This is a genomic window from Bifidobacterium phasiani, assembly GCF_019331775.1.
Taxonomy (GTDB): domain Bacteria; phylum Actinomycetota; class Actinomycetes; order Actinomycetales; family Bifidobacteriaceae; genus Bifidobacterium; species Bifidobacterium phasiani.
The window spans coordinates 1-40,685 of the sequence record NZ_JAHBBD010000022.1; the positions used below are offsets into that span (position 1 = coordinate 1).

General features: G+C 59.8%; 32 protein-coding genes. 8 read left to right on the top strand and 24 right to left on the bottom strand.

The genetic code is table 11. The annotated features are described in order from the left end of the window. Window positions 1-131: 131 nt before the first annotated feature. Window positions 132-1,034 (top strand): BRO-N domain-containing protein, encoded by a 903-nt coding sequence (locus KIH73_RS08675; protein WP_219082584.1) that lies wholly within the window; start codon window positions 132-134, stop codon window positions 1,032-1,034. A 204-nt stretch (window positions 1,035-1,238) separates the two neighbouring features. Here KIH73_RS08675 and KIH73_RS08680 read toward each other — a convergent pair whose 3' ends face one another. Genes KIH73_RS08680 through KIH73_RS08690 form a run of 3 tightly spaced genes read right to left on the bottom strand, consistent with a single transcriptional unit; the run spans window position 1,239 to window position 3,129 of the window. Next, window positions 1,239-1,871 (bottom strand): ABC-2 transporter permease, encoded by a 633-nt coding sequence (locus KIH73_RS08680; protein ID WP_219082586.1) that lies wholly within the window; start codon window positions 1,869-1,871, stop codon window positions 1,239-1,241. After that, window positions 1,868-2,719 (bottom strand): ABC transporter ATP-binding protein, encoded by an 852-nt coding sequence (locus tag KIH73_RS08685; RefSeq protein ID WP_219082588.1) that lies wholly within the window; start codon window positions 2,717-2,719, stop codon window positions 1,868-1,870. The genes KIH73_RS08680 and KIH73_RS08685 overlap by 4 nt, the downstream gene beginning before the upstream one ends. Window positions 2,720-2,721: 2 nt before the next feature. Next, window positions 2,722-3,129: a GntR family transcriptional regulator gene (locus KIH73_RS08690; RefSeq protein WP_236022685.1), complete on the bottom strand. Its 408-nt coding sequence runs from the start codon at window positions 3,127-3,129 to the stop codon at window positions 2,722-2,724. A gap of 277 nt (window positions 3,130-3,406) precedes the next feature. Here KIH73_RS08690 and KIH73_RS08695 point away from each other — a divergent pair, with 277 nt between their 5' ends. Continuing rightward, a complete protein-coding gene (locus KIH73_RS08695; protein ID WP_219082590.1) occupies window positions 3,407-3,601 on the top strand; it encodes a helix-turn-helix domain-containing protein in 195 nt (64 codons plus the stop codon). A gap of 67 nt (window positions 3,602-3,668) precedes the next feature. Here the strand turns inward: KIH73_RS08695 and KIH73_RS08700 are convergent, their stop codons facing one another. The 18 genes from KIH73_RS08700 to KIH73_RS08805 form a co-directional block, all read right to left on the bottom strand. Beyond that, window positions 3,669-3,857: a transposon-transfer assisting family protein gene (locus KIH73_RS08700; protein WP_476695667.1), complete on the bottom strand. Its 189-nt coding sequence runs from the start codon at window positions 3,855-3,857 to the stop codon at window positions 3,669-3,671. A gap of 14 nt (window positions 3,858-3,871) precedes the next feature. Next, on the bottom strand, window positions 3,872-4,816 hold the full coding sequence (locus KIH73_RS08705; RefSeq protein WP_219082596.1) for a hypothetical protein: 945 nt from the start codon (window positions 4,814-4,816) through the stop codon (window positions 3,872-3,874). Window positions 4,817-4,819: 3 nt separating this feature from the next. Continuing rightward, complete coding sequence (locus KIH73_RS10980) at window positions 4,820-11,308, bottom strand: LPD25 domain-containing protein (protein ID WP_236022686.1); 6,489 nt, start codon at window positions 11,306-11,308, stop codon at window positions 4,820-4,822. A 133-nt stretch (window positions 11,309-11,441) separates the two neighbouring features. Next, window positions 11,442-13,532: a DNA topoisomerase 3 gene (locus KIH73_RS08735; protein WP_219082598.1), complete on the bottom strand. Its 2,091-nt coding sequence runs from the start codon at window positions 13,530-13,532 to the stop codon at window positions 11,442-11,444. Next, complete coding sequence (locus tag KIH73_RS08740; RefSeq protein WP_236022687.1) at window positions 13,529-14,344, bottom strand: DUF4366 domain-containing protein; 816 nt, start codon at window positions 14,342-14,344, stop codon at window positions 13,529-13,531. Before KIH73_RS08740 ends, KIH73_RS08735 begins: the two co-directional genes overlap by 4 nt. Then, entirely contained in the window at window positions 14,334-14,588 is a 255-nt protein-coding gene (locus KIH73_RS08745; protein ID WP_219082602.1) for a DUF4315 family protein, read from the bottom strand. The genes KIH73_RS08740 and KIH73_RS08745 overlap by 11 nt, the downstream gene beginning before the upstream one ends. A 2-nt stretch (window positions 14,589-14,590) precedes the next feature. After that, window positions 14,591-15,046 carry an XF1762 family protein gene (locus tag KIH73_RS08750; RefSeq protein ID WP_219082604.1) on the bottom strand — a complete coding sequence of 152 codons (456 nt, stop codon included), beginning with the start codon at window positions 15,044-15,046 and terminating at the stop codon, window positions 14,591-14,593. Between the two features lie 11 nt (window positions 15,047-15,057). Beyond that, window positions 15,058-17,037, bottom strand: coding sequence for a C40 family peptidase (locus tag KIH73_RS08755; RefSeq protein ID WP_219082607.1), 1,980 nt, complete (start codon window positions 17,035-17,037; stop codon window positions 15,058-15,060). A gap of 31 nt (window positions 17,038-17,068) precedes the next feature. Then, window positions 17,069-19,480 (bottom strand): VirB4-like conjugal transfer ATPase, CD1110 family, encoded by a 2,412-nt coding sequence (locus KIH73_RS08760; protein WP_219082609.1) that lies wholly within the window; start codon window positions 19,478-19,480, stop codon window positions 17,069-17,071. Further along, on the bottom strand, window positions 19,377-19,817 hold the full coding sequence (locus tag KIH73_RS08765) for a PrgI family protein (protein WP_476695668.1): 441 nt from the start codon (window positions 19,815-19,817) through the stop codon (window positions 19,377-19,379). Before KIH73_RS08765 ends, KIH73_RS08760 begins: the two co-directional genes overlap by 104 nt. A gap of 15 nt (window positions 19,818-19,832) precedes the next feature. Continuing rightward, window positions 19,833-20,696: a radical SAM protein gene (locus tag KIH73_RS08770; protein ID WP_219082614.1), complete on the bottom strand. Its 864-nt coding sequence runs from the start codon at window positions 20,694-20,696 to the stop codon at window positions 19,833-19,835. Between the two features lie 69 nt (window positions 20,697-20,765). Further along, entirely contained in the window at window positions 20,766-21,629 is an 864-nt protein-coding gene (locus KIH73_RS08775) for a VirB6/TrbL-like conjugal transfer protein, CD1112 family (RefSeq protein WP_219082616.1), read from the bottom strand. 112 nt (window positions 21,630-21,741) lie between these two features. Beyond that, a complete protein-coding gene (locus KIH73_RS08780; protein ID WP_076778855.1) occupies window positions 21,742-21,957 on the bottom strand; it encodes a Maff2 family mobile element protein in 216 nt (71 codons plus the stop codon). A gap of 99 nt (window positions 21,958-22,056) precedes the next feature. Continuing rightward, window positions 22,057-22,287: an antitoxin gene (locus KIH73_RS08785; RefSeq protein ID WP_219082618.1), complete on the bottom strand. Its 231-nt coding sequence runs from the start codon at window positions 22,285-22,287 to the stop codon at window positions 22,057-22,059. Between the two features lie 30 nt (window positions 22,288-22,317). Beyond that, window positions 22,318-24,123: a VirD4-like conjugal transfer protein, CD1115 family gene (locus tag KIH73_RS08790; RefSeq protein ID WP_219082622.1), complete on the bottom strand. Its 1,806-nt coding sequence runs from the start codon at window positions 24,121-24,123 to the stop codon at window positions 22,318-22,320. Then, window positions 24,120-24,596 carry a PcfB family protein gene (locus KIH73_RS08795; RefSeq protein ID WP_219082625.1) on the bottom strand — a complete coding sequence of 159 codons (477 nt, stop codon included), beginning with the start codon at window positions 24,594-24,596 and terminating at the stop codon, window positions 24,120-24,122. The genes KIH73_RS08790 and KIH73_RS08795 overlap by 4 nt, the downstream gene beginning before the upstream one ends. Window positions 24,597-24,701: 105 nt before the next feature. Further along, window positions 24,702-24,914, bottom strand: a complete 213-nt coding sequence (locus tag KIH73_RS08800; protein WP_219082627.1) for a DUF5348 domain-containing protein — start codon at window positions 24,912-24,914, stop codon at window positions 24,702-24,704. Window positions 24,915-24,929: 15 nt separating this feature from the next. After that, complete coding sequence (locus tag KIH73_RS08805) at window positions 24,930-26,078, bottom strand: DUF6017 domain-containing protein (protein ID WP_420830228.1); 1,149 nt, start codon at window positions 26,076-26,078, stop codon at window positions 24,930-24,932. Window positions 26,079-26,342: 264 nt separating this feature from the next. Here KIH73_RS08805 and KIH73_RS08815 point away from each other — a divergent pair, with 264 nt between their 5' ends. Next, window positions 26,343-27,623, top strand: a complete 1,281-nt coding sequence (locus KIH73_RS08815; protein WP_338023991.1) for an MATE family efflux transporter — start codon at window positions 26,343-26,345, stop codon at window positions 27,621-27,623. A 34-nt stretch (window positions 27,624-27,657) separates the two neighbouring features. Here the strand turns inward: KIH73_RS08815 and KIH73_RS08820 are convergent, their stop codons facing one another. Next, on the bottom strand, window positions 27,658-29,307 hold the full coding sequence (locus tag KIH73_RS08820) for an ATP-binding protein (RefSeq protein ID WP_219082630.1): 1,650 nt from the start codon (window positions 29,305-29,307) through the stop codon (window positions 27,658-27,660). A 455-nt stretch (window positions 29,308-29,762) separates the two neighbouring features. Beyond that, window positions 29,763-31,040: an O-acetylhomoserine aminocarboxypropyltransferase/cysteine synthase family protein gene (locus KIH73_RS08825; protein WP_219082632.1), complete on the bottom strand. Its 1,278-nt coding sequence runs from the start codon at window positions 31,038-31,040 to the stop codon at window positions 29,763-29,765. A 355-nt stretch (window positions 31,041-31,395) separates the two neighbouring features. Between KIH73_RS08825 and KIH73_RS08830 the strand changes: the two genes are divergently transcribed. From KIH73_RS08830 to KIH73_RS08850, 5 genes are all read left to right on the top strand, one after another. Then, entirely contained in the window at window positions 31,396-32,115 is a 720-nt protein-coding gene (locus KIH73_RS08830) for a YczE/YyaS/YitT family protein (protein WP_236022688.1), read from the top strand. Window positions 32,116-32,141: 26 nt separating this feature from the next. Then, window positions 32,142-33,101 carry an EamA family transporter gene (locus KIH73_RS08835; RefSeq protein ID WP_219082634.1) on the top strand — a complete coding sequence of 320 codons (960 nt, stop codon included), beginning with the start codon at window positions 32,142-32,144 and terminating at the stop codon, window positions 33,099-33,101. Window positions 33,102-34,412: 1,311 nt separating this feature from the next. Then, the gene (gene xylA / locus KIH73_RS08840; RefSeq protein ID WP_219082637.1) at window positions 34,413-35,759 is read left to right on the top strand and encodes a xylose isomerase; all 1,347 of its coding nucleotides are present in this window, start codon (window positions 34,413-34,415) and stop codon (window positions 35,757-35,759) included. A gap of 325 nt (window positions 35,760-36,084) precedes the next feature. Continuing rightward, on the top strand, window positions 36,085-38,043 hold the full coding sequence (locus KIH73_RS08845; RefSeq protein WP_219082640.1) for a glycoside hydrolase family 43 protein: 1,959 nt from the start codon (window positions 36,085-36,087) through the stop codon (window positions 38,041-38,043). Continuing rightward, complete coding sequence (locus KIH73_RS08850; RefSeq protein WP_219082642.1) at window positions 38,033-39,325, top strand: MFS transporter; 1,293 nt, start codon at window positions 38,033-38,035, stop codon at window positions 39,323-39,325. Before KIH73_RS08845 ends, KIH73_RS08850 begins: the two co-directional genes overlap by 11 nt. A 30-nt stretch (window positions 39,326-39,355) precedes the next feature. Here KIH73_RS08850 and KIH73_RS08855 read toward each other — a convergent pair whose 3' ends face one another. Continuing rightward, window positions 39,356-40,402: a LacI family DNA-binding transcriptional regulator gene (locus KIH73_RS08855; RefSeq protein ID WP_219082644.1), complete on the bottom strand. Its 1,047-nt coding sequence runs from the start codon at window positions 40,400-40,402 to the stop codon at window positions 39,356-39,358. Window positions 40,403-40,685 lie beyond the last annotated feature (283 nt).

The window sequence follows — 40,685 nt, forward strand, 5'->3', positions numbered from 1 at the left end:
CCCTCGGCTTCACCAACCTCGGCAACTACATCACCAGAAGCCTCCTGCACGCCGGAGGATTCAGACAAACCATACGGGAACGAATCTCACAACCATGAACCCGACACACACGAAAACCGGAAGAGCCAGCAATGAGCGAATTGATAAATACTGACGCGATCCAGCTATTTGAAGATAAAAAAATCCGCACCGCATGGGACGAAGAACAAGAAGAATGGTACTTTTCCATTGTGGACGTTATTTCCGTTTTGACCGGCACAGAAAATCCCCGCCGGTATTGGAGTGACTTAAAGCGGAAGCTGAAAAAAGAGGGTGCGGTTGAGTTGTACGAGAAAATCGTACAACTGAAAATGCTGTCCTCCGATGGGAAAAGGTATAAAACTGACGTTGCCAATACAGAACAGCTATTGCGGATTATCCAGTCTGTTCCCTCCCCGAAAGCCGAGCCGTTTAAGGCGTGGCTGGCAAGGGTGGGCCGGGAACGGATTGAAGAAACCATTGATCCGGAACAGGCCATTGACCGGGCGTTAGAAACCTATCTGAAAAAAGGTTATTCCGAGGAATGGGTACATCAGCGCCTTTTGGCAATCCGCATCCGCAATGAGCTGACAGACGAGTGGCAAAAGCGTGGCGTGGAAAAGGGAAAGGAATACGCAATCCTGACTGACGAGATTTCCCGCGCATGGTCTGGCATGACAACCCGGCAGTACAAGAAACTGAAAGGCTTGAAAAAAGAAAACCTCCGGGACAACATGAGTGATCTGGAACTGGTTCTGACAATGCTTGCCGAAGCTACCACAACGGAGATTTCTAAAACCGTAAAGCCCGCTACTTTTTCTGAAAATCAGAAAGTGGCGCAAAAAGGCGGTTCGATTGCGGGAAATACCCGGAAAGAGATTGAAGATACAACGGGAAAGCCGGTGATTACTTCCCAAAACGCCAAAGACTTCCGGCAGCTTATAACGGATATTGTAGAGGATGCCGCCGCCATGCCAGAGAAAACAGAGGAAAAAGACGACAACAAGGATGAATAACGCCTACATTCTACGCATTTAGGCCGATAAAACCCCGCCATAGCAAGGCTTTTCTGGCGTGGTCGGCGGGCAGGCGGGACAGATTATCCAATCCCCGCCGAAACAGGCTTTGAAATGCGTAGAAAACAACCCATAGGAAAACGCCGGACGCGGCGGCCTGTTGGCCCCTGCGTCCGGCGCTTTTAACTTCTGTATTGGCTTTTATCAAGTAATATCTTTTTTCTGATAGGCCATAACTGCGATTTTATGTGATACGAAAAAGAAAATGGCAGCTATAATGAGTACAATATTGAATGGCAAAAGGATATTTCCTTTCACTGGAATAAACAGGTTGATAAGAAGTACCAGCGCAACAATAATGCCCGTCGAAGCCAAAAATGACATCAAAAAAACAATCTGCGATTTATCGGGGTCAAAAAAGTATGCACATGGAAGGCTAAAGCAGCCAGCAAACAAAGCAGCACTTACCCCTATGGAGCCATACAGCAACAAAGAAGCCAATGTTATTTCAGCGCCAAAGATTGCAAGTACACCACATGGAATAAGGGCTGCCATGATCCCTAACACAGAAAGAATAATAAAGAGAATGAATTTTTCTCCAATAATCTGGCTTCTTGACACTGGCATGGTAATTACGTTCTTACTCCATTTCGAGTTTGCATCGCTTGTGATACTGATAAAAACTGCTGTCGTGGCACATGGGGGAGCCAAAACCAAAAGCGCACTTGCTTCTATCAAAACCGAAAGGCCAAACCCCAAAACGATTAAACTACCGATTATTACAAGGATATTGCTTTTGGCAATATACAGGTCTTTCAATAAAAGTCCTTTCATCATCTTTCCCCCTTTACATAGAGAAGCATAATTTCGTCAATCGTTGCCGGAACCACCATTGCTTTCGGGTATTTCCTCTGCATTTCCTCTCTGTCTGAAACCAAAATCTGCCACTCGTAGTCCATTTTTCGATACACAATAATATCGCTTTTGTCTAAGGCATCAAACTGGGCAGCCCCGCATTTGATGATGCCGTATTGCTCTGTTAATTCATCTTTCGGCTTGAAAAAGACCACTTGCCCTTCATGGATAAACACGATGTAATCGGCAATTTTTTCTAAGTCACTGGTGATATGGGAAGAAACCAGTATGGAGTGTTCTTCATCCTGCACGAAATCCAGCAGCATATCCAAAATATCGTCCCGGATTACAGGGTCAAGGCCGCTGGTCGCTTCGTCCAAAATCAGAAGTTTAGAATTGTGGGACAATGCCACGGTGATTGCCAGCTTCATTTTCATTCCCTTTGAGAACTGTTTAATTTGTTTATCGGCAGGCAATGAGAATTTTTTCAAAAGGGACATATATGTGTGTTCGTCCCATGAATGATAGATATTCTTCATTACTCGGTTGAGCCTTTTGGGAGATAGGATTTCCGGGTAATTGCTGCCGTCAAAAACAACGCCAATCTGTTCTTTGGTATCATTGTCCAATTCTTCTTTCCCCATAATAGAAATATACCCTGCGTCCTTTTGAATAAGCCCCAAAGCTGCGTTAATTGTCGTGCTTTTCCCAGCGCCATTTTCGCCAATCAGCCCTACGATGGAACCTTCTGGAACAGAAAAAGAAACTTTATCCAAAACAAAATCCTTATATGTTTTGGTAAGCTCTGAAATCGTCAAAGCATTGTTCATATTCAATCCTCCTCATACAAAAGTGTTAGTAGATCAACCAACTTATTCAGTGAAATTCCGCTTGTACGCGCTATTTCGATTGCCTCGCTGAAATGTTCCTCTATTTTCTTCTGCTGTTCCTCCAAATAAAAATCTTGGTTTTGGACAGAAACATAGCATCCCTTTCCTGCCGTCGTTTCTATGAAACCGTCTGTTTGAAGGAGATCGTATGCTTTCTGCACTGTCAACACACTGATGTGCAATGATTTAGCCAATGCACGAATAGAGGGAAGTGCTTCACCAGCTTTCAGGTCGCCACTCATAATTTGGGTTTTAATTTGCGTTGCAATCTGTTCATAGAGTGGCCGACTTGTCTTGTTGCTTACAACAATCTCCAAAATCTCACCGCCTTCCGTTCTGTACTGTATCATATTGACAAGTACAGTATAATACGCAACAAGTCGGTTGTCAATAGGGCAAGACAATTTCATGGAAATTTAACAAATCGCCTCCTGTCTACGCATTTAGGGTGGTAATAAGCCAGCCGCAGCAAGGCTTTTCCGGCATGGTCGGCGGGCAGGCAGGACAGATTATCCAATCCCCACCAGAGAGGGCTTCTAAATGCGTAGGAAAATGTTTCCGCCGCTGGTATTTCTCCCGGTTCTGTGTTATGCTGATACAAGCATAAAAAAGACAGGAGTGTATAGGATGCCCGAACAGGAAATGTTGCTGGACAGCGCCACGATTAAGGCCGCCGTCGCAGGCGAGAAGTGGGCTACGGAAAAAGTGATTGAACACTATACCCCCATGATCGACGAGCTGGCCGTAGACGAGGATATGAAACAACACTTGATTATGAAACTGTTGGAAGCCCTGCCGAATTTCCCGATGGAGCAGGCATAAAGGCAAAAAAACAGCGCCGGACGCAGAGGCCATACAGCCCCGCGCCCGGCGCTTCGTTATGTTTTATTTACTCGTCTGTGAAATGGAACTGGTACGCCTCAAAGTCGGCGTCGGTCATGGTGTCCAGCTTGGTAAGGGTCTGGCGGGCCAGTGCCGCCATTTCCCCGTCCATATCCGGCTGCGCGGCATGGAGCTTCGCCATCGTCCTGCGCCGGTCGGCATTGTGATACAGACAAATCAGGTTTTCTTCCTCCACATTAAACTGCATTGTCATACCTCCAATTCGTTTTTCTTGGTGCGGGCCGGGGCCTTTTTCGGGGCTTGGGCCTGTTTGGTTTCGGATAGCTGCTTTCGGATGGAAGCGCGGGGCCGCCGCACTTCCTTGTCCCGGCTCTCGTCTTTGCCTATCATGGCATATATCCCATGCCGGTCTTTCATGCCGGTAAACACCAGCGATTTGTAGGGCAGCATGGAAAAGAGGCGGTCGGTGTCCCTGCTGGACGCGATCTGCGTAAAATAGGGGGACAGTTCCACCATGAAATGCGTCTTGTTGGGGCTGTTGGGGGCAGAAAGACCTTTCATTTCCGCAACAATGCGCTGGGCCTCATCCCGGATCAGGCGGTCATGCAGCGCCGTGACGTGGGCTTTGAAGTCGCCGGAAGCAAGCTGCTCCCGGCCTTTCTGCTCCTGCCGCCGCACTTCCCGCAGGTTTTCCGGCTCATTGGGTTTTGCCTCATACCGCAGGAACGCCCCCAGCTTGGGGTCAGGCCGTCCGTCAAAATACAGGCTGGCGGGCTGTTCCCGGTTGCCCTTTTCATAGTGTAGGATGATGGTGTCGGCCTGTACCGCCTCGGCTGCGACGTGCCGGAAATGCTGGGGATAGTCCAGCTCATAGAGATTGCCCCGTATCTTTCCGCCCACCTTGCCGGTCAGCTCCACGGCGTAGGCCAGAATACGGTCGCGGGTCTGCTCCCCATAAAAACGCCATGTGTTGTGCTGCCGGGTATCTTGCAGGAAAACGTCGCGCTCCCGAAAACAGTACGTCCCGGACGGGCGGGACATCCACAGCAGCGTTTTGTCCTCGGCCCTGTCACTGGCGGCGGCCTGCCGGATGATTTCTTTGTCAATTTCAAAATCGTTGCGGTAAAAGGCGGTGTTCTGGCGCATAAGCTGTTCCAGCGCGGCCAGCACATCCACATTTTCAAATCTGTTCACGGCCTACACCTCCAATTCTTTTGATTTTTCCCGCTGCGGCGGCTTTTTGGCCTGTTCCTCCTTGGCGGCTTTAAGCTGCGCCCGGATGGACGGCTTTTTCTGGCGCTGGGCGCTCTTGGACGCCGGGCGGGTCTGCTTCGGCTTCTTGTCCTCCGCCTTGGCTGCCTCGGCCACATCGAAAAGGGAAATCTGTTCCCCGGCCTTTGCTCTGGCTTCCAGTTCCCCCATCGACGGGGCATTGTTCAATACGCCGTCAATCATGTTGTAATTTTGCTCGGTGGACATTTCAGCGGTCTTGATGGGGCTTTCCTGCATAAACTCCGGCACAGGGGTAAACCCGATGCTGTCACAGTAATGGGCTTCCTCCTTGCCACCGCGATTTACCACAACAACGTCCGAAACGGACAGGCTGTGTCCCCGGAAACCGGCGGGCCGGTCGTCGGCGTTGAACGTGCGGTAAATATCCTCCAATGTGGTCTTTTTGTCCAGCGGGGCCGTGTAGACAAGCGCATAGTTTTTCCTGTCCACAGTAAGCCCTGCGGCCTGCAATTCCTCATAGGGCCGATAACGGAAGTCGCGCCCCTGTGGGCCAGCAGGCACTTGATAGATGGAAAAGGTGTCCCGTTCCGGCTGGTCGGCGCTGCGCTGGGCCAGCGTTTGTTCCGCCCGTTCCCGTACATCCTCCCGCAGCGGCAGCGTATAGAGGGTGGACGCAGAGGAAAAGCCCACGTTGTTGAACACATAGTCCACATCGGTTTCTTTCAAAGCTCCCGCTGTGAAGTAGTCTGCCCGCGTGGGGGTGTCGCTCACCTTGCCGTCTGCAATATCATGGCTCAATCCCGTTTCCAGATGGGTGCAGATTTTTCCGTCCACGGCCAGCGTCACATAGTACCAGCCGATATAGCCGCCGGTCTGCTCGTCGGCCCCGTCGTTAAACTCCACATTCAGCAGCGTGTAGGGCTTTAGGCCCTTTTGGGCGGCGATCTCGTTGTCCTTGGCCTCCCGCTGCAACAGAACAGGCAGGGCGGCTTCCTTGGTGGCCTGCACGATCTCCGGGTTAAAATGCACCAATGCACTATTGACACATTCTGTCTGTACCTTTACGGTTTTGGACTTTGGCGTCAGGTGGTTGCCGATGAACAGGGACGCGCCGTTGTCAAAGTGGATGGACATATCACTGGTGCCGCGCCATTTGCCGGTACAGGGGGACGTGCGGATTTCGCCGGTCTTGCAGCCAAACGCCTGCGCGATTATATCAATCTTGCCTTGTAGGGGCAGGTCTTTGTAGCGGCCAGCGATTTCCACCGCCTTTTTCTGCAAGTCGGTCATGGGCTTGGCCTGCGGCCCGGCTTCCTGTTCCGGGGCAGGCTCCGGCTCTGGTGCTGCCTCCTGTTCGGGGGCCGGTTCCTGTGGCTGCTCCTGTTCCTTGGCGTACAGCTCCTTGACGGCCTCCTGCGTCAGCTCCCCGGTGTTGAGCTGATCCAGCAATTCCCGGCATTTTTCTTCCGTCCCCCCATAAAGAACCGCCCCGATTTTTATGGTGCCGTCCGCCTGCGGGACATAGGCTTGCAGCAAGTACAGGTTTTCCGGGCTGTCGCTGCGGGTGGCGGCGTGTACCCGGTAGACACATTCCTCCGGCTCGGCTTGGGCCTGTGCCATCTGCGCCTGCTGCTGCCGGATGCTGCTGCGTTGCAGCTCCGTGGGTTTCTCGCCGGTAAGGGGCTGAATACTTGAAATGCGGTCGGCGGCGTAATAGGCGTTCCCATTCAAAAGCCGCTGCCATGCCCCGACGCTTGGCGCCCATCGGAAGCCGTGTTCTTTTAGCTGCTGGCGGGCGTCAGCGTCCGGCTTATCTTCAAAGAACACCTGCAAACGGCTCTGTTCCCGGTTGGCCTCCACATGGCCGCCCTCAAACTCCCAGCCCACATAGACGGTTTCTCTGGCGCGGGTCAGGCTGTCGATCCGCTGCCGGATGCGGCGGATTTCCGCGTTGTTGTTAGACAGCTCCCAGCTCTGAAAGGGTTTCTTTTCATAATGCCAGCCGGACACCATAGCCGCTTTCAGCTTTTCAAGATTTTCAGGGGAAAGGTGCGGGCAGCCGTCCAGCGTACCGTGTTTGCGGTAGTAAGCGTTCACGGCTTTCATGGTTTCCTGCGCCTTTTCCAGACCGGCCAGCTTCTTTTCCAGCTTGGGGATGGCCTGCGGGTCGTCCTGCCGGATGCCGCCCATGCCGGTACTGCGGATTTTATCAAGCAGCCCTTGGATGTACTGCCATTCCTGCATATTGCTGTCGCGGGCTGCGTTTTGTTTTTCTTTCTGGCGTACCGGGAAATTGGAACCACCGGCAATCAGGATGGAAGGAACACGGGCGTCAATAGCATAGCTGTGGTTCATGTTGGCGGCCAGCTTCCGGGCGTAGGTGTCAAGCAGGCTGTCGATTTTCTCATGGTACATGGGATCAACGCGCTTTTTCTGTGCCTGCGCGATTTCAAAGGCATTATCCACATAATGCCGGTACTCCGCCGTGGCGCTGCCGGGCTTGTAATCGGAATAGCTGCTCATCTCCTTGGCGCGGCGGGCCGCCCCCTCATTGATGGAATAATAGTAGTCGGACGCCGCAGGCTCCTTTGTCGGCTGTTCCGGGGCTTCCTGTTGTGGCGGCTCTTGGGCTTCCTCCGGGGCAAGCTCCGGCTCTGGTGCTGCCGAGGCCTCATAGCCAGCCGCCGCGTATTCCTCCACGGTCATACCGGCGTCAGCGGCTTCCTGTGCGATCTCGGCCTGTACCTGCGCTTTGTAATCCTGCAAGCTCTGGTCGAAGTCAGAAAGTTTCGGCGGCTCCGGCAACTGATACTGTCCCTGATTGAGAAGCGGGCGGCACTCCTTGACGTAGTTTTCCAGCGCCCCATAGTAGGCTGTTTCCTCCGGCGTCAGGGTTTCGCCGGACGCCAGACGGGTTTGCGCCTCCTGTTCCAGCCGGGACAGGTTACAATGCAGCTCCATATAGGGGACAAATTCAGTCAGAAGCATTTCCCGCTGGGCCTTGTCTGCCTCCCATGCCTCCGGCCCCTCATGTTTCAGCACATGGTTTTTCCAGCTTTCATCCTGTGCGTAGTATTCGTGATAGCCCCGGATATGCTCAATCAGGGAACCGTCCCCGTCGCCAAAATCCTGCCGCCCCTCGTAGTTGTCCGGCTGCCCCTGAAACGAGAAGTCAATGCGGAACTTGGTCTTGTCGTACCAGCCCCCCGTGTAGTCGGGCTGTTCCCGTTCCAGCCGTTTGGAACTGTCCAGCGCCCGGAAAATGGCGTCAGCCTCATGCAGCGGCATTTGTTGGCCGTCTTTTAGGTGGGGGCTTTCACTCCAAATAATCGTGACAATCGGCTCCGATGCTGGGTCGTTGGCTATGGTCTGTTCCGCCCTTGCAACGGCAATTTCACTTTCCATCTGGCTTTTCATAAAGTCGTCCATGTAGCCGTGTTGCAGTTCAAAGCCCTGTTTGCACAGACGGTTGATAAGCTCGATCACCTTATCGGTGTCGCCCACGGCCTCGGCATATTCCATAATCAGGCGGCGTTCTCCGTCGCCCAAACGCGGGCCGTCCTTTTCGGCCAGCGCCACCAGCGCGGCGGCCCGTTCCACCGGGGATGCCTCCGGCATCAATGGCTTTTCATTCAAGAGGCCGTCAATCCCATTCCACGCCTGCGGCTCCTGCCGGGGTTCGGCCCGTTGCAGCGTCCCGTCGTCGGAAAGGACAAAGCCCTGTGTCTGAATGGCATCCAACGTGCCTTGCGTCACCTCGCCGGTGGCTTTCACATCGGCGTCAATCAGGGTTTGCAGCATGGCTTTTACACTGTCGGTCATTTCCTGCTGCTGTTCCGGGGGCAGCTTGGCAAACACACTGTCCGGCGCTGGCTGCTCGGCGGCCTGTTCCGGGGCCGCGTGTTCCTGCTGGGCCTGCCGTTCCTGCTGAAGCTCTAACAGGTGGATTTCCATTTCATTGATAAGGTCATTGGCAGCGGCCCGGATCGTTTCAAGGGACGCCTGCAATTCTTTCAAATCCCTGCCGGAACTCCAATTTGCAATGTACCCGAAAGAATAGTCCGACGTATCAAGCCCCCAATACTGGCATACCGCATAGGCGACGCTCTCGGCCTGCACTTCGCGGGTGGCCTTGTCTGGCTGCTTATCCTCTGCAAGATGGCTGTTTTTCTCATACAGGCGGGCGTGGGCGACTTCATGGATGGCAGTCTTTAGGGTCTGCAATTCGCTCATGCCCGCATTGACGGCGATCCGCTGTTCCAGATAGAAGCAGCGGCCCTTGGTTCCGTCCAAAACCGGCTCAATGGAAATAGCATAGGGGGACGATCTTTCCAAAGCCGCCTGCAAATCCTGAAACTGCTCCACGTCGCCGGACAGCATATCCACATGGGTCTTTGGAAGCTCCTTGCCCTCGGTCTGGCTTACGTCATACACCGATACCACACGATAGTCCGGCACCGTGATTTCCTGTTCCTCCATCACCGGCTTGCCGTTTTTGTCCTTGATGGGTTCGCCGGTGTCAGGGTCTTTCTTGGCAACGCGCTTTTTGACTGCGTAGAATTTAGGGGCTATGATTTTCAGCCCGGCTTCGCCCTGTTTTCGGGTGCGTTCAAATTCCGATTGCCATTTCCCTAAACCAGCTACCAGAGAAGCGTCCGGCTTTTGCAAGAAAATCAGCATGGTATTTCGGAAACTGTATGTGTGGAACTTGGACATTGAGGTGAGGTAGGCTTTATAATTCTCACCGTCCAGAACACCCCGCACTCCGGCTTCCAGCCTGTCGGTGATCTCTTTCATGTATTCGTCTTTAGTCATGCCTTTTATGATAATCGGGCCTGCCTCCGGCAGAACAGCGGCGGGGGCCGCCGGTTCGGTGCGAAAGGCTTCCCGGTCGGCCTCCGGCTGGGGATAGGCCATCACCCGGTATTCCTCCGGCACTGGCTGTCCCTCATAGACACGCTGCCATTCGTCGCCGCTTTTCACCAGATAGCCATAGTCGGTGAAAACACCATGCTCCGTATTGGCAATATGCAGGCCAAAGCGGGGCAGGAAAATCCCGGCTTTCCATTCCTCCGGCATATCCACCATGCCGGAACGGTTCAGGTAGTAGTCCCCCAACTGGCCGGTGCCGGTGACATCCGGCAGATGTACATAGAAATCCACGTTGTCGGGGTAGTCGATGATCTGGCCGATGCTGTGGAAATCGCTCTGCGGGCTTGTCAGGGCGGCGTTCAGCTCCGCAAGCTCGGCGGCGTCCAGCTTTTCCAGCCTTGCGGCAAGGAAGTTCAGTTCGTCCACATTGGCGGACAGCACCAGATCGCGGGGCAGCTTGACAGGACGCTCCTGTGGGCTTCGATAGTCGTACAAGAAAAAGTCCTGCGGATTGTCGGCGCTGACGCCGATTTCCCGCAGGGCTTCTTGCAGCTTTTCGGTTGTGGTCGGCAAAGCAAGCCAAAGTCCCTCTTTGCCCTGTTCATAACGCTGGCGGTTATGAAGCAGGATAGAAAATATTTCGCTCATGGGTTCACTCCTTTCCGGGATAAGTTCAGATAATGGTTGCTCCCATACATCCCCAAAACCGCGAATGACGGTTTTGCCGTTGGCTCCATTTCGGGCGAACATCTCCACTGTGGAAAAAGCATGGTCAAATTGTTCTGGATTGCGGGCGTCAATCGCCGGGGCAAAGTGGATCACGCCGTCTTTGTAATCTTTTCCAGTCCCAACCCAGCCGCGAAGAAAGCTGTCAAAAGGGGCTTTCGCGCCGCTTTCCCCGTGTTCCTCGGCATGGCTCTTAACAAGGGCATTGCCTCGGTATTGCCTGCCTAAAATCAGTTCCCCGGTCTGTGGGGAGAACATGAAGCGCCGGTTCTGGATAGCCTGCATATCAAAAGCGGTACGGCTGGTATCAATCAGCATCAGGCCGTTGCTTATTTCCAGCGGGACGGCTTCTTTGGGGCGATCCTGTTCCCGGTCTTGCTCCATCAATTTCTGCATCAATTCGTAGTCCTCAATGCTCATGTGGCCGTCATAGGTGTACGGGTCGATGTCGTCCCCTCGGTAGGGGCGTTCATAGAACGGCAGTCCGGCAGCATGGGCTTTTTCCCGCGCTTCCTCCAACATATCCGGCGGCAGCTCGTCGCTGTGGGCCTCTATGAACGGGGAAATGTTGTTCAGGCCGTTGTCGTAGTGGTGCCGCACACCGGCAGCCAGCTCCGTCACGCCCATTTCCTCGGACAGATAGCCGGAATAGTAGCCGTTCACCACAACGGCCTGTGGGTCGGCGGCCTGTATCTCCGCAAGCCGCGCCCTGTCCTCTGGATAAAGGGTGTCGTCCAGATCAAGGTGAAACGCCTCTGCCTGCCAGCTCCGGCCCTCACGCCAGAACGCCAGCCATGCAATGCCGTTTCGCAGGTCGTCTTGATATTCCGATACAACGTCCCTAAGACTTGCCATCGGCAGCCCTCCTTTCTGAAAAAATCAAGGGGTTTGGGGATATGCCCCAAAAAGCAAAATCCCCGGCCCGGCAGGGTGGGCCGGGTCAGGGATTTGCCGGAAGTGTGGCTACACTTCCTATGCTTGCTGTTTTTTAGTTTTTGTCCCTCCGTTCAATACGATAGTTGACGTATTTCCCGCCGGTATCGGCCAGAAGCACCGTCCCGTCGTAGGTTTTCCCGGTTTTCATGGAGCGCAGGCCCTTTACCTTTGCCTTTCCGTCTTTGAGCAGCGCAGCGGCGATTTTCGGCGTGAACGCCTTGCCCCGTTCCTCAAAAAATCGGTCATTCTTCCACATGACAAACTGGCAGGCCCGGTTTCCGCAGTAATAGTTCTTCTTGCCCTCGTAGACAGCTTCGCCGCAGCGGGGACACTTGCCGATAGCCACGCGCTCGGCCTGAAACAATTTCTGCGCGTCCTCGCTGATCTGCGAATAGCCGGAAATCAGGCCCCGCGTCATTTCCTCAATGCCAGCCATGAAGCCCTCCGGGTCAGCCTCGCCCTTGGCAATGGCCGTCAGCTTGGTTTCCCATTCGGCGGTGAGCTGGGGAGAGGTCAGCACATCCGGCAGGACGCAGGCAAGGTTGTGGCCGTCCTTGGTGGGAAGTAGCTGCTTGCCTTTCCGTTCCACAAAGCCCATCTGCACCAGCTTTTCCAGAATGGAAGCGCGGGTGGCCGGGGTTCCCAATCCCTGCCGCTCGGCGTCCTCCGGCATATCCTCGGCCCCGGCCCGTTCCATAGCCGACAGAAGCGTGTCCTCGGTGTAGGGCTTCGGGGGCGTGGTGAAATGCTCGGTGATAGAAGCCTCCACCTTGTCAAAGGTCTGGCCCTCGGTGATCTCCGGCAGCTCCCGCGCCAGCTCCGGCGCGTCCTCGTCGGCGTCGGTCTTGAACGACGCCCTGAAACGGCGGTCAATCTCTTTCCAGCCGGGGGTGAGAATGGTTTTGCCCTTGGCGGTAAACTCTTTCCCCGCGCAGGTGAATGTGGCGGTGACGGCCTCAAACACATGGGGCGCGGCCACAGCACACAGCAGCTTGCAGCACACAAGGGACAGCAGTTTCTTTTCGCCCTCGGTCAGCCCGTCAAAGCCTTTTTGCACAAACTCCATCGTGGGGATGATGGCGTGGTGGTCGCTCACCTTTTTGCTGTTCAGCACCCGGCCAAACTGCGGGGCAATGTCAAGGCCCGCCGCAAAAGGAAGCAGCGGCCACAGGCCGGACACGATGCTTTCCGCCGCAGGCTGCATATCGTCGGTAAGATACTGGCTGTCGGTGCGGGGATAGGTCAGCAGCTTCTTTTCATAAAGCTGCTGGGCGTAGTCAAGGGTCTGCTTGGCGGTAAATCCAAACAGACGGTTGGCCTCCCGCTGCAACGTCGTGAGGTCGTAGAGGCGGGGCGGCTGCTCCGTCTTTTTCTCCCGCTTCACCGATACACAAACGGCCTGCGCTCCTGCACAGGCCGTCTTGGTGGCGTCGGCGTCGGCAGCACTGGAAACGCGGTCGCTGGCCGCCTCCATGCCGCCCGCCGCGATATGGACAACGTGATATTTCTCTTTCTTGAAATCGCTGATCTTGGCCTCCCGGTCAACCAGCATTTTCAGGGTAGGCGTCTGGACACGGCCCACGGTCAGGGTCTTGTGGTAGAGGATGGAGAAAAGCCGGGTGGCGTTGATCCCCACCAGCCAATCGGCCTGCGCCCGGCACAGGGCCGATTGATACAGGTTGTCATAGTCGGCCCCCGGTTTCAGGTTGGCAAAGCCCTCCCGGATGGCGGCGTCCTCCATGCTGGAAATCCAAAGCCGCTTGAACGGCTTTTTGCAGCCTGCCATCTGGTAGACGAAACGGAAAATAAGTTCCCCCTCGCGCCCGGCGTCAGTGGCGCACACAAGGCCGTCCACGTCGGGGCGCTCCATCAAAGAACGCAGGATGTCAAACTGCTTTTTCTTCTCGTCCGGGATGATGTACTGCCATTCCTGCGGCAAAATCGGCAGGTCGTCATAGGCCCATTTCTTATAGCGTGGGTCGTAAGCCCCGGCGTCGGCAAGGGAAACAAGGTGGCCGATGCACCAGCTCACCAGATAGCCGCCTCCCTCCATGTAGCCGTCCTGTTTCTTGGTGGCTCCGATGACGCCCGCAATGCTGCGGGCGACGCTCGGTTTCTCTGCGATCACTAACTGATAACTCATTCTTCCTCCTCCTTTTTCGGTTCATCTTCATCCAGCAAATAGTCGTCTAACGGTCTGGCCTCCACCTCGCCGGTGTCGTCGTCCACCTCCGGGGCCGGTTCGTCCTCGTCGTCGTCCTCGTCCTCCCCGAAGTCGTATTCGTCCAGATCGTCATTGCCCTTGGTACTGGCTTTCGGCTTCTTAAACTTGAAGAAGTAAAGGGCCGCGCCGCCGCCAATGAGCAGCACCACAAGGAACACAATCAGGCCGCCCATGCTGTTTCCGGTTTCTTCCGGCTCGGCGGTTTCTGCCGGTTCCTCGTCCTCCGGCGCTGCGCCCACACAGGCCGTCAGGTTGTTTTTGCAGATCGGGCAGGCGGTGTTGACAGCCCCGGCCTCGCATTTCTCCGCACAGGTGCAAACCTCCGGCTCCGCCTCGCCGTCCTCCAACAGTGCTTGCAGGTCGGCGTCGTCCACTTGGTTGAGAAAATGGACGGATGTTTCCTTGTCCTTGTTGGCCCGGTCGATCAGGATATAAAAATAGTTGCCTGCCTTGGTGGTAACGGTGATAAGCTGTTTATCGCCGTAGAAATCATCCACCAGTGCGGCGTTGCCCTCCGGGGTGACGGGTACGCCCTCCGGCTCCATCTCGATCCCCCCGGTGGTGGGTTCCTCGGTTTCCTCCGGCACTTCTTCCGGGGCCTCCGTGGTTTCCGGCAGCGGTTCCGGGTCAGGGTCAACGCCCCCGGCAAAGGCGGTGGTGGAAAAGGCCGCGAAGCACAGCATAACGGCCAGCGTCGCGGCAAAGGTACGGATGATTTTCTTATTCTTCATCGGCATTGTCCTCCTGTTCAAACTCCGGCTGCGGGGCTGGGGGTGCCTGCAAAGCGCCACCGCGTACAAAGGCGGCAAATTCCTCCGGCGTCATGTTCAGGCCGCGCACAAGCTGGACGATCTGCAAATTTTCCTGTTCGGTCTTTGCCGCTTCCAGCTCCCGAAGCTGCTTTTGCAGCTCCGCGATCTTGGTCTTGGTTTTCTGAATATCCCGTTCGATACGGTCAAGTTTGTTGGTTGCCATAGTCAAAAACTCCTTTCGTCAATGGATTGTTCATAGCGATATTTCATCTGCGCGGGGTAAAGGTCAGCGGCAGGTCGGCGGCTTCCCGTCCAGCGTTTTCCGCCAGCCAGCCCCGCGCATTTCCATCCGGCGGCCCGCAGGCTTGCGCCGCTTTCCGTGTCGAGAATGTAGGTGATGATTTTCCGATAGCCCATAGCCCGCGCCGCCCGCCATGCGGCGGCATAAAGGAAGCTGCAAGCGTTTTTGGTGCCGTCTGTACAAAGCCGGTTGACTTCCAGCGTCAGGCCATTGTCCAGATAGCGGCTTACAGGCCGTCCCACAATGGCGACGCCAACCAGCCGTCCGTCTGCCATGCAGCCGATAGAAAACTTATGGCCGACAACCGGCTTATGGTGCCGGTGGTAACGGGCGACAAAGGCGTTGGCCTCGGAAAGTGAAACAGGGGTCAGGCTCAACATAGGCGTCCCCCTTATGGCAGTCTGCCGTAGCAGTAAAGATGTTGCTGCCAGTAGCTTGAATTAAGGTTCGTGTAACTGATGGGGTCGCCGCAATGCAGCATCACGGAATTACCCACATACAGCCCAACATGGGACACGCCGGGGGTGTCGTAGGTGCCGACGAAAAACACAAGGTCGCCGGGCTTGGCCTGATCCGCCGTGACAGGGGTGCAGATGTTGTAAAGGCCCTGCGCCGTCAGGCGTCCCACGTTCCAGCCGGAATGATTGATTACCCAACTGATAAAGCCGGAACAATCAAAGCTGGTGCTGGGTGAGCTGCCGCCCCACACATAGGGATAGCCCACATACTTATCTGCCTCCGCAATCATGGCCGCAAAGGTTTCATCCTCCAAAGCCTCCGGGGGGATTTCATAGTAGGTCGGTTCCTTGACGGTGGAAGCGTTAGGATAGCTGCCAGAGGGGAACAGGTCGGGCCGGTTGCCTAACGTCTGCATATAGGCGGCGTAGAAGCTCAACTGTTCCTCGTTCATAATGGAAACAGGCAGGTGGGACAGGTCGTTGTTTACCAGCTTCACGTTGCAGATGTAGTAGGTGTATGGCACTTCCACGGTATAGGTGTTGCCCTCGCTGTCCGTCCTCGTTTCGGTGCGGTAGCGGGTTTCCGTTTCAATGGTCTGCGTCAGAGTGTATTGCAGCCCAAACAGCCGGTCAAGGTCGCCCTGTACTTCATCCAGCGTGTAGGCCCCGCCGTGGAGCGCCGACAGGATGGAAGTCAGCACATAGGGGTCATGGCCGATGTCATCCAGATCATAGCGGTACTCGTCATAGCCGGGGTGCAGGCTTTCGTAGTTGTCCAATTCGTGCTGCAAGTCGGCCTCCAACTCCGCGTAGGCGGCTTCGGCCCCCAGCATATCCGCGTCCTCGGACAGATAGGACGTGGCCGCAAGCCCCGTCCCGGTGCCGCCAAACATGGCGGTGCAGGATTGCAGGCCGCCCATAATCATCAGCAGCAAAAGGCCCACGCCGCCGATCACCAGCGCCCCTTTCCAGTGGCGGGCCACAAAGGACGCGGCCTTTTCACTTTTCTTTGCGGCTTTTTTCGCGGCTGCGGCGCTGGCCTGCGCGGTCTTGGCGGCGGCTCCCGCCGCGCCCTGTGCCGTCTGGCCTGCGGCCCTCGCTGCCTTGGCGTAGTCCCGCTTGATTTTCTGTTTCTGCCAGAACCGGGACACGGGGTTGCTCACCGCCTGCGCCAGCTCCGGGTTATCCCGCAAGGATTTCTGGTAGATGTATTCGGCGTTGGCGGCAATGGATTTCCGTTCCGCCTTGGCTGCGGCCCGATAGGGTTTGAGCTTATGGCGGCGGATGCCGCTGCGGATAGCCTTGCCCGCCTGCCGTTCTGCAAGTTCCTCCCCCTTGTGGCCGCCCTCCACGCCCACGTTTTCATGCTCGACTTCGTGGATTTTGCCGTGGACGAACAGCCCGGCTTCCTGAACCGGGCGGCTCATGGGATTGGGCTTTAGCTGGGGCGCGGGCTTCTCCACCTTGTCAAAGCGCAGCTTGGTTCTGGCCCTGCCGGATGCCTCGTCATAGACGGTTTCCTTGGTGACAACGCGCTTTTTCGGCAGCGCGTCTTTGGCGGCGTCCAGCTTATCCGCCTTTTTCTCTGCCTTGTGGATGTACTTGGAAAGCTGGGGGTCAGCCCGTTCCTCGGCGGTAAATTGCAGCCGGGAAGATGGCCGGTGCAGGGCTTCGCCTGCCTCCGTCACCACGTCCCCGGCGTCCTTGGCCGCCTGTTTCGCCTTATGGCGGTCGCGGATGTCCCCGGCCCGTTCCAGTACCTTTTCCGCAGCGCCGCCCGGCTCGGCGGTATATTCCTGCTCGGCCTCCCGGCTGGACACGTTGACGCTCTCGCCGGTGGTCTGGTTATCCAGCGTCAGCCCGTCGCGGGTCATGCGCTGCGTCACCTTGTTACGGGGTTTTAAGGGCTTCATGGCGGTTCACCTCCTTTGGTGGCTCTGTGCCTCATACCGTGGCCCCCTCGCCTAACCGGGTCGTCATAATCTTGTAAAGCTGGGTGTTCTGCGGGATGGGGTTCTTAAAGGGCAGGATCACGTTTTCGTAAATCAAAAGCCCCTCGCCGGGTTCCGAATTGTCCACATACCGTAGCTGCTGCGGGGAAATGTTCAGCCGTTCCGCAAGGATTTTCCGGTCGCCGGACGCCTGATTTAACAGGCAGATAAAGTCGCTGTTCTCCAAAATGTTTTCAATCTCAGGGGAAGAAAGCAGGTCTTTCACGTTCTGCGTGGCACCTGTCGGGACGCCGCCCCATTTTCTAAACCGCTTCCAAATCTCGCAGGAAAAGGCCGCCGTCTGTTCCTCCCGCAGAAGCAAATGGAACTCGTCGCAGAAATACCACGTCGCCTTGCCTTGGCTGCGGTTCTGGGTCACGCGGCCCCAAATCTGGTCTTGGACAATGAGCATCCCCAGCTTTTTGAGCTGCTTGCCTAATTCCTTGATGTCAAAGGCCACAATGCGGTTTTCGATGTTGACGTTGGTGCGGTGGTTAAACACGTTCAGGCTGCCGTTCACATACAAATCAAGGGCCTGCGCCACCCGGTCGGCCTCCGGGATATGCTGGTCTAACAGGGCTTTGTGCAAATCCGAAAGGATCGGCATATTCTCCGGCTTGGGGTCTGCCAGATAGGGCCGGTAGATCACCTGCACCGCCCGGTCAATCACCGTCTTTTCAATGGCTTCCAGCCCGTTCTTGCCGCCCATGACAAGCTCACAGAACGACAGCACAAAGTCGGATTTTAAGGCCAGCGGGCTTTCATCCTCCGAATAATTCAGGTTGATGTCCAGCGGGTTCACATAGGATTTGCTGGTGGGCGACAGCTTTACCACCTGTCCGTGGAGCCGCTGCACAAGGGGGTAATACTCGGCCTCCGGGTCACAGATATACACGTCGTCCTGCGTACAGAGGAACACGCTCAAAATCTCGGATTTGCAGCTCATGGACTTGCCGCTGCCGGGCGTCCCCAGCTTCAAACCGTTGGGGCAGCGCGCCCGTTTTCTGTCCAGCATAATCATGTTGCCGGTCTTGGCGTTGATGCCGTAATACATGGCGTTGCCGCCCTGAAAAAGCTCCTGCGTCACGAACGGGACGAACACGGCGACGCTGGAAGTCGTCAAAGAACGCTCGATTTTGATGTGGCTGGCCCCCAGCGGCAGGCTGCTCATAAGGCCCTGTTCCTGCTGGTAGTCCAGCCGGACAAGGGAATTGTTGTACTTCTGCGCCACGCCGGAAGCCCAGAAGATTTCGTTCTCCAACTTCTGCCGGGTGTCGGCGGTGTTCAGCACCAGAAAGGTGATCTGGAACATCCGTTCATTTCGGCTTTGTAAGGTTTTCAAAAGCTCTTTCGCGTCCTGCCCGTAGGTGGCAAGGTCGCTGGGAAGTATGTCCATGTCATAACCGCTGCGGACGGCCCGTTTCTGCTCCTGTATCTTCATGGCGTCAAGGTCGGTGATCTTCCGCTTGACGGTTTTAATGGCCTCCCCTTGGTCGATGGCCTGCACATGGAGATTGACGACAATGCCGTTTTCCGTGTTGAGGAAGTCGGCCAGCATTTCGTCCGACAGCTCCGGGGAGAGGATTTGCAGGAAGCTCACGGCCCCGTACTTGCCGCCCAGCCCGAACATCCGGGCATTGCCGAAGCGGAATGAGGACGGGGCAATGAAATCCTTGGTGGAAAGCCCCGACGGGGCCAGCCACTTCCAGTCAAAATGAAACGGTTCCCCGTCCGGGTGGAAGATGCTGTGCATGACTTCCAGCCGTTCTTTCGCGTCCAGCACCCATGCCACGGCCCCCATTGTGCGGAAGTAGCCCAGCAGGTCGGTTTCAATCCGGCGAAGTCTTGCGCGGGCCATTTTCAGGCTGTCAGCCTCAATGGTGAAGGTCAGGAACTTGCGCTTTTGCAGGCCGTTGTTGCCGTTCACAAGCTGGTCTTGCAGGATGCCGGAATACTCGGCCCGGATGTCGTCGAAGTCGTCCCCCTGCGCCTTGATCTCAAAGCTCTTGGCGTACTGCTTGGGGTCGATTTTACGGTTGATAAAAGAAAACTGGACGTGGATGGAAGCGTCCAGATAGTTGTAAAGGTCGCACAGGTTTTCAAAGACAGCGGTTTTCGTGTCGGCCTGCGCGAGCTGATAGCTGATGTCCAGAAATTCAATGCACTTGGAAAACGTGTTGGCCGTCACCCGGCACACGCCGTCCTGATACATAGCCTCATAGGGGATGCTTTCCTGCGCCGAATGGGGCCTGCCGTCGCCCTTATATTTGCGGATGATGGCCTGAATTTCTTTCTTTTCGGCGCGGGTGAGCTTTACCGGCGTCTTTGGCTGCGGCTCTTGCTTTTGCTTTTTGGACAATGGCATTTACCTCCTTTTCCATTTGGTGCTGCCGCACAAGGGCAGAGTAAGCGTTGTTGGTCTGGTAGGGCCTCTCCTTTGGCTGGATGAAGCTGCACTGGATAATCTGCCATACCACCACTTCAAGGGGCTGGCCGTGGCGTTCGTACAGGGCCAGCAGGAAGCCGGGGAGCATGGCGAATACCATAATCAGCGCGGCGGCGCTGGTGGGGACGCGCCCCCGGATCAATAAAAAAAGCGGGACGCCAACAAGAAGCGCACCGCCAAAACAGATCAGTTGTCGTTTCGTCAGTCCCAGTACCACCTTGGATTTCACACGGGTTAAATCCTTGGGGACAGTCACATAAGCCAAATATCATCACCTCATTTCCATGCCGCCGCCCAGCAGCTTTTTCACCGGCTCATAGTCCGAAAAGCTGGGGATGGCGTAAAACAGTCGTTTGTTGTTCACCCACCGCTGCAAGTGCCGCGTGATGGGCGGAGCCGTGGGCCTTTCGTAAATCATTACATAGGGGTCAAAGCCCATCTGCCGCAGCGTTTCTACCCGGTACAAATCCTGTTCGTGGGTGCTGCCGTAGTTCGTTAAAAGGTACACCCGGCGCAGCCGTGGGTTCCTGATGGAAGTCCACTCCAAAAACTGCCGGAAATACCGGGTCAAGTCCTCGTCAGGGTTATCCCATGCAAAGTGAACGGCCTTTGTCCGTACCTGATTGAGCAGCGCCACGTTGTCGCGGGTTATCAGGCGGATGTCAAGCCCTTGGGAAAAGTCCACCAGCGCCCGGCTCCCTGCAAGCTGCAAAAGCAGGCTTTCATGGTCGGGGCAGGCCAGCAGGTTTGCGTCCATCAGCTTGATTTCCCGCTGGCCCCGCCAAAACTCGGACAGGTCGGCCACCTTCCGGCTTTTGCGGCCCTCCTTGCCGCCCACGATGCAAAACCCGCAGCCTCTTGGACAGCCACGGCTTAAAAATCCGTAGGCGGTTTCGGAATACTGCGGATAAAGGGAATAGTCGGGATAGCTGTGTTCGATTTCGTCCGGCAGGTCGGGGCCGGGGCCGTAGCCTGTGCCGCCTTTGATTACCTGTCCGGCGTTTCTGACCGTGATGCTGTCCTTGGAATAGGTGTCGGTGAACACCCGGCTTTTATACACCACGTCAAAGTAAAATAAAGGGTTCCAGAAGCATACCTGATGGCCCTGCGCCTTATGGTAGGCGGACAGCTTCATCAGGCAGAGGTTCGGGAAGTTGTGAGAGTCCACGTCAATCAGTCCGATGCGGATATGCGTCACCTCCCGTCAGTGGGCGGTAAACACGGCTTTACTGATGCTTCCCGTCTTGAACAGGCAGAAGCACAAAAGCACTGTGTAGCCCATGCAGCCCCAAATCGCGCCGGAAATGTCCTCCGCCGTCCCGATTTCCTGTATCAGCACCGCATAGATGCCGACGACAACCATAATCAGGAACGCTTGGAAGCCCAGCGCCAAAAGGGATTTCAGATAGTTTTGGCCCATGCCGCGCCACTCCGCGTTTCCCAGCGTGGCAAGGGGGATCGGCCCCAGCGCGGTCACGGCGTATATTTCAATCATTCTCCCGTAGGTCACAAGGAAAATGCAGATGGATAGAATGTTCATCGTCAGCCCCACAACAAGGGTCTGGAACCATAAGCCCAGCAACGGCCCGATGTCCATTGCTTCAAGGCGGCTTTCCAGATCGGGGAGCAGCGTGTCAAAGTCAATGCTGGTTTCTCCGATGATTACCCCGGCGCTCTGGTTGACGACGGCTTGTGTGGCGTCGAAAACGCCCATGACGATATTCCATGTGTTCGTCACAATGAGGATGGCGAAGGCAGATTTGAACATCCAGCGAAAGAACATAGAGCTGTCGAAGTCGTGCATATTATTTTTCTCGACAATCATCTCGATCAGCTCATAGCACATGACAAGGGCAAGGATGGCTGCCGCTATGGGGACAATCACCGTTTCGGACAGGGATTGCAGCATACTAAAAATGCCGCCGTTCCATGCCTGCGGCGTCGTCCCCACGTCGGAAGCGATTTCTCCGACTTTGGTATTTACCGTGTCGAACAGGCCGGAGAGGTTGCCCATAATGCCGTCAATTAAAATGCCTTTCAGCCAATCCCCAATGAGATCACCTATCATGCGGGTACACCTCCTTTCCCGCGCCCTCCCGGTTCAAACGAGAGGGCGCGGCGGGGATTATTTCAGGTTTCATGCAGCGTCAGAAGTTACGGTTCGGACAGGGATGGGGCTATCAGCCCAGCAGCCCGGACAGCAGGGGAACAAGGGTCAGGCCGATCAGGGCAACCCCACCTCCCGCGACAAGCTGCTTGACGCCCTGTGATTTGGATGCCGGGTTATCCTGCCCGTAACCTTCCAGCAGGTTCACGCCGCCCCACACACAGAGGGCACCGCCGAGGCCGATCACGATAGTCTGCAAAGTATCAACTGCGCTATTGAAAAATTCCATACATTTACCTCCATAAATTCAGATTGTGATGTGGTTTTGGGTACAAAAAAGCTGCCGGTCATATCCAGCAGCACGTCACAATCCGCAGGCGGCCCGGAGTTATTGGCCGTCCAGCCATTCCCGCAGGGTAAGAACATAAAGCTCTCCCCACACGTCACACATTTGTCTGGACACCTCAATGTCCATCAGCCGGGCATCTCTGTCTGTCGGTTCTGCAAAATCATGGTCGATCAACCATTGCATAGCGACAACAAACGTAATCAATCCCCGGAATAGGTCATATCTGGATTTGAAGTATTCCGCAAATGTCAGTTCGTCCGAGTGTTCCATAGGGTCAGGCTCCTTTCTATGGCAGCCGCCTTATTCGGCGGCCATATCTTCATCCAACAGGTCAATGTCGTACAGCTCAAAGGTTTCCGCCTCTGATACCACGCGCTTTTTCTTCCGGCGCATGGACGACAAATATCTGTCCACGTCAAAGGTGTTCTTCTTGTCGGCGTCGGAAAGGTATTTATACCGGGGGTGCTTGGTGATGTCGTATTTCTCACTGAAAAACGGCCTCACGCCGCGCACCTGCAAAATACACTTGCCTCCGTCCATCGTTGCAATCTCGTCTTGGCTCATCAGCTCCTTTCCCAATTTTTGATAGTTCAGTCCGTGGGAAGTCTGCGCGCCCCGGTTCTCGCTCTGATTGTAGCTGTCGATGGTTTCTTTCCCCAGCACGTCAGCGATCTCCTTGGCGTTTTTGCCCCGCCCACTAAGGAAAAGCGTACAATCGCAGTTGTCGGAAATGATTTCCGCAGCGTCCTTGTAAATCGCCTTTAACTGCGACTGGCTTTGCAGAATGATGGATGCCGAAATTTCCCGGCTTCGGATGGTGGCAATGAGCTTGTCAAAGTTCGGTATCTGGCCGATGTTCGCAAACTCGTCCAAAATCATCCGTACATGGACGGGCAGCCGCCCGCCGTATTTATCATCGGCCCGGTCACAAAGCAGGTTGATAAGCTGGCTCTGTACCATTGCCAGAATGAAATTGAAAGTGGTGTCGGTGTCGCTCATTATGAGGAACAGCGCCGTTTTCTCGTCCCCGATGGTGTCAAGTTCCAGCTCGTCGTCCTCCATCAGCTCCCGTACCTCCCGGATGTCAAAGGGCGCTAAACGTGCGCCGCAGCTAATCAAAATCGAGGAACGGGTCTTGCCCGCACTTAACAGGAATTTCTTGTACTGGCGTACAGCAAAGTGATCCGGGTCTTTTGCTTCCAGACGTTCAAACATCTGGTCTACCGGGGATTGAAATTCCGGGTCGTCCTCGCGGGCTTCACTGGCGTTTATCATTTCAAGCAGCGTCGTGAAGTTCATTTCCTCGTCCGGCGCTTCGTACCAGATATAGCCGATCAGGGCCGAATACAAAAGCCGTTCCGACTTTACCCAAAAATCCTCGGCGGATTTTTCGCCCTCGCCCTTGGTGTTGCAGATCAGGGTGTTTACCAGCTTCAAAATGTCTTTCTCCGAATGGATGTAGCGGAACGGGTTATACCGCATGGATTTTGAAAAATTGATGGTATTCAAAACCTTAATGCGGTAGCCGCTGCGCTGCAAAAGCTGGCCCACCTCACCGATCAGGCTGCCCTTGGGGTCGGTTATCACAAATGAGGTCGGGTAGTCCTTGGACACGCATTGCATAAGGTTGGGCTTCACAAAAAACCTCGTCTTGCCGGAGCCGGAACCGCCGATTACCAGAACATTTTTATTTCTCGCGGTTTTGGGGTCTTTGGGCCTGTTGTTCATGGTGAGCCGTTCCGTCTGCGTCAGCAGAATGTTATTGTCAAAGTTGGGGTCGATGTACGGGGCAATATCTTTGGCCGTCCCCCAACGGGCGCTGCCGTATTCCTCGCCCTTGCGGTATTTCTTGGCGTTCTTGCTTTTGCAGTACACCATGAGCCGCAGGGCGGCGGCACCGGCGACGCCGATCAACAGGTCAAAAGGGTGGAAGCTGGGGGCGGCGTTTGCAAAGGCCGCCGAACAGCCGTCCATGAAGTGCAGCAGCTTTTCCGACAAGTCCACACCTGCCGCCAGCCGGTATGCCTGCCCCAGCTTCCCGAACAGGTAAACGAAAATCAGGTACGGGAGATTGGACAGGATCAGTTTTTTTACCTCTGGTTTCACAGTGACAGCCCCCTTTCCTTGACTTTCTCCTTGGCCCGCTGCTGCGTCTTGGCCGCAGCCTTTTGTTTCAGGGTGGATAGGGTCTTTCGGATTGAGGGCCGTTCCTCCCGGCTTAACTTCTTGGCCGTGAACTCCTTGAACGCCTGTTCCAGATTGTCGGCCTGCTTGGTCTTGAAAATCACGATATAGCGCGGCGGGTGGGTGGAACTGTCTTTCCGCAGCGTGTAGTCAATATCGTATTTCTTGGCGCAGGGCTTGAACAGGCCAATATTCGCGTCGGTGATTTCGATGTTGGAGAGGGCCGAACCGTCCTTTTTGAGCTGCCGCAGGCTTTGGTGGCCGTGGTGGGGCTTGGCTTTGCCCTTCTGCCGGGCGGCCAGAAATTTCTTCATGGCCGCTTGCAGCACTTGGCCGGTCAGCTTCCCGGTTTTCACCGCTAACGCTATGGTTTTCTGGTCTACTTCTTCCTGCAATCGCTATCCCTCCTTTCGCAGAAGCGCGGCGGTGTGGTTAAGGTGGCACCGAAAGCCGCCGCAGGAAACAGAAAAGGGACAGCCGCTTTCGCCGGTTGCCCCCGATTAAATCCGCACCCGCAGGCCGGAAAGGTCGTCGGCGCGGACGCCTACCAGATACCAGTCCTCGGCCATCTCAATGCGGGTGGGCTTCCACCTGCCGTCCACCATCACGTCAAAGGTTTCTCCACAGTGCAGTCCGCCGTAGTAGTCCGCAAGGTCAAAGCGGATGTCGTAGCGGTCTGCCTGCTCGTCAAAAATCAATGCACCCTGTTTCATAGGGCCGTCCTCCTTTCAGATTTTCCCGGTCGCCATATCATGCGACACAAGGGAAGAATAGTAGTTCCCAATCGTGGACGGGGCGTTGAACAGCGCCGCCCGTAGGTACTGCTTGATGTTGCGGATTTCCGTGGTATTCCTGTTCAGGCAATCCAGCACAAAGCGGATATGTTCACTGTCCAGCTTCATAATCTTGGATTTCACCAGCTCCGCCGGATAGTCGTCACCGGCAATGCGGATGGTCTTGCGCCGGGTGCAGACGATTTCCAGCATCAGGTCTACAATCTCGTCCAGACGGTCGCCGTCATAGGGTAGATCGGTTTTCAGGATGTCATAACTGATGTTGTCCTTGATGATTTCCTCATACACCCGGTATGCCTCGTTCGCTTCCTTTCGCTTCCGTTCCGGCGGCTGTGCCGCCCTGCCCTCCGCAGGAGAGGGGTTTGGGGAAAGGATAGGAATGGAATGGGTACTTGATGGATCAGTAGTTAATGGGTCTTTAGTTTGTATATCTTTATTTAATTGCATTGGATTTCCCGATACCGGGTTTTCCGACGTTGGATTATCCGATGTTGGATTTTCCAACACCGGGTTTTCCAATCCCGGCTGTTCTTCCTCCGCTGCCTCTGGCCGGGGCTGCGGCTGTTCGTAGATGGTATAAACCATGTCGGCCATCTTGCCCTTGCCGTCCCGGTTCTGCTGGCGGGTGATATACCCGGCCTTTTCCAGCTCCCACACCGCCGTCCGTATGGCGTCGATGCTTTCCCGGTTGATAAGGGACAAGCCTTTCAGCGTATAGTCCCAATCTTCCGGCAGGGACAGCATTTGCGAAAGCAGGCCCTTGGCTTTCAGGGACAGGTCTTTGTTCCGCAGGTGGTGGTTGCTCATTACCGTGTAGCCCCGGTTCTTCTCCACACGAAAAACTGCCATTTCGTCGTCAACTCCTTTCACTTGGAATTTCACCGCGTCAAGGGCGGTGAGCTTGCCCGGCTGGTAGGGGCACTCTGCGTAAACGCAAAACTGATATTTCCAGTCGGGACGGTAGAAACGGCAGTCGCCGCAATCCTCCGGCGCTCCGGCGTCGCCGCTGTCGTAGTGGTCGAAGCCGGGCTTGCCTTGCATAAGGCTTTCAAAGGCGCGGTCGCCGCCGGATGTGAAATACATGGCGTCGCCTCCTCTCTGGTTTTGGGCGCAAAAAAAGCGGCGTCCTTTTCTCCCACAAGGGATCAGAGAACGCCGCTTCTGCGGTGTCGTATTCAATTTTAGTCTGATGTGCCGTTCGGGTGGCAGGCATTTCACGGGAAGTAGTAAGCGTGTCGAGGCTTTTTCCAAAAGTAGTAATTTGGTAGTAAATTCGGTGTCCCTATCCCGTGATTTGCCCGTATTTCCGGGCTTTTTTGAGATAATCAGAGTTGTTCCTATAACCTGATAGACAGTGCGTTCGTGGCGCAGCTGAGCGAGAATGCGCTGACGGCGGTCTCCCTGTCGTTCCCGATCACGACTCTGATGAACGCGGCCTCCATCTGGATCGGCGTCGGCGTGAACGTGCTGATCGCCGGGTATCTCGGAAGGAAAGAGCAGGACAAGGCGAACGCCGCCGTCACGCACGGGTTGCTGCTGTCTTTCGGCATCGGCGCGTTGCTCACCCTGGTGTCGCTGTGCATGATGAGGCCTTATTTTCGGGCGTTCACCGGCAATGAGGAGATCTATCGGCTGAGCATCGCCTATATGGGCGTATGTTCGTTCATGCAGATTCCCAACATGGTGCATATCGCGATCCAGAAGATGATACAGGCCACAGGGAATATGGTGACCCCCATGTGGTTCCAGATTGCGGGGGTGGTCGTCAATTTCGTTCTCAACCCCGTCCTGATATTCGGCATCGGCGTCTTCCCGGCCATGGGCATAATCGGTTCCGCGTCGGCCACCGTGTCGGGCTATCTGGTATCCATGATCCTGGCGTTCGCCCTGTTGCTGGGGACGAAGCAGAAAGTGCAGGTGAAAGTCAGAGGATTCCGTCTGCAAAGGCGGATGATCGGCCGGATCTTCGTCTTTGGGCTGCCGTCGTTCATCATGAATGCCCTCAGCTCGTTTATGGTGACCATCGTCAACCTGTTTCTGGTCGCGTATTCCGATACGGCAATCGCGTTCTTCGGCGCGTATTTCAAGGTGCAGCAGTTGATCATCATGACGGTGAACGGTTTGATTCAAGGCTGCCTGCCTGTCATGCGGTTCAACTACGCCGCGGGGAACAAGGAAAGGCTGCATTTGGCCTTCCGATACGGAACCGTTTTGGTCACCGGCATGATGGTGCTGGGGACACTGGTCGTCGTCCTCCTCCCGGCGCAGATCCTGGGATTGTTCATGGCATCGGAAGCCATGCGTTCATTCGGAATATCCGCCATGCGGATCATGGCGGCAAGCTACCTGTTCTGTGGCCTCTCCACGATGATCTCCACCTATTTCCAGGCCACGGAGAAGGTATGTTCGAGCATAGCGATCCAGCTGTGCAGACAGTTGCTGTTTCTCGTCCCCGCGTTATGGTGTCTGGACAGGCTGTTCCGGTTGAACGGGATCTGGCTTGCATTCCCCGTCGCCGAAATCGCCGCCCTGCTCGTTGCCTTCGTGATGATGGCAGGGTATCGCCGCAAGGAAGGTTCCACGCCGCGTGTCGCGGACGGAAACGATGGACAAACGTCGCGACGTTGATCGTCAACGGGCGATCATGCCTGGCAAGTCGTCGTTACCGGCGTGCACGGGCGTCGCGGGTGCGCAGCCGGTAATACTTGTGCGGCGTGGGGACGGCATCGCCCGATTCGACCAGCCCTTTGTTCATCAGGCTGCGCAACCCCGCCGCCACGGCGATCGGCGAGAGGCCGAGCTCGCGGATGATGTCGCGCACGCTGGCCGACGGCTCGCGCTCCAGCAGCTGCAGGATGCGCTGCGCGAAGTTGCGTTCGGTCATGGCGGCGTCGGTCACGCGTCCGGGGATGATGACGCGGAACCGGTCGAGTTCGTTCTCGATGCGTACCGGTTCGCGCGCCTCGCTGCGCAACGCGGCGCCGATCTGCAGGTATCCGGTGCCGTCGTCCCGCAGTACGGTGCCGCCGTCCGGGTAGGGGGTGGACCGCAGCAGGGAGAACAGGAACGCGTTGCGCGCGGACGTGGACGCCTCGTGCGTGAGCCGCCGTTTGGAGACCGCGCCGAACAGGCCGCCCGGATTGGAGACCTCGATGCGGTCGGTGAACACATCGACGTGCACCGGCGTGCCGAGCGCGTCGGGGGAGTAGTCGCGATGCGTCAGGGCGTTGGCGATGGCCTCGCGCAGCACCAGTCGCGGATACATCGGCGGCTGCGTCGGATGCGTGCCGAATTCGGCGTCCGTGGGGCTGGCGGTCCAATCCATCAGCGACGTGACCGCATCGTCGATCATGACGGGAATCGGCCCGGTGACGGTTTCGGACGTGACCAGCCGTGCGCCGCCCGTGAACACCTCGTCGCGCGATGTGCCCGGATAGACCGCGATGGTGACGTTGAGCCGGGGAAAGAACTTCTGCGGATACCGGCCGACGGCCAACAATCCGGCAAGTGTAGGAACCGCGGGACGGCTGCGCCCCGATCCGCGGACCGATCCTGCGCCGTCACCGGAGACCGTCGGAACGTCTGCATGGCCGTGACAACCGGGATCGGCGCCGGGAATCGTCCGGGCATCTGCGTGGCCGGGGAGTTCGGGAACGGCGGCGTCGGCATCGTCGTCCTGCGGACGTTCACGCAGAATGCGCAGGTCGAGCATCATGTCGTCATCGGAGCGGTTCGCGAACACGTGCGGATGGCGCTCGCGTTCCCGGTCCAGCAGCGCGCGGACCAGCGTCGGATTGAGGTCGTCCAGCGTGGCTTCCGGCACGACGGCGATGTCGTGCTCGGGCTGCCGCTGCTCCTCGAGCAGACGGTCGACCTCGTATTCGGTCATCTTGCGGTCACCGTCGCCGGTGCGGATGTAGGAGCCGCCGTGCGGGCCCGATGCGGTGACGTAGCAGGGCTTCTCGCGCGGGAGCATCTCGTCGATCACGGCGAACACCAGGTTGGCCCCCTCGAACGGGCAGGTCACGATGACCGGGCGCACCACCGGCGTGAGCTTCTCGCAGGCCTGGCTGAGCGCCTCCTGCATCGAGCGGGCGTCGAAGCCCTCGACCGGCGTGAACCCGGCCTTCTCGCTCAGTCCGAGGATGATGTAGCCGCCGTTGCCGTTGGAGAACGCGGAGAGCGTCTCGGTGATGGTGGTGCTGATGCGGCGCTTGCATTCCTTGACCTCGCACTGCTGGGTGTCGTTGCCGATGATGCGCATCAGCTCGATGAGCTCGGTCATCTTGGCTGTGTAGTCGTCGTTGTCCATCACGCCTCCGATCCGCAGTGGTCGTGTGCGCCGATTCCAGCATAGCCGCTGCGAACGGGCCGGGCATGCAAGGCAACAACGACGGCGAGGTGATGATCAAGGGCCGAACGTGGAACGGGCCGGGCACGTAAGGCAACAACGCTATCTGTAGCGGATTTCGGGTGCTGCGGACACCCATCTGCGTTAGGTGAGGCATCCGTGGCGAGAGAGGCCGGGTATCCGCCTTGGAATCATGCGGTTGATACTCGGGGTATTCCGGTTTGGATGCCTCACCTAACGCAGATGGGTGTCCGCAAGGGCTCCAAAATACCCCAGATAAGGCAACTGGCTTACGTGCGCGAGGTTGTGCGGCCGGTGCGGAACGCCCGGAACGTAACCGGGCCGGCCCGGACACCGCAGGCAAGGCCTGCGCGGTCCGGACCGGCCCGGTTCCCGGTCGTTGCGAAACCGACGCGTCAGAGCACGGCGTCCATGGCCTGCTTCAGGTCGGCGATGATGTCGTCGGCGTTCTCGATGCCGCAGCTCAGGCGCACCAGGTCGATGCCGACGCCGGCCTCCTCGAGCTGCTCCTCGGTGAGCTGGCGGTGCGTGGTGCCGGCCGGGTACAGCGCGCAGCTGCGGGCGTCGGCCACATGCGTGGCGATCGAGATCATCCTGAAGTGGTCGAGCAGCGCCGACACCTTGTCGCGCCCGCCGGGCACGCCGAAGGAGATGACGCCGCACGTGCCGTTCGGCATGTACTTGCGCGCGGTCTCGTAGTACCTGTCGCCGGGCAGCCCCGGGAACTGCACCCAGCTGACGCGCGGGTCGGCGGCCAGGAACTCGGCCACCTTCTGCGCGTTCTCGCAGTGGCGCTGCATGCGCACGGCCAGCGACTCCAGGTGCATGCCCATGATCCACGAGTTCATCGGCGCCGGGGTGGAGCCGAAGTCGCGCATCAGCTGCGCGGTGGCCTTGGTGATGAACGCCGCCTTGCCGAAGTCGGTCGCGTAGGTCACGCCGTGGTACGAGTCGTCCGGCGTGGTCAGGCCCGGGAACTTGTCGGCGTGGGCCATCCAGTCGAAGTTGCCCGAGTCGACGATCGCGCCGCCCACGCAGGAGCCGTGGCCGTCCATGTACTTGGTGGTCGCGTGGGTCACGATGTCGACGCCGAACTCGAACGGGCGGCAGTTGATCGGGGTCGGGAACGTGTTGTCGACGATGATCGGCACGCCGTGGTTGTGCGCGGCGGCGACGAACTTGTCGAAGTCGAGCACGATCAGCGCCGGGTTCGAGATCGACTCGGCGAACACGGCCCTGGTGTTCGGGCGGAACGCGGCGTCGAGCTCCTCGGGCGTGCAGTCGGGGCTGACGAAGGTGCACTCGATGCCCATCTTGCGCATCGTCACGTTGATCAGGTTGAACGTGCCGCCGTAGATCGCCGAGGAGGCGACGATGTGGTCGCCCGCGTTGCAGATGTTGAACAGCGCGAAGAAGTTCGCCGCCTGGCCCGACGAGGTGAGCATCGCGGCCGCGCCGCCCTCCAGCTCGCAGATCTTCGCCGCGACCGTGTCGTTGGTCGGGTTCTGCAGACGCGTGTAGAAGTAGCCGGATTCCGACAGGTCGAACAGGCGGCTCATCTGCTCGCTCGAGGTGTACCTGAACGTCGTCGCCTGGATGATCGGCGGGGTGCGGGACTCGCCGTTGCCCGGCCGGTAGCCGCCCTGCACGCATGTCGTGTCGATCGCGCTCATTGCTCTCCTTCGTTTCGTCGAGGTCGTTGTCACGCATACTCTAACACCGGCGCGCGGCGTGTCGGGGCGCGGTATCACTCTGCGGCGCGCGCCCGGCGACCCGCGCGGTTCCGGCGTTCCGCGGGGCGCGGCGGCGCGGCTCGGGGGAGCCGCCGGCCGTCGGCTCGGGGGCGTGCGCCGGGGCGTTGTCGAGACGTCTTCTTTTCATGAACGACTGGCCCGCGGGCGCCTCGACGGCGTCCGGTCCGCGGCCGTGCGGGAGCCGGGGCGCATCCGGCCGCCCGCCGTCATGTCCGCCCGCCGGGGAGCGCGGGCGTCGTCGCGCCGCGGGATCGCGGCCCCGAAGAGAAGGAGCATGTGGGTGAATCATCTGCCGCAAAGGTCCGCGCTGTTCGTGCTGGGCATGGTGATCAATTCGTTCGGCATCGCGTTCATCACGAAGGCGGGGCTGGGGACGTCGCAGATCTCCAGCATCCCCTATGTGCTGAGCCTGGAGTTCCCGGTGAGCTTCGGCATGACCACGTTCTGCGTCAACATGCTGTGGATCGTGCTGCAGATGGTGCTGCTGCGCGGCCGGTTCCACCCGTCGCAGCTCCTGCAGGTCCCGGTCAACGTGCTGTTCAGCGTGCTCATCGACGTGAGCATGGGGCTGCTGTGGTTCCTGCAGCCGGTCGGATGGTGGCAGCGGGTCCTCTCCGTGGTCGTCGGCTGCGCGATCCTGGCGCTCGGCAACGTGATCGAGGTCGCCCCGAACGTGGTCATGGTGCCGGGCGAGGGCATCGTGCGCGCGCTGTCGATCGTCACCGGCGGGCGGTTCGGCACCGTCAAGGTCGTCTTCGACGTGACGCTGATCGCCGTCGCCGTCGTGATGTCGTTCGTCTTCTTCGGCCGCCTCGAGGGCGTCGGCGTCGGCACGGTCGTCTCGGCGCTGCTCGTCGGCACGATGATCAACGCCATCAACCGCACGTTCCGATTCCCGTCGCGCATCAGCGCGCTCGCGCTGTCCGACGACGACGGCGACGTCAGCGACGTGCCGAACCGCCACGACGTCGGCGGGTACACGCTGTCCAAATGATTCGCGCACGGCGCTATCATCGTCCGGTGAGCAAGACGAGAAACGGGACGGGGGCGGATGCGGGCCGCGCCGGCGTCCGGCAGGTGACGCAGACCCCGCAGGGCGTGACGGCGATGGTGGTCGCCGAGGTGGTGTACGGGTTCTTCCCGCTGTACTGGGCGGCGCTCGCCAACGTCCCGTCGATGAACGTGATGCTGTACCGCATCGTGACCGCGGCCGTGGTGATGGCGCTGTTCATGCTCGCCACCCGGCGCTGGCGGGCGTTCGCGGCGGCGGTGCGGGCGATGTGGCGCCGCCCGAAGGTGTTCGCGGCGGCGGTGGCGGCCGCGGTGCTGGTGACCGTCGACTGGGTGGTCTACATCTACCTGGTGTCGATCGGGCACACCTCCGAGGCGAGTGCCGCGAACTTCCTGATGCCGCTGATCAACATGCTGCTCGCCCTGGTGTTCCTGCGCGAGCGCACCACCTCCCTGGGCGTGGTCTCGATGCTAGTCGCGCTGGCGGGCGGCGCGCTGTACGTGCTGGACACGGGCGCGTTCCCGGGACTGGCGATGCTGATGACGTTCAGCTACAGCGGCTACTGCCTGATCAAGCGGTTCGTGCCGCTCGACCCGTTCCAGTCGCTGACCTTCGAGACCGGCGTGCTCACGCCGTTCGCGTTCGCGGCGCTCGCCGTGCAGCCGCGGTTCGGCGTGCCCGAGGGGGAGCCGTGGTGGGGATGGCTGCTGCTGGCCGGCTGCGGGCTGCTCACGGTGGTCCCGCTGGTGCTGACCTCGTACGCGGTCAAGCACGCCACGTTCATCACGGTGAGCTTCAGCCAGTACATCACGCCGACGATCCAGCTGGTGCTCGGCATCGCGGTGCTGGGCGAGCAGGTGCCGGCGAGCCGGTTCGTCTCGTTCTCGGTGATCTGGCTGGCGTTGGCGGTATACTCGGTCGACGTGGTGCGCCAACACCGCCGGCGTCTGGCGCTGGGGGCGCGCTGACGCGGTTTGGCCGATGGCTGATGGCTGATGGCTGCAGGTTGTCGGGGCGTCGTCCGGTGTGCGTGAGCTGGCGGCGCTGATATGTTTCTGTTGGCGATTGTCGGACTGGCTGCCGGCGTTGGCGTGAGGCGGTGCCGGCTCGGTCTGACCGGCGATCTTGAACCGTGATGATCGGCGGCGCCGTTGCGGTCTGGTCGGCGGGATGATTCGGCCATCGATTGGCGTCGGGGCATTGGCCGCGTGGGGTGCGCGGCTCAATGGGACGGCACTTGCTCGCGTGGTACGGTACGGAATCCACATGCCGGCGTTTTCACCGTACCGTACCGCGGTACGGTACGGTAGGTCGATAAGAATGGCGGAATATCAAGGGTCTAGATTCCGTACCGTACCGTGGTACGGTACTGTGCAGTCTGGGACCGGCAAGAGGGGTTCCGTACCGCAAGGTACGGTACGGTAGCCCGCCGGTGTGTGATTGGGCGGCTTTGGGGGTTCCGTACCGTGGCGACATATTTCATACCGTGGTGATGTATTTCTTCATACCAGCGCGGTGCATTCCAGGGTGATGCATTCCAGCGCGATGCATTCCGGTACCGTGTGACATCTTGGCTGATTGTTCGCGTTGTGCGGCATCTCGCCTGATGCGTCGGGGTGCATGGCTCCCCGAAATACGCGGCGCACTGAGGTGTGCGGTGCACTGAGGTGTGCGGCGCACTGAGACACGCGGTGTCGCGAGACATGCGGTGCGCTGAGACATGGGGTGTCGCGCAGGCTTGGCCTGTTGGATGGAGCACCCGGCCGGCGCGCTGAGGCGTGCAGCGCACGGGGGAGTGCATTGAGATACGCGGTGTCGCGAGGCGCGTAGTGCATTGAGGTGTGCAGTGCGTTGAGACGTGTGGTGCGTTGAGACGTGTGGTGCGTTGAGACGTGTGGTGCGTTGAGACGTGTGGTGCGTTGAGACGTGTGGTGCGTTGAGACGTGTGGTGCGTTGAGACGTGTGGTGTGCTGCGATGCGCAGTGCGCTGGGGCGCGTGGCGCGCTGAGACATGGGGCGCCGCGTGATTTGGCCTGCCGGGCGGAGCGTTCGGCCGGCGCGCTGAGGCGTGCGGTGCGCCGGGGCGTGTAGTGCGCTGAGACACGCGTCGATGCGAGACGCGCGACAATCCGAGACCTGCGACGGGCCATGCCACGCGACGCGCCGATAAAAGTTAAACGGTTTGACATATTTGGGTAAATCATCTTACTATTGGGGCAGCGGCGAACGGCAAGGCTCGCCGGCAATACCAGCTCGATTCACTAGCAAAGGAGCACCCCATGGGTCTGTGGGACGTTGACAAGATCGAATACGTCGGCCGTCAGAAGGGGCCGCAGGAGGGCCTGGCCTTCCACTACTACGACGCCGACCGCGTCGTCGCCGGCAAGAAGATGAAGGACTGGCTGCGCTTCGGCGTCGCCTGGTGGCACACCTTCGACCAGGAGCTCGTCGACCCGTTCGGCACCGGCACCGCCCTCCGCCCGTGGTACGGCAAGTACTCCGACCCGATGGACGAGGCGCTCGCCAAGGTCGACTACGCCTTCGAGTTCTTCACCAAGCTGGGCGTCGAGTACTTCTGCTTCCACGACCGCGACATCGCCCCGGAGGGCGACACCCTGCGCGAGACCAACGCCAACCTCGACCGCGTCGTCGACAAGATCGAGGAGAACATGAAGGCCACCGGCGTCAAGCTGCTGTGGAACACCTCCTCGCTGTTCACCAACCCGCGCTTCGTCTCCGGCGCCTCCACCTCGCCGTTCGCGGACATCTACGCCTACTCCGCGGGCCAGCTCAAGCACAGCCTCGAGATCGCCAAGCGCCTGGGCGCCGAGAACTACGTGTTCTGGGGCGGCCGCGAGGGCTACGAGAACCTGTGGAACACGCAGATGAAGCGCGAGCAGGAGCACATGGCCAAGTTCTTCCACATGTGCCACGAGTACGCCAAGGAGATCGGCCTGGACGCCCAGTTCCTCATCGAGCCGAAGGCCAAGGAGCCGACGATGCACCAGTACGACTTCGACGCCGCCACCGCCATCGCGTTCCTGAAGACCTACGACATCGACTTCATGAAGCTCAACCTCGAGGGCAACCACGCCAACCTGGCCGGCCACACCTACCAGCACGAGATCCGCACGGCCCGCGAGGCCGGCGTGCTCGGCTCGCTCGACGCGAACCAGGGCGACAAGCTCATCGGCTGGGATATGGACGAGTTCCCGACCGACCTGATGGAGACCACCACCGTGATGTGGGAGGTCATCGACGAGGGCCAGATCGGCCCCCACGGCGGCCTGAACTTCGACGCCAAGCCGCGCCGCACCTCCTTCACCGCCGAGGACCTGTTCCGTTCGCACATCGCGGGCATGGACACCTTCGCCGCCGGCCTGCTGGTCGCCGCGAAGATGCACGAGGACAAGTTCATCCAGAACCTGCAGGCCGAGCGCTACGCCTCCTACGACTCCGGCGTCGGCGCCACCATCGAGGACGGCACCGCCACGCTGGCCTCGCTGGAGCAGTACGCCCTCGACATCCCGCAGGCCAGGCTGATCGAGGCCACCAAGTCGGACCACCTGGAGTCCGTCAAGGCCACGATCAACAACTACATCATCGACGCCCTCGCCGAGGCGTGATGCCGCGGGGCGGCGACGCCCCACGGAAACGCCCGGCCGGAACGGGTCCACGGACCCGCCCGGCCGGGCCGGCGACGGCCGGGCGCCACGCACATCCGGCCCGCGCCACGGGACGCGGCGACGCGCACCGGAGGCGCGGACCCGACGCCCGGCCAATCGGTCCATCTCCTTTCTCCTTCCTTTCCGATTGATAGGGAAACGCTCGCAGACCCCGCGGTCTGCGGGCGTTTCTGCGTATTCGGGGCCCCGCAAGTTTCCGAAAGTTTCCGCCGCCGCACGTCGAAGTGCGCGCGGACCGCCCGACCACAACCCGAAGGTGCCGACCATGACCACGCCAGCCACACCGATCAGCAACCCCATTCTCACCGGCATGTACCCCGATCCGTCCTGGATCTGGGACGAACCCCACGGCCGGATCGCGCTCGTCAACTCCTCGTTCGAGCTCGTGCCCGGCCTGCCGATCCACGTCTCCGACGACCTGGGCCGCTGGACCCACCTGACCGACGCGATCGACGCCGGCATGGCCCGCCGGCTGCTCATCCCGTTCGTCGAGGACTCGGGCGGCGTCTACGCGCCCACGCTGCGCCGCATCGCCGGCCGCTACGCCATCGCCTGCACGATCGCGCGCATCGACCGCGCGGCCGCGCTGGCCGCCGGCGTCGACCCGGCCGAGCTGGAGGCCGCCGAACGGGCCGACGGCAACTTCGTCATCGTCGCCGACGCGCTGGAGGGCCCCTGGCGCGGCCCCTACTGGATCGACGGCGCCGAGGGCATCGACCCGGACCTGTTCGAGGACTCGGACGGGCGCGTGTACTGGACCCAGACCCGTCCCGCCGTCGACCCGCGCTGGGAGGGCCAGACCGAGGTGTGGACCCGGCGCATCGACCCGGCGACCTGGCGTCTGGCCGACGACGACGGCCCCTGCGGGCGGCGCACGGTCATCTGGCGCGGCTACGGCGTCGACGCCGTGTGGGCCGAGGGGCCGCACCTGTACCGCGTCGGCGAATACGTCTACCTGATGACCGCGGAGGGCGGCACCAGCTTCGAGCACAGCGAGATGGCGATGCGCGTGCACGCGCCGCGGGGCCTGGCCGAGGCGATCGCGGCGTTCGAGCTCGAGGAGGGCGTCGGTGACTCGCCGGTTGCCGTGCGTGATGGAGAACGCTGCCTGCTGGGCGTGCGCCGCCGGCTGCTGCACGCGAACAAGAAGAACCCGGTGCTCACCCACCGCCACCTCGGCCTGGCCGAGCCGGTGCAGTGCGTCGGCCACGCCGACCTGATCCGCCACCCGCGCCTCGGCTGGTGGCTGGTGTGCCTCGGCGTGCGCGAGACGCGCGGCCCGCGGCCGGGCGAGCTGCTCAGCTACCTGGGCCGCGAGCCGTTCATCGCGCCGGTGACCTGGGAGCGCAACCCCGCCGACTGGAAGCTCGACGGCGGCGGCGCGCCCCGCGCGGACGGCGCCGATCCGGGCTGGCCGGTCGTGGCTCCCGGACTGGGGCGGCTGCCCGGCTGGGTGGCGCTGTGCGAGGCCGGGGCGACGCCGCCGGCCGGCGGCGTCGCGGTCGACGACGACCGTCCGGTCCGTGTCGTGATGGGTCTGGGCGGCGCGGACGGCCTCGAGCGCCCGACCCGCCCGGTCGTCGACGTCGAGCGCGGGGCCCGCGAGGTCATCCGCGCCGAGCGGGGCGTGCGGTACGCGCGCATCAGCGCGGACGACTGCGTGATCCCGGTGCCCGGATGCGGCGGGCTGGTCATCCGGCAGAACTCCGACCACCATGTCGAGGTGCGGGTGCGCGACCTGCCGGACGGCAAGGGCGCATGCGCCGTCGCCTGCACGGTCACGGACGGCGGTCGGCGCGAGACGCGCGACCACGGGCCGATCGGCGCCGAGCCGGGGCGGGCGGTCCGCGTGGCCGTGCTGTTCCGCGGCAACGCGCTCACGCTGTTCGCCCACGATGCCGGCCTCGACCCGGCCGCTGCGGCCGAGCGCGTGGTCGCGGCGGTCGACCGCATGCCGCATGGCGAGGGGATGGCCGGCGGCGGGGGCCGCGGCACGATATGCGGCGACGGTGCGGACGGAGACGCGGCGCGTGACGGCGTGGCCGGCGGGGCATGCGACGGTGCGGCGTCCGATGGCGTGACGGTGCCCGGCGGCGCCGTGGACGGTGTGGCCGTGCTCGACCGCATCGACGCGCGCTTCCTGAGCACCGAGTGGGCCGGCGGCTTCGTCGGCTGCCTGGCCGGCGTGCCGACGGGACGGGAACGTGCCGGGCATGCCGGGTGAGTCGCGCGGGCATATGCGGGACGTGCCGGATGGGGTGCGCGGTCGTATGCCGGACGTGCCGGGCGAGCCGCGCGGGCGCATGCCCCGGGCGCTCGCCCTGTCGCTGGTCATCGGCCCGGCGTGCTGGCTGATGCCGCACCAGGGCGCCATCGCCACGCTGCTGCCGCAGCGCATCGCGGCCATCGACCCGGAGCACAAGGTGACGCTGGTCATGATGTTCTCCACCGTCGCGATGCTGGTGGCGCTGGTGGCCAACATCGTGCTCGGCGCGTGCTCCGACCGCACGCGCACGCGCTTCGGCAAGCGCAAGCCGTGGATCGTGGGCTGCTCGGTGCTCTCCTGCCTGGTGCTGGCGGCGTTCGCGCGCGCCGACGGCATCCCGGCGATGCTGGCCTGGTGGTGCCTGTACGAGCTGGTCGTCAACGGCGTCGCCTCGGCGATGGTCGCGCAGCTGTCCGACCGCGTGCCGGCCGGCTGGCGCGGCACGCTGTCCTCGGCGTACGGACTGGGTCAGACGATCGGCGGGCAGGCGGGCACGCTGGTGGCCGCGCAGTTCCTCGGCGACGTGACGCTCGGCGTGGACGTGTTCGCGGCCGTCGCGCTGGCCGGCGGCGTCGTCTCGGCGCTGCTGGCGGGGGAGCGTTCGAACCTCGACGAGCCCGCGCGCCCGTTCTCGGCCCGCGATCTGGCGTCGATGGTCATGTTCCCCACGCACGGCGCGCGCGACTTCTACAAGACGCTCGCCGCGCGCTTCCTGCTGGTCGTCGGCGGCAGCATGGCGTCGAACTACATGCTGTACATCCTGCTCGACTACCTGCGGCTGGGACGGGCGGACGCGCAGCGGCTGCTGTCGGTCAACTCGGCGATCACGCTGGTCATCGGGCTGGTGTGCTGCCTGGCGGCGGGGCCGGTCACGGACCGGATCGGTCGGCCGAAGCTGCTGGTCGTCTGCACGACCGCGATGATCGCCGTCGGCGCGCTCGTGCCGTTCCTGTGCCCGACGCCGGGCGGTCTGATCGCGTTCTCGTGCATCGTCGGCGTGGCCTCGGGCGCGAACTCCTCGCTGGTGCAGACGATCAGCGTCGAGGTGCTGCCGGACGCCTCGGCCGCGGCGAAGGACCTGGGGGTCCTCAACCTGGCGAACACGCTGGGCGGCGTCGGCGCCTCGCTTGTGGCCGCCTCGGTGATCGGCAGGTTCGGCTACGGCGCGGTGTTCGCGGCGCAGGCCGTGATCGTGCTGTGCAGCGGGGCGCTGTTCCTGTCGATCCGCCGCCTGCGGTAGGCGGAGCGGCGTCGTGCCGGCCGGGCCGCGTCAGTGCGGCTCGGTGACCTCCAGCGGCCGGGTGCTGTCGCGGATGATCAGGTTGGTCGGGAAGATCATGCGGTTCTGGATCGTGCGGCCGCGGCTTTTGTCGACGACCATGCGCACGGCCGCCGCCGCCATGTCCTGCAGCGGCTGGCGCACCGTCGTCAGCGCCGGGCCCATGTAGGCGGCGGTCTGCACGTCGTCGAAGCCGACGACCGACAGGTGCTCGGGGATCTTCAGATCGAGCGTGCGCGCCGCCTCGTACACGCCCATGGCCTGCAGGTCGTTGCCGGCGAAGATCGCGGTGGGCCGCGTGTCCGGGCGCTTGAGCATCGCCAGCGCCTGCCGGTAGCCCTCGGCGGTCGAGAAGTCGCCCTCGCGCACCAGGCGCGGGTCGAAGGGGATGTCGTGCTCCTCGAGGGCCGCCTTGTAGCCGTCGAGCCGCGCCTTGGAGCACATCATCGAGTTGGGGCCGGTGATGATGCCGATGCGGGTGTGCCCCAGCGAGAGCAGGTGCCGGGTGGCGATGACGCCGCCGGTCCAGTTGTCGGCCTGCACGGAGAGGTTGTCGGGCGAGGGGTCGCCGGAGGGGTCGAGCGTCACGTAGTCGATGCGGCAGGCCTGCAGGCGCGCCTTCTCCGAATCGGTGAGGTTCGAGAAGATCAGCACGACGCCGAGCGGCTGGCGGCGCAGCACGCCGTCGATCCACTTCGAGTCGGGGTGGGATCGGTCGCCGCTTTCGGTGGTGATCACGCTCATCTCGTGCGCGCTGGCCTCGGTGACCAGGCCGCGGAGCACCTCCAGCGACCAGATGTTGTCGAAGTTCTGGAACACCACCTCGAGCAGCCGGCGGTTCTTGGTGGTCGAGACGCGCTTGACGTAGCCGCTCTCCTTGATCGCGGCGTCGATGACCTTGCGGGTGGCGGGGGAGACGTCGCTGCGGCCGTTGAGCACCTTCGAGACGGTGGCGAGCGAATAGCCGGTGCGCCTGGCGATGTCGGCGAGCTGCGTGGCCTTCGACGCGGTGCGTTTCGCGGCGGAACGTTCCGGCATGGCGATACCCCCAGATGACGTGACGATGGACCTCTCAACCGCCAGTATAGCGAAAGTTTCGGAAAGCGCAATGGCGATGTTGCCGTTCGTCCGCGCGGGCGGCTGTGGGGATGGCGATGTGCGGAGGCGCTGGGGGCGACGATGCGTGGCGCTGTATAGGGGGGTGTCCCTATGGTTTTGTCAATCCGTTTGGGGTTGTTTGTTGGTGGCGTTTTCGGGCGCGTTTCGCCCTGTGTCCGGTGCCGTCGGTGTTGGTCCTGCGTGATGTCGGCTAGGCGGCCTT

What these genes read in the sequence shown, in the direction of transcription:
- KIH73_RS08675 (WP_219082584.1), top strand. Translation starts at nt 132, where the DNA reads ATGAGCGAATTGATAAATACTGACGCGATCCAGCTATTTGAAGATAAA.
- KIH73_RS08680 (WP_219082586.1), bottom strand. Translation starts at nt 1,871, where the DNA reads ATGATGAAAGGACTTTTATTGAAAGACCTGTATATTGCCAAAAGCAAT.
- KIH73_RS08685 (WP_219082588.1), bottom strand. Translation starts at nt 2,719, where the DNA reads ATGAACAATGCTTTGACGATTTCAGAGCTTACCAAAACATATAAGGAT.
- KIH73_RS08690 (WP_236022685.1), bottom strand. Translation starts at nt 3,129, where the DNA reads ATGATACAGTACAGAACGGAAGGCGGTGAGATTTTGGAGATTGTTGTA.
- KIH73_RS08695 (WP_219082590.1), top strand. Translation starts at nt 3,407, where the DNA reads ATGCCCGAACAGGAAATGTTGCTGGACAGCGCCACGATTAAGGCCGCC.
- KIH73_RS10980 (WP_236022686.1), bottom strand. Translation starts at nt 11,308, where the DNA reads ATGGCAAGTCTTAGGGACGTTGTATCGGAATATCAAGACGACCTGCGA.
- KIH73_RS08735 (WP_219082598.1), bottom strand. Translation starts at nt 13,532, where the DNA reads ATGAGTTATCAGTTAGTGATCGCAGAGAAACCGAGCGTCGCCCGCAGC.
- KIH73_RS08740 (WP_236022687.1), bottom strand. Translation starts at nt 14,344, where the DNA reads ATGAAGAATAAGAAAATCATCCGTACCTTTGCCGCGACGCTGGCCGTT.
- KIH73_RS08745 (WP_219082602.1), bottom strand. Translation starts at nt 14,588, where the DNA reads ATGGCAACCAACAAACTTGACCGTATCGAACGGGATATTCAGAAAACC.
- KIH73_RS08750 (WP_219082604.1), bottom strand. Translation starts at nt 15,046, where the DNA reads ATGTTGAGCCTGACCCCTGTTTCACTTTCCGAGGCCAACGCCTTTGTC.
- KIH73_RS08755 (WP_219082607.1), bottom strand. Translation starts at nt 17,037, where the DNA reads ATGAAGCCCTTAAAACCCCGTAACAAGGTGACGCAGCGCATGACCCGC.
- KIH73_RS08760 (WP_219082609.1), bottom strand. Translation starts at nt 19,480, where the DNA reads ATGCCATTGTCCAAAAAGCAAAAGCAAGAGCCGCAGCCAAAGACGCCG.
- KIH73_RS08770 (WP_219082614.1), bottom strand. Translation starts at nt 20,696, where the DNA reads ATGAAGCTGTCCGCCTACCATAAGGCGCAGGGCCATCAGGTATGCTTC.
- KIH73_RS08775 (WP_219082616.1), bottom strand. Translation starts at nt 21,629, where the DNA reads ATGATAGGTGATCTCATTGGGGATTGGCTGAAAGGCATTTTAATTGAC.
- KIH73_RS08780 (WP_076778855.1), bottom strand. Translation starts at nt 21,957, where the DNA reads ATGGAATTTTTCAATAGCGCAGTTGATACTTTGCAGACTATCGTGATC.
- KIH73_RS08785 (WP_219082618.1), bottom strand. Translation starts at nt 22,287, where the DNA reads ATGGAACACTCGGACGAACTGACATTTGCGGAATACTTCAAATCCAGA.
- KIH73_RS08800 (WP_219082627.1), bottom strand. Translation starts at nt 24,914, where the DNA reads ATGAAACAGGGTGCATTGATTTTTGACGAGCAGGCAGACCGCTACGAC.
- KIH73_RS08805 (WP_420830228.1), bottom strand. Translation starts at nt 26,078, where the DNA reads ATGTATTTCACATCCGGCGGCGACCGCGCCTTTGAAAGCCTTATGCAA.
- KIH73_RS08820 (WP_219082630.1), bottom strand. Translation starts at nt 29,307, where the DNA reads ATGGACAACGACGACTACACAGCCAAGATGACCGAGCTCATCGAGCTG.
- KIH73_RS08825 (WP_219082632.1), bottom strand. Translation starts at nt 31,040, where the DNA reads ATGAGCGCGATCGACACGACATGCGTGCAGGGCGGCTACCGGCCGGGC.
- KIH73_RS08830 (WP_236022688.1), top strand. Translation starts at nt 31,396, where the DNA reads ATGTGGGTGAATCATCTGCCGCAAAGGTCCGCGCTGTTCGTGCTGGGC.
- xylA (WP_219082637.1), top strand. Translation starts at nt 34,413, where the DNA reads ATGGGTCTGTGGGACGTTGACAAGATCGAATACGTCGGCCGTCAGAAG.
- KIH73_RS08845 (WP_219082640.1), top strand. Translation starts at nt 36,085, where the DNA reads ATGACCACGCCAGCCACACCGATCAGCAACCCCATTCTCACCGGCATG.
- KIH73_RS08850 (WP_219082642.1), top strand. Translation starts at nt 38,033, where the DNA reads ATGCCGGGTGAGTCGCGCGGGCATATGCGGGACGTGCCGGATGGGGTG.
- KIH73_RS08855 (WP_219082644.1), bottom strand. Translation starts at nt 40,402, where the DNA reads ATGCCGGAACGTTCCGCCGCGAAACGCACCGCGTCGAAGGCCACGCAG.